Annotated in this window: 52 protein-coding genes (1 of these 52 running past the window's edge); 34 read left to right on the forward strand and 18 right to left on the reverse strand. The window is 70.0% G+C overall.

Annotated elements, in window-relative coordinates:
- The 8 genes from NK718_RS12305 to NK718_RS12340 form a co-directional block, all read left to right on the forward strand.
- Positions 1-1,173 (forward strand): SdrD B-like domain-containing protein (locus NK718_RS12305; RefSeq protein WP_254742527.1); only part of this gene is annotated, 1,173 nt, incomplete at its 5' end.
- Between the two features lie 127 nt (positions 1,174-1,300).
- Positions 1,301-1,558 (forward strand): hypothetical protein, encoded by a 258-nt coding sequence (locus NK718_RS12310; RefSeq protein ID WP_254742530.1) that lies wholly within the window; start codon positions 1,301-1,303, stop codon positions 1,556-1,558.
- Positions 1,559-1,618: 60 nt separating this feature from the next.
- A complete protein-coding gene (locus NK718_RS12315) occupies positions 1,619-2,419 on the forward strand; it encodes an HpcH/HpaI aldolase family protein (protein WP_254742533.1) in 801 nt (266 codons plus the stop codon).
- Positions 2,420-2,547: 128 nt separating this feature from the next.
- A complete protein-coding gene (locus NK718_RS12320) occupies positions 2,548-3,003 on the forward strand; it encodes a (2Fe-2S)-binding protein (protein ID WP_254742536.1) in 456 nt (151 codons plus the stop codon).
- A gap of 3 nt (positions 3,004-3,006) precedes the next feature.
- A complete protein-coding gene (locus NK718_RS12325) occupies positions 3,007-5,247 on the forward strand; it encodes a xanthine dehydrogenase family protein molybdopterin-binding subunit (RefSeq protein ID WP_254742539.1) in 2,241 nt (746 codons plus the stop codon).
- A 192-nt stretch (positions 5,248-5,439) separates the two neighbouring features.
- A complete protein-coding gene (locus NK718_RS12330) occupies positions 5,440-5,835 on the forward strand; it encodes a DUF1236 domain-containing protein (protein ID WP_371877278.1) in 396 nt (131 codons plus the stop codon).
- 224 nt (positions 5,836-6,059) lie between these two features.
- Complete coding sequence (locus NK718_RS12335) at positions 6,060-6,344, forward strand: SWIB/MDM2 domain-containing protein (RefSeq protein WP_254742545.1); 285 nt, start codon at positions 6,060-6,062, stop codon at positions 6,342-6,344.
- A gap of 229 nt (positions 6,345-6,573) precedes the next feature.
- Positions 6,574-6,912 carry a polyhydroxyalkanoic acid system family protein gene (locus NK718_RS12340; protein ID WP_254742548.1) on the forward strand — a complete coding sequence of 113 codons (339 nt, stop codon included), beginning with the start codon at positions 6,574-6,576 and terminating at the stop codon, positions 6,910-6,912.
- A gap of 2 nt (positions 6,913-6,914) precedes the next feature.
- Here NK718_RS12340 and NK718_RS12345 read toward each other — a convergent pair whose 3' ends face one another.
- Positions 6,915-7,493, reverse strand: coding sequence for a TetR/AcrR family transcriptional regulator (locus tag NK718_RS12345; protein ID WP_254742551.1), 579 nt, complete (start codon positions 7,491-7,493; stop codon positions 6,915-6,917).
- Between the two features lie 126 nt (positions 7,494-7,619).
- On the opposite strand from NK718_RS12345, the gene NK718_RS12350 reads away from it, so the two are divergent.
- The 8 genes from NK718_RS12350 to NK718_RS12385 all read left to right on the forward strand — a co-directional run bounded on the left by NK718_RS12350 (position 7,620) and on the right by NK718_RS12385 (position 19,780).
- Positions 7,620-8,741 carry an efflux RND transporter periplasmic adaptor subunit gene (locus NK718_RS12350; RefSeq protein WP_254742554.1) on the forward strand — a complete coding sequence of 374 codons (1,122 nt, stop codon included), beginning with the start codon at positions 7,620-7,622 and terminating at the stop codon, positions 8,739-8,741.
- 5 nt (positions 8,742-8,746) lie between these two features.
- Positions 8,747-11,830 carry an efflux RND transporter permease subunit gene (locus NK718_RS12355; protein ID WP_254742556.1) on the forward strand — a complete coding sequence of 1,028 codons (3,084 nt, stop codon included), beginning with the start codon at positions 8,747-8,749 and terminating at the stop codon, positions 11,828-11,830.
- A 277-nt stretch (positions 11,831-12,107) separates the two neighbouring features.
- A complete protein-coding gene (locus NK718_RS12360) occupies positions 12,108-12,473 on the forward strand; it encodes a hypothetical protein (RefSeq protein ID WP_254742559.1) in 366 nt (121 codons plus the stop codon).
- Between the two features lie 194 nt (positions 12,474-12,667).
- The gene (locus tag NK718_RS12365; protein WP_254742562.1) at positions 12,668-14,032 is read left to right on the forward strand and encodes a TolC family protein; all 1,365 of its coding nucleotides are present in this window, start codon (positions 12,668-12,670) and stop codon (positions 14,030-14,032) included.
- Between the two features lie 11 nt (positions 14,033-14,043).
- Complete coding sequence (locus NK718_RS12370) at positions 14,044-16,239, forward strand: type I secretion system permease/ATPase (protein ID WP_254742565.1); 2,196 nt, start codon at positions 14,044-14,046, stop codon at positions 16,237-16,239.
- A 21-nt stretch (positions 16,240-16,260) separates the two neighbouring features.
- Positions 16,261-17,721 carry a hypothetical protein gene (locus tag NK718_RS12375; protein WP_254742568.1) on the forward strand — a complete coding sequence of 487 codons (1,461 nt, stop codon included), beginning with the start codon at positions 16,261-16,263 and terminating at the stop codon, positions 17,719-17,721.
- A gap of 95 nt (positions 17,722-17,816) precedes the next feature.
- Positions 17,817-19,148: an HlyD family type I secretion periplasmic adaptor subunit gene (locus tag NK718_RS12380; protein WP_254742571.1), complete on the forward strand. Its 1,332-nt coding sequence runs from the start codon at positions 17,817-17,819 to the stop codon at positions 19,146-19,148.
- 2 nt (positions 19,149-19,150) lie between these two features.
- A complete protein-coding gene (locus NK718_RS12385; protein ID WP_254742574.1) occupies positions 19,151-19,780 on the forward strand; it encodes a ribbon-helix-helix domain-containing protein in 630 nt (209 codons plus the stop codon).
- A gap of 2 nt (positions 19,781-19,782) precedes the next feature.
- On the opposite strand, the gene NK718_RS12390 is transcribed toward NK718_RS12385, so the two are convergent.
- The gene (locus NK718_RS12390) at positions 19,783-20,790 is read right to left on the reverse strand and encodes a LacI family DNA-binding transcriptional regulator (RefSeq protein WP_254742577.1); all 1,008 of its coding nucleotides are present in this window, start codon (positions 20,788-20,790) and stop codon (positions 19,783-19,785) included.
- A gap of 164 nt (positions 20,791-20,954) precedes the next feature.
- Here NK718_RS12390 and NK718_RS12395 point away from each other — a divergent pair, with 164 nt between their 5' ends.
- From NK718_RS12395 to NK718_RS12445, 11 genes are all read left to right on the forward strand, one after another.
- A complete protein-coding gene (locus tag NK718_RS12395) occupies positions 20,955-21,716 on the forward strand; it encodes a 6-phosphogluconolactonase (protein ID WP_307730352.1) in 762 nt (253 codons plus the stop codon).
- On the forward strand, positions 21,713-22,495 hold the full coding sequence (locus NK718_RS12400) for a sugar isomerase domain-containing protein (RefSeq protein ID WP_254742579.1): 783 nt from the start codon (positions 21,713-21,715) through the stop codon (positions 22,493-22,495). The genes NK718_RS12395 and NK718_RS12400 overlap by 4 nt, the downstream gene beginning before the upstream one ends.
- On the forward strand, positions 22,486-23,628 hold the full coding sequence (locus tag NK718_RS12405) for an N-acetylglucosamine-6-phosphate deacetylase (RefSeq protein ID WP_254742582.1): 1,143 nt from the start codon (positions 22,486-22,488) through the stop codon (positions 23,626-23,628). The genes NK718_RS12400 and NK718_RS12405 overlap by 10 nt, the downstream gene beginning before the upstream one ends.
- On the forward strand, positions 23,625-24,905 hold the full coding sequence (locus NK718_RS12410) for an alkaline ceramidase (RefSeq protein ID WP_254742584.1): 1,281 nt from the start codon (positions 23,625-23,627) through the stop codon (positions 24,903-24,905). The genes NK718_RS12405 and NK718_RS12410 overlap by 4 nt, the downstream gene beginning before the upstream one ends.
- Before the next feature lie 145 nt (positions 24,906-25,050).
- Entirely contained in the window at positions 25,051-26,361 is a 1,311-nt protein-coding gene (locus NK718_RS12415) for an ABC transporter substrate-binding protein (RefSeq protein ID WP_254742587.1), read from the forward strand.
- A gap of 82 nt (positions 26,362-26,443) precedes the next feature.
- Positions 26,444-27,334: a carbohydrate ABC transporter permease gene (locus NK718_RS12420; protein ID WP_254742589.1), complete on the forward strand. Its 891-nt coding sequence runs from the start codon at positions 26,444-26,446 to the stop codon at positions 27,332-27,334.
- The gene (locus tag NK718_RS12425; protein ID WP_254742592.1) at positions 27,331-28,191 is read left to right on the forward strand and encodes a carbohydrate ABC transporter permease; all 861 of its coding nucleotides are present in this window, start codon (positions 27,331-27,333) and stop codon (positions 28,189-28,191) included. The genes NK718_RS12420 and NK718_RS12425 overlap by 4 nt, the downstream gene beginning before the upstream one ends.
- Positions 28,192-28,193: 2 nt before the next feature.
- Complete coding sequence (locus tag NK718_RS12430) at positions 28,194-29,414, forward strand: AGE family epimerase/isomerase (protein WP_254742594.1); 1,221 nt, start codon at positions 28,194-28,196, stop codon at positions 29,412-29,414.
- A 128-nt stretch (positions 29,415-29,542) separates the two neighbouring features.
- Entirely contained in the window at positions 29,543-30,055 is a 513-nt protein-coding gene (locus NK718_RS12435) for an Hsp20/alpha crystallin family protein (protein ID WP_254742597.1), read from the forward strand.
- Between the two features lie 34 nt (positions 30,056-30,089).
- Positions 30,090-31,073, forward strand: coding sequence for a zinc-dependent alcohol dehydrogenase family protein (locus NK718_RS12440; protein WP_254742599.1), 984 nt, complete (start codon positions 30,090-30,092; stop codon positions 31,071-31,073).
- An 11-nt stretch (positions 31,074-31,084) separates the two neighbouring features.
- Positions 31,085-31,747 (forward strand): phosphoribosyltransferase, encoded by a 663-nt coding sequence (locus tag NK718_RS12445; RefSeq protein WP_254742602.1) that lies wholly within the window; start codon positions 31,085-31,087, stop codon positions 31,745-31,747.
- Here the strand turns inward: NK718_RS12445 and NK718_RS12450 are convergent.
- Positions 31,735-31,950: a hypothetical protein gene (locus NK718_RS12450; RefSeq protein WP_254742604.1), complete on the reverse strand. Its 216-nt coding sequence runs from the start codon at positions 31,948-31,950 to the stop codon at positions 31,735-31,737. The two genes, NK718_RS12445 and NK718_RS12450, sit on opposite strands and share 13 nt — an antisense overlap.
- 370 nt (positions 31,951-32,320) lie before the next feature.
- Here NK718_RS12450 and NK718_RS12455 point away from each other — a divergent pair, with 370 nt between their 5' ends.
- The 3 genes from NK718_RS12455 (at position 32,321) to NK718_RS12465 (ending at position 37,969) form a co-directional block, all read left to right on the forward strand.
- On the forward strand, positions 32,321-33,163 hold the full coding sequence (locus NK718_RS12455; RefSeq protein WP_254742607.1) for a tRNA-uridine aminocarboxypropyltransferase: 843 nt from the start codon (positions 32,321-32,323) through the stop codon (positions 33,161-33,163).
- A gap of 251 nt (positions 33,164-33,414) precedes the next feature.
- The gene (locus NK718_RS12460; RefSeq protein ID WP_254742609.1) at positions 33,415-34,827 is read left to right on the forward strand and encodes an efflux RND transporter periplasmic adaptor subunit; all 1,413 of its coding nucleotides are present in this window, start codon (positions 33,415-33,417) and stop codon (positions 34,825-34,827) included.
- Position 34,828: 1 nt separating this feature from the next.
- A complete protein-coding gene (locus tag NK718_RS12465; protein WP_254742612.1) occupies positions 34,829-37,969 on the forward strand; it encodes an efflux RND transporter permease subunit in 3,141 nt (1,046 codons plus the stop codon).
- A 462-nt stretch (positions 37,970-38,431) separates the two neighbouring features.
- Here the strand turns inward: NK718_RS12465 and ssb are convergent, their stop codons facing one another.
- On the reverse strand, positions 38,432-38,944 hold the full coding sequence (gene ssb / locus NK718_RS12470) for a single-stranded DNA-binding protein (protein WP_254742616.1): 513 nt from the start codon (positions 38,942-38,944) through the stop codon (positions 38,432-38,434).
- Between the two features lie 294 nt (positions 38,945-39,238).
- Here ssb and uvrA point away from each other — a divergent pair, with 294 nt between their 5' ends.
- From uvrA to trmFO, 3 genes are all read left to right on the forward strand, one after another.
- Positions 39,239-42,205, forward strand: a complete 2,967-nt coding sequence (uvrA, locus tag NK718_RS12475) for an excinuclease ABC subunit UvrA (RefSeq protein WP_254742619.1) — start codon at positions 39,239-39,241, stop codon at positions 42,203-42,205.
- Between the two features lie 382 nt (positions 42,206-42,587).
- Complete coding sequence (locus NK718_RS12480) at positions 42,588-42,746, forward strand: DUF1127 domain-containing protein (protein ID WP_254742622.1); 159 nt, start codon at positions 42,588-42,590, stop codon at positions 42,744-42,746.
- Between the two features lie 152 nt (positions 42,747-42,898).
- Positions 42,899-44,320: a methylenetetrahydrofolate--tRNA-(uracil(54)-C(5))-methyltransferase (FADH(2)-oxidizing) TrmFO gene (trmFO, locus tag NK718_RS12485; protein ID WP_254742625.1), complete on the forward strand. Its 1,422-nt coding sequence runs from the start codon at positions 42,899-42,901 to the stop codon at positions 44,318-44,320.
- Position 44,321: 1 nt separating this feature from the next.
- Here the strand turns inward: trmFO and NK718_RS12490 are convergent, their stop codons facing one another.
- From NK718_RS12490 to yajC, 5 genes are all read right to left on the reverse strand, one after another.
- Complete coding sequence (locus NK718_RS12490; protein ID WP_254742628.1) at positions 44,322-45,194, reverse strand: phytoene/squalene synthase family protein; 873 nt, start codon at positions 45,192-45,194, stop codon at positions 44,322-44,324.
- Between the two features lie 9 nt (positions 45,195-45,203).
- Positions 45,204-45,590 (reverse strand): Mth938-like domain-containing protein, encoded by a 387-nt coding sequence (locus tag NK718_RS12495; protein ID WP_254742631.1) that lies wholly within the window; start codon positions 45,588-45,590, stop codon positions 45,204-45,206.
- The gene (secF, locus tag NK718_RS12500; RefSeq protein WP_254742634.1) at positions 45,587-46,591 is read right to left on the reverse strand and encodes a protein translocase subunit SecF; all 1,005 of its coding nucleotides are present in this window, start codon (positions 46,589-46,591) and stop codon (positions 45,587-45,589) included. Before secF ends, NK718_RS12495 begins: the two co-directional genes overlap by 4 nt.
- A 14-nt stretch (positions 46,592-46,605) precedes the next feature.
- Positions 46,606-48,216 (reverse strand): protein translocase subunit SecD, encoded by a 1,611-nt coding sequence (secD, locus tag NK718_RS12505; protein WP_254742638.1) that lies wholly within the window; start codon positions 48,214-48,216, stop codon positions 46,606-46,608.
- Positions 48,217-48,291: 75 nt separating this feature from the next.
- A complete protein-coding gene (gene yajC / locus NK718_RS12510) occupies positions 48,292-48,618 on the reverse strand; it encodes a preprotein translocase subunit YajC (RefSeq protein ID WP_254742641.1) in 327 nt (108 codons plus the stop codon).
- A 233-nt stretch (positions 48,619-48,851) separates the two neighbouring features.
- On the opposite strand from yajC, the gene NK718_RS12515 reads away from it, so the two are divergent.
- Positions 48,852-49,733 carry an ATP-binding protein gene (locus NK718_RS12515; RefSeq protein WP_254742643.1) on the forward strand — a complete coding sequence of 294 codons (882 nt, stop codon included), beginning with the start codon at positions 48,852-48,854 and terminating at the stop codon, positions 49,731-49,733.
- Between the two features lie 94 nt (positions 49,734-49,827).
- Here the strand turns inward: NK718_RS12515 and NK718_RS22070 are convergent, their stop codons facing one another.
- The 9 genes from NK718_RS22070 to scpB form a co-directional block, all read right to left on the reverse strand.
- Positions 49,828-51,087, reverse strand: a complete 1,260-nt coding sequence (locus NK718_RS22070) for a M23 family metallopeptidase (RefSeq protein WP_305883670.1) — start codon at positions 51,085-51,087, stop codon at positions 49,828-49,830.
- Between the two features lie 122 nt (positions 51,088-51,209).
- Positions 51,210-51,869 carry a protein-L-isoaspartate(D-aspartate) O-methyltransferase gene (locus tag NK718_RS12530; protein ID WP_254742646.1) on the reverse strand — a complete coding sequence of 220 codons (660 nt, stop codon included), beginning with the start codon at positions 51,867-51,869 and terminating at the stop codon, positions 51,210-51,212.
- Between the two features lie 12 nt (positions 51,870-51,881).
- Complete coding sequence (surE, locus tag NK718_RS12535; RefSeq protein WP_254742648.1) at positions 51,882-52,649, reverse strand: 5'/3'-nucleotidase SurE; 768 nt, start codon at positions 52,647-52,649, stop codon at positions 51,882-51,884.
- Position 52,650: 1 nt separating this feature from the next.
- A complete protein-coding gene (gene serS / locus NK718_RS12540) occupies positions 52,651-53,943 on the reverse strand; it encodes a serine--tRNA ligase (protein WP_254742650.1) in 1,293 nt (430 codons plus the stop codon).
- Between the two features lie 55 nt (positions 53,944-53,998).
- Complete coding sequence (gene tatC, locus NK718_RS12545) at positions 53,999-54,787, reverse strand: twin-arginine translocase subunit TatC (protein WP_254742652.1); 789 nt, start codon at positions 54,785-54,787, stop codon at positions 53,999-54,001.
- Positions 54,784-55,518, reverse strand: coding sequence for a Sec-independent protein translocase protein TatB (gene tatB, locus NK718_RS12550; protein WP_256515597.1), 735 nt, complete (start codon positions 55,516-55,518; stop codon positions 54,784-54,786). Before tatB ends, tatC begins: the two co-directional genes overlap by 4 nt.
- 105 nt (positions 55,519-55,623) lie before the next feature.
- Positions 55,624-55,863: a twin-arginine translocase TatA/TatE family subunit gene (locus NK718_RS12560; RefSeq protein WP_254742654.1), complete on the reverse strand. Its 240-nt coding sequence runs from the start codon at positions 55,861-55,863 to the stop codon at positions 55,624-55,626.
- Positions 55,864-55,929: 66 nt separating this feature from the next.
- Positions 55,930-57,042: an ABC transporter ATP-binding protein gene (locus NK718_RS12565; protein ID WP_254742656.1), complete on the reverse strand. Its 1,113-nt coding sequence runs from the start codon at positions 57,040-57,042 to the stop codon at positions 55,930-55,932.
- On the reverse strand, positions 57,039-57,221 hold the final stretch of the coding sequence (gene scpB / locus NK718_RS12570; protein ID WP_254742659.1) for an SMC-Scp complex subunit ScpB. The gene runs 594 nt beyond the window's last position; only the last 183 of its 777 coding nucleotides appear in the window; its start codon lies beyond the right edge, outside the window; the stop codon is at positions 57,039-57,041. Before scpB ends, NK718_RS12565 begins: the two co-directional genes overlap by 4 nt.

A 57,221-nucleotide genomic window follows, 5' to 3' on the forward strand; every position in this document is an offset into this window, starting at 1 on the left:
TTCCCGCTCTTCGACATTTCCGGCACCAAGTATGTCGACGCGGACGGTGACGGCGTGATCGACCCCGGCGAGGTCGGACTGCAAGGCGTCACCATCTTCATCGACCTCAACGGCAACCATCAGGTCGACGCCGGCGAGGCGTCCACGACCACCGACGAGAACGGCCACTGGTCCCTGTCCAACCTCGGCGCCGACCAGATCGACGGCGTCGTCCAGGAACTGCTTCCGGCCGGCTACGAGCAGACCTACGGAGAGGACGGCTACACGCTCGACGGCACCGACCAGAGCAACCTCGACTTCGCCAACTTCGAACTGTTCGACATCTCGGGCACCAAATATCTCGACGCCAATGGCGACGGCTCGACGGTCGGGGACAGCGGGCTTGGCGACGTCACCATCTTCATCGACATCAACAAGGACGGCGACTACGACGTCGGCATCGACGAAGCGACGACGACGGCGTCGGACGGCACCTGGTCGTTCCACGACCTCGACGCCAGCTACGCCGGGTTGATGGTCTACGAAGTGGTGCCGGACGGCTATGTCCAGACGCTCGGCGAGGCCGGTTACTCGATCACCGGCACCTCCGGCGCCGACCAGTACAACATGGACTTCGCCAATACGCCGGAAGTCTGCTACGAGGGCCTCACTCCCGGCTTCTGGAAGAACGCCCAGAACTGGAGCAAGGTCGAGCTTTCGCAGGACTGCCTCGACGAGTTCGGAAAGACCGACATCGCCGGAGTCATGACGCTGACCATTCGGGATGCGTTCGATCTGCAGATCAACGGCGACTTCCAGTACTACCAAGGCAAGGCGCTGAAGACGATCGACCTCGACATGACGTTGCTCGATGCGCTCAAGCTGAACGGCGGGGTCGAGTCGCTGTTCCGTCAGGGTACGGCCGCCCTGCTCAACTCCTGCACCACGGATCATCAGGGCGACCAGTTCGACTTCTTCCTGTCGACCGAACAGGTCAAGGACCTCATGCAGGACGTGATCAGCCAGCCGCTGCTGGCCACTCACCGCGACGCGGCGATCGAACTCGCGGGCGACTTCGGCGCCCTCAACGAACTCGAGCCGGAGAACAGCTGGGGAGACGACCACGTCTGCGCCACGACCCAGCAGCTGACCAACCTGTTCGATAACAAGTATTCCGACCTGCTGACCGTTTGAAGCTGGCCGGAACGACAATTCAAGAATGGCCGGCCGCCTTGCCGGCCATTCTCGTCTTCGCGGCCATGACGCTTTGCGCGTATGATGTCTGCGAGGACGTGGTTTGGATGCACAACAGCGAGGGTCCGTGACCAAGCAAGCCATCAACGCCCTGCCCGTCCAGGGCTTCCGTGTGTTCCAGAACAGCGAGGATCCCAGCTTCGCCGTGCTGGTGATCGGCGCGGCCGGCAAGCGCTTCAACTTCCTGGTCCCGAAGGACGGACTGGAGGCGATGGCCAAGCACATGGTCGACGCCGCCATCGATCTCAACCAGCGCGCCGCCGGCGGAAAGCCCGCCGATCACGTCGCGACCGACGCCGCCACCTCGGATATCATCAAGATCTGACCCCCTTGCCCCTGCCGGAGGCGGCTCTAAGGTGACGCTCCCCTTGTCGGAGTCGCGCCCATGTCCGCCCCCGCTTCGCCTTTCGAGAACCCGTTCCGTCGCGCGCTCGCGGCCGGCCGCCCGCTCGTCGGGCTGTGGTCGATGCTGAACGCCAGCACGGCGCTCGAGGGCGTCGCGTTCTCCGGCTTCGACTGGATCCTGATCGACGGCGAGCACACGCCGCTGACCGTGCAGGACGCCATCGCGCATCTGCGCGCCATGCACGGCTCGCCCTCCGCGCCCATCGTGCGGCTGCCGTGGAACGACGCGGTGCTGATGAAGCAGTACCTCGACGCCGGGGTCGCCACCGTCATGCTCCCCTACGTGCAGAGCGCGGCGGAAGCCGCCGCCGCCGTGAGCAGCATGCGCTACCCGCCCCGAGGCACGCGCGGCGTCGCGGGCATGACGCGCGCCAGCCGCTACGGCCGCACCGCCGGCTACAACCAGAACGCCGATTCCGGCCTGTTCCTCATCGTGCAGATCGAGACGCTCGCCGCGCTCGAGCGGCTGGAGGAGATTGCCGCCGTCGACGGGGTGGATGCCGTGTTCTTCGGCCCGGCCGACCTCGCCGCCAGCATGGGCCTGCTCGGCCAGCCCGACCACCCGGACGTGGTGCGCACGATCGAGGACGGGATGCGAAGGGCCCGCGCCGCCGGCGTCAAGGTCGGGGCGCTGTCGCCCTCCCCCGCCACCAGCGAGCGCTACCTGCGGGCCGGCTTCGACTTCGTCTCGGTCGGCAGCGACATGGCGCTGCTGTTTCGCGCGGCGGACGAGCTCGCCGCCCGCTTCGGCGCGGTAGCCCGCGGGGACGGCGCCGGCTGAGAAGGGCGCGGCGGCAACCACGGAAAATTGCGCGCGGGGCCGCTCTCGGCTCTGGTCCTTTTAAGGAATCGGGATCTATTCTGCCTGCCTGCGCGGTCCGGGTAACAGGATCCGCGAGGGAGGACAGGATGATCAGCTTCAAGCTCAATGGGCGCGAAGTGAAGGCTGACGCGCCGGACGACGCGCCGCTTCTCTTCGTGTTGAACAACGATCTCGGCGTCAACGGCGCCAAATTCGGCTGCGGAAAGTCGCAGTGCGGGGCCTGCACCGTGCTGATCGAGGGCGAGCCGGCGCGCTCCTGCTCGATCAAGGTGTCGTCGGTGGCCGGTCGCTCGGTGGTGACGCTCGCCGGCCTCACCGAGAACGGCAAGCCGAGCAAGCTGCAGCAGGCCTTCATCGACGAGCAGGCCGCCCAGTGCGGCTACTGCACCTCGGGCATGATCATGCAGGCCCAGGCCCTGCTCGACCGCAATCCGAACCCGACCGACGCCGACGTGCGCTCGGCGCTCAACGGCAATCTGTGCCGCTGCGGATCGCACAATCGCGTCGTGCGCGCCGTGCTCCGCGCCGCGAAGGAGGCCTGAGCCATGACCGTCATTCCCGCCACGGACCGCCGGGGCTTCCTCAAGGCCGCCGGGTCGATCACCCTCGCCTTCGCCATCCCCGCCGGCGACGCGCTCGCCCAGGCGGCCGCCCTGGCCGGCGCCAAGCCGAAGCTGCCGGGCGACATGGAGACCAACCGCAAGCTCGGCTCATGGCTGCGCATCGGCGCCGACGGCGCGGTGACGCTGCTGGTCGGCAAGGTGGAGCTCGGCCAGGGCATCCTCACCGCCGTGACGCAGATCTGCGCCGACGAACTCGACGTCGACATCGGCCGCGTCAAGCTGATCTCCGGCGACACCGCCCAGTCGCCCAACGAGGGCACCACGGCCGGCTCGTTCTCGATGCCGAACTGCGCCCCCGCCGTGCGCCAGGCCGCCGCCGAGGTGCGCGCTCTGCTGATCGAGATGGCCGCCGCCAAGACCGGTAAGCCGGCCGAGGGCTGGACCGTCGCCGACGGCGCGATGAGCGGCCCGGACGGCGCCAAGGCGAGCTACTGGGAGCTCGCCTCCGGCCTGTCGCTCGAGCGCGAGGCGACCGGCGCGGTGAAGCCCAAGAACCCGGCCGACTACAAATATGTCGGCAAGGAGTTTCCCCGGCTCGACTTCCCCGGCAAGTTCACCGGCCAGGCGATGTTCGTGCAGGAATTGCGGCCGGAGGGCCTGCTGTTCGGGCAGGTGGTCCGCCCGCCCACCTACAAGGCCAAGCTTACGGCCCTCGACACCTCGGCCGCCGAGAAGATGCCGGGCGTGGTGAAGGTGGTGAAGAACGGCAGCTTCGTCGGGGTGGTCGCCCAGCGCGAGGAACAGGCGGTCGCCGCCGCCGCCGCGCTGGCCGCCGCCGCCAAGTGGGAGGTGGAGAAGGCCCTGCCGACCTCCGACGGGATCTTCGACTGGCTGCAGAAGACCAAGCCCGCCAAGGTCATCGAAACCAAGAAGCAGCCGCGCAACGGCGGCGATCCGGCCGTGAAGACGCTGGAAGCCACCTATTTCCGGCCTTACCACATGCACGGCTCCATCGGCACCTCGGCGGCGGTGGCCGTGCTCGGCGCCGACGGCGTGATGACCATCGACACGCACAGCCAGTCGGTGTTCGAGACCTCCGAAGCCATCGCCATGATGCTCGGGGTCGACAAGAGCAAGGTGCGCTGTCGCCACGTGCAGGGCTCCGGCTGCTACGGGCACAACATGGCCGACGACGCCGCCGCCGACGCCGCGCTGCTGGCCGCCGCCGTTCCAGGCCGTCCCGTCAAGCTGCAGTACACCCGCGAGCAGGAGCATCGCTGGGAGCCCTACGGCTCCGCCATGGTGATCAAGACCAAGGCGGGCGTCGACAAGGACGGCAACGTCCTCGACTGGGATCTCGAGCTGTTCTCGACCCCGCACGGGACGCGTCCGGGGAGCCACGCCGGCAACCTGCTTTCGGCGCGCTACCTGGAGAAGCCGTTCGAGATGCCGACGCCGCAGAACGGCGGGCCGCCCAACTACGCGGCCGACCGCAACGGCATCGCGCTCTACGACTTCCCCGGCCACAACGTGCTGACCAACTTCATCACGGACATGCCGGTCCGCGTCTCCTCGACGCGCGGGCTGGGGGCCTACGCCAACGTCTTCGCCATCGAGTCCTTCATGGACGAGCTGGCCAGGGCGGCGGGGGTGGACCCCATCCAGTACAGGCTGCGCCACCTCAAGGACCCGCGCGGCCGCGACGTCATCGCCAAGGCGGCGGAGACGTTCGGCTGGGACAAGTGGCAGAAGAAGGACGGCCGCGGCCGCGGCATCGGCTTCGCCAAGTACAAGAACATCGCCGGCTATTGCGCGGTGGCGCTCGAGGTGGAGGTCAACAAGCGCAACGGCCGCGTGCGGGTCGTGCGCGCGGTGGCCGCCGCCGACAGCGGCCACCTCGTCAATCCGGACGGCGTCCGCAACCAGATCGAGGGCGGGCTGATCCAGTCCCTCAGCTGGACGCTCAAGGAAGAGGTGAAGTTCGACGACACAAGGGTCACCTCGGAGGACTGGGTCACCTACCCCATCCTCACCTTCGCCGACGTGCCGCCGGTCGAGGTGGTGCTGATCGACCGCCCCGGCGCGCCCTTCCTGGGCACCGGCGAGGCCGCCCAGGGGCCGACCGGCGCGGCGCTCGCCAACGCCGTCGCGGACGCCACCGGCGTGCGCTTCCGGCGTGGCCCGTTCACGCCCGAGCGCGTCAAGGCGGGCCTCACCGCCTGATCCACACAGCCACGACGCGGGGGCCGGCGCGCGCAGCGCCGGCCCTCTCTTTTTGGCGATGCGATTGCCCTCCTCCCCGCCGTTTCCAAGCTGGGCGGCAGGAACCGACAGGCTCGCTGTTCTGTTCAAAGGTCGCCTGATTGGTAACCGGAAGGACGGAACATGAGCATTTTCAAGCAGCAACGACCCACGATGCGGCTCGCCGCGATCGGCGCTCTGGCGATCGGGCTTCCGCTGGCGGGTTGCGCGAGCGGAGCGGGAACGGGCGCCGCCGGCGGCGCGGTCGCGGGCGCGGCGGTCGGCGGGCCGGTCGGCGCGGTGGTGGGCGGCGTCACCGGCGCCGCGGTCGGGGCGGCCCTGACGCCGGACGAGACGACGCGCGTGCGGACCTACGTGGTCGCCCAGCGCCATCCCTCGGTGCGGGTGCGCGACGAGGTTGTCGTGGGCTATCCCCTGCCGCGCAACGTGCGCCTCTACCCGGTGCCCGCCAGCGTCGGCCTGAGCACCGAATACCGCTACGCGGTCGTCAACAACCGTCGCGTCCTGGTCGAGCCGGACACGCGAGAGGTCGTCTACATCATCCAGTAACGGCCGTGCCGCGCCGAATCGGCGCGACGCCGGACCGGGCCTGACCACGCCTCCGGGGCCGCTACGAGCGCCCCGGAGGCGCTTTGCCCTGTGATTCACTCAAAAAACCCGCCTCTCCCCCCCTTGTGCGAAGGCGGCGCTGCTGGGATTCTCCCGCGCGGAAGCGGCGTCCCGCCTGCTTCGTGCGTTCGGCTGGTCGACGCAGGGATCCAAAGGAGATCACAATGGCGAAGAAGGATGCCCCGGCGGCCAAGCCGGCGGCCAAGGCCAACACCGGCTTTTCGCGGCCTCTGCAGCCCTCCAAGGAGCTGGCTGCCGTCGTCGGCAGCGACCCGCTCCCCCGCTCCGAGGTGGTGAGCAAGATGTGGGACTACATCAAGAAGAACAAGCTGCAGAACCCTGAAAACAAACGCGAAATCCTCGCCGACGCCAAGCTGAAGCCGGTCTTCGGCAAGGACAAGGTGACGATGTTCGAGATGAACTCCCACCTCGCCAAGCACCTCAAGTAACCTTCGGCGCCGCGGACGCGCCCCCGGGCGTCCGTGGCGGGAGGCGCGGCCCGACGAGGGCCGGTCGCGCCGTGGCGCGACCGCCGGGGCCGGCGGCCTCCGACCAGCACGGACCCGTCCCCGTGATTCGCGGCCCAGCGCGCGGTCGCGGCGGGCGGGCCGGCCGGTGACGCAACCAATCGCGCGTCCGCGCTTTGGTCAGGCTGGATCAGTTCAGCGGAAGCGTCGCATGACCCGGCCTCTCGTCGTCACCGTCTCTCACGATCTCGGGCAGGAACAGGCCGAAGCGCGCCTGCGCTCGCGGATCGACTCCGTGCGCCGCACGCTCGACAGCTACAAGATCGCGGTGCTGCGGGAGTCATGGACGGGAAACCGGCTGGATTTCGCGGTTCGGGCGCTCGGCCAGACCGCCGAGGGCGCGGTCGACGTGTTCGACGACCACGTGCGCATCGAGGTCCGGCTGCCCTGGCTGCTCGCGGCCTTCGCAGAGCGCGCGTCCGGCCTTCTGCGCAGCCGCGGCAAGCTGCTGCTCGGCCACGAGGGCGGCGAACGCAAGCCGGGGGCGTGACCTCAGCCGGCCTTCGGCCCGGCGATCCCGTTGTCGAGCAGTTGCTCCAGCGCGGAGGCGCACTCCTCGCGGTCTTCCGGCGTCAGCGGCGAGATGCCGTGCATATCGAGCGCGCGCAGGCCTTCGTTGGCGAGCCAGGCGATCATGGACGCCCGCCGGTTCTCCGAGGTCTCCTTCACCTCCCCCCACCCGGCGACGATGGCCTCGCGGATCGGATCGAGCAGGGTCGGGTTTTCGGCGGACGCGGCCAGCAGGCCGGTCGCCACGTCGGGCGAGTGCTTGCAGCGCATGCTCTGGCAAATGGCGATGGCGACCCGGGCGGCGGCGTTGGGCCGGTGCGCGAGCGCACTCTGCAAGCGCGCCTTCTCGGATAGGGCTTCACCGACCATGCGCTCGACCATGCCCCGCAGCAGCGCTTCCTTGGTGGGAAAGCTATAGAGCAGGCCGCCCTTGCTGAGCCCGGAGCGCTCGGCGACGGCATCGAGCGTCAACCGCCCCGCGCCGACTTCGCACACCAGCTGCGCCGCGGCATCGAGGATCCGCTCGCGTGAACTTGAACGACCCCTCGGCTGTTCACTCATCGAATTGCCCGTTGAAACTGTACCGTCTGGACGGTATATAACGTGCCAGCCTTCGGGCGCAAGGCCGTGATGCCTCCCGCTTTGGTCGGGACGGCGCGGCGAGAACACCACAAAGGTATCGGTCCGATGAAGCGGCGCATCGTCGTCTCCCTCGTCTTTTTGCTGGCTGTCGGCCTGTGCGCCGGCCTCGTCTGGTTCAACTTCTTCCGCGACCGGATGATCGTGCAGTTCTTCGCCGGCATGAAGCGTCCCGCCCAGGTCGTCTCCGCCGTCGACGCCTCGACGCGCGAGTGGGCGCCCGGCATCGGCGCGATCGGCACGGCGCGCGCCGAGTTCGGCGTGCAGCTCCCCGTCGAGATCGCCGGCGTCGTGCGGGAAATCCGGTTCAAGGCCAACGACCGCGTCAATAAGGGCGACGTGCTGGTGCAGCTCGACGACCGCATCGAGCGCGCCGACCTGGTCGACGCCGACGCGGCGGTGAAGCTCGCCGAGGCCAATCTGGACCGCGCCACCACACTGAAGACCCGCGGCTTCAATACCGAAACGTCCTACGACCAGGCCGTGGCCCAGCTCGCCACCGCGCGCTCGCGGTTGCAGCGCATCCAGGCGATCATCGACCAGAAGGCGCTGAACGCCCCCTTCGCGGGCATCATCGGCATTCCGCGCATCGACCCCGGCCAGTACCTGCAGGCGGGCACCACGGTCGCGACGCTGCAGAACCTCGACACGATGAAGGTCGACTTCACCGTGCCCGAGCAGGCCGCCGCGCGGGTGAAGCTCGACCAGCCGGTCCGGTTCGGGACGACCGAAAACGACCTCTCCGTCAGCGGCCACATCACCGGCATCGACCCGCGTATCGATCCGCAGTCGCGGCTCGTCTCGGTGCGCGCCGTCATCGACGACAACAAGTCCGCCAACGTGCAGCCCGGCCAGTTCCTGCGCGTGCGCATCGACCTGCCGGCCGAGCCGAACATCCTGACCGTGCCGCAGACGGCCGTGGTGAGCAGCCTCTACGGCGACTACGTGTTCGTCGCCGAGCCGGACCCGGCGAACGCCGGGCAGTTCGTCGCCCGGCAGGTGTTCGTGAAGGTCGGCCGCCGGGAAGGCCGCGACGCGGAGATCCTGTCGGGCGTCGAGCAGGGCCAGAAGGTCGTCGTGTCCGGCCAGAACAAGCTGCAGGCCGGCGCGCCGGTCAAGATCGACAACAGCATCGACCTCTCCAAGGTCGCCTCCGGAACGCAGGACTGACCGCCGTGGGCTTCACCGAACTCTTCATACGCAGGCCGGTGCTCGCCTCAGTGGTGAGCCTGATGATCCTGCTGCTCGGCGCGCAAGGCCTGCTCATCCTGCAGGTCCGCCAATACCCGCGCATCGAGGAGACCACCGTCACCATCACGACGGCCTACACCGGCGCGAGCGCCGACCTGATGGAAGGCTTCATCTCGACGCCGATCGCCAAGGCGGTTTCGAGCGCCGAGGGCATCGACTACGTCACCTCGCAGAGCCGGCTCGGCGTCAGCGTCGTGTCGGCCCGCATGCGCCTGAACACCGACCCCAACGCCGCGCTGACCGAGGTCACCTCCAAGGTGCAGCAGGTGCGCGCGCAGCTGCCGAAGGAGGCCGAGGACCCGGTCATCGTCAAGGGCACCGGCCAGTCCTTCGCGCTGATGTACCTGACATTCGCCAGCGACCAGATGACCCCGGAGCAGGTGACGGAGTACCTCACCCGCGTCGTGCAGCCGCGCTTCGCGACGCTGGACGGCGTCGGCTCCGCCGAAATCCTCGGCGGCCGCGACTTCGCCATGCGGGTCTGGTTCGACCCGCTCAAGCTCGCCTCGCGCAACGTGACGGCCGGCGACGCGCTGAACGCCATCCGCTCCAGCAACTTCCTCGCCGCCCCCGGCAAGACGCAGAACGAGTTCGTCGCCTACGCGCTGGAGATGCAGACCACGCTGCAGACGCCGGAGGCGTTCGGCGCGCTGCCGATCCGCGCCTCGGGCGACCAGATCGTCCGCCTGCGCGACGTGGCGCGTGTCGAGCTGGGGCCCAAGAACACCGACACGAAGGTGACGTTCAACGGGCGCGAGGGCACCTTCATCGGCGTCACGCCCAGCCCCTCGGCCAACCCGCTCACCGTCGCGGCCGGCGTCCACAAGGCCATCGACGAGATGCGCCCCACCCTGCCCAAGGGCATGACGGCGCAGGTGGTCTATGACGCCTCCAACTTCATCTCCGCCTCGATCCGCGAGGTCTTCAAGACCATCGCCGAGGCGGCGTTGATCGTCGTCGTCGTCATCTTCCTGTTCCTCGGCTCCTTCCGCTCGGTGGTGATCCCCATCGTCACGATCCCGCTGTCGCTCGTCGGCGTCTGCTTCGTGCTGTTCGTGCTGGGCTACTCGATCAATCTGCTGACCCTGCTCGCGATGGTGCTGGCCATCGGCCTCGTGGTCGACGACGCCATCGTCGTGGTGGAGAACATCCACCGCCATATCGAGGAGGGGCTGAAGCCCATCGACGCGGCCATCGTGGGGATGAAGGAGATCTTCAGCCCCGTCGTGTCGATGACCATCACGCTCGCCGCCGTGTACGCCCCCATCGGCTTCACGCAGGGCCTCACCGGCACGCTGTTCCGCGAGTTCGCGTTCACGCTCGCCGGCGCGGTGGTGATCTCCGGCGTGATCGCGGTGACGCTGTCGCCGATGATGTCCTCGCGCCTGCTCCGGCCGGGTTCGAGCGGCTTCGCCGGCTTCATCGACCGCACCTTCACCAAGATCGAGAACTGGTACGGGCGCCGGCTGAGCGGATCGCTGAACAGCCGGGGCGTGACGCTGGTGATCGTCGCGGCGCTGCTGGCGACCACCGTGTTCCTGTTCATGAAGACGCCGTCCGAACTCGCGCCGGAAGAGGACCAGGGCGCGTTCCTCGGCCTCGTCAACGTGCCGAAATACGCCACCTCGGACTACACCCAGACCTTCGCCAAGGGCTTCACCCGCGCCGGCGAGAAGATTCCGGAGATCGAGGACACCTTCATGGTGGCCGGCATGGACGGCGGCGGCGGGGCGTTCATCGGCTTCAAGCTGAAGGAATGGAGCGAGCGCAGCCGCAAGCCGGCCCTGATCAAGCAGGACATCCAGAACCTGCTCGACGCCAACGCCGGCGTGCAGGCCTTCATCTTCTCGCCGCCGGCTCTGCCGGGCTCGAGCGGCGGCCTGCCGATCCAGTACGTGCTGCGCACCATCGGCAGTTCCTCGCAGGCCTTCGAGATCGGCGAGGAGGTGAAGAAGCGCGCCCTGGCGAGCGGCCGCTTCATCGTCGTGCAGAACTCGATGACCTACGAGTCGCCGCGCGCCCGCATCATCGTCGACCGCGACAGGGCCGCCGCGCTGGGCGTGGCGGTGAGCGAGATCGGCACGACGCTGAGCGCGCTGGTGGGCGGCGGCACCGTCGGCAAGTTCGACCGCGACAACCGAAGCTACGACGTGGTCACCCAGGTGTCGCAGGAGAACCGGCTCAATCCCGAGCGGCTCGGCCAGTTTTACCTGCGCGCCACGGACGGCACGATGGTGCCCCTGTCGGCGGTGATCCGCATCGAGACCGACGCCGCGCCGGCGGCCATCGAGCAGTTCAACCAGCTCAACTCGGCCACCATCTCGGCCCTGCCGATGCCGGGCGTCACCACCGGCGAGGGCCTCAAGGTGCTGCGCGACATCGCCGCCGAGGTGATGCCGACCGGCTTCTACGAGGACTATGCCGGCCAGTCCCGCCTCGAGGTGAAGGAAGGCAGTTCGGTCGGCCTCGCCTTCGGGCTGGCGCTGATCGTCATCTACCTGGTGCTGGCGGCGCAGTTCGAGAGCTTCCGCGACCCGTTCATCATCATGATGTCGGTGCCGCTGTCGCTGTTCGGCGCGATGGCCTTCCTCAATCTCGGCCTGGCGACGCTGAACATCTACACGGAAGTGGGCCTGATCACGCTGATCGGCCTCATCACCAAGCACGGCATCCTGATGGTGGAGTTCGCCAACGATCTGCAGGAACAACGCGGATTGTCGCGGCGCGCCGCCATCGAGGAGGCCGCCAAGGTGCGGCTGCGGCCCATCCTGATGACGACCGCCGCCATGGTGCTCGGCGTCGTGCCGCTCATCACCGCGACGGGCGCGGGCGGCGCGGCCCGCTTCTCGATCGGCATCGTGATCGCCACGGGCATGTCCATCGGCACGATCTTCACGCTGTTCGTGGTGCCGATGTTCTACACCCTGCTGGCCCGCGACCGCGGGCGGGCCTCGGCTGCGGCTGCGGCCGCCGCGCCGGCCGGCGAGATGCGCCACGCGGCGGAATAGATGAAACGGCCCGGCCCATGCGGCCGGGCCGTTTTGTTTGGGCCGCACGGATTTATCCACAGGTTAAACGCCTGCGCCGCCATGATGATTTTGGCTGGACGAGGCGCGCGTGGTTAATCTTTTGTGGAAGCCTCCCCCTTCGAGTGAGGCGAATGCGCAACAGATCGGCCGGATTTAACGGTTCATTCGACCTTTCGCGACTCGTCAAGTCCAGCAAGCTTGACTGCACTCCCAAGTTGTCCGACTTCTTGGCGGAAGGACAATGGGGATTCCACAAATGCTGCTAAGGACACTGGTTTTGGCGGCCGGGGCGGCGCTGCTGACCAGCGCGTCGGTCAACGCCGCCGACATGGCCTACAACCCGGGCTATTGCGGCGTGATGGTCCGGTCCCCGCTGCTCGACCAGCCCATCGCCACGATGCGGCAGGCCGTCGACGAGCGCTACGAGCGTTCGGTCCAGGTCGCCGAGATGACGCCGACGATCTACAACACATCCCCCCGCTTCGTGTGGGCCTCGGAGGCGAAGGTCGCCTGCGGCATGGCCATCGGCTTCTTCGGAAGCGGCGAGGTGAACGAGGAAATGGTCAGCAAGTGCGACTGCTTCTACGGCCGCATGGTGGCTTACACGGGCTCGCTGAAATGAGCTGAGCCGACCCGGCCCCGCTGGGGCCGGCGAGCGACCGGGCGGACCCGGCGCGCCTCCCCGAGCGGGTGGCGCGGCCGGGCGAACGGTTGAACTGAAATTGCTCCGGCCCGGCCTGATGGGCGCGGGACCGTGGGACGGGGGACAAGATGCAGGTGGTGAACGAAAGGAAGCGCCGCGGGCTGAGAAGCTGGATGCTCGCGTCCGTCGCGCTGCTCGGGACGATGGGCGCGGCTCACGCGCTGAGCCTGAAGGAAGCGGTGTCCATCGCCATCGACTCGAACCCGGAGATCGGGCAGGCCATCCAGAACCGCGAGGCCATCGAGTTCGAACTGCGGCAGGCCCGCGGCCTCTATCTGCCCCGCCTGGACCTCGAGGCGTCCGGCGGCGCGCGGCGCTACAACAGCCCGTCGCGGCGCGGCCAGGGCATCGAGAACCGCGGCCTGCAGCCGGTCGAGGCCGAGCTGATCGCCACGCAGAAGGTGTTCGACGGCTTCGGCCGCGAGGCCGAGGTGGAGCGCCAGGCGTCGCGCGTCGACGGCGCGTCCTTTCGCGTCCTCGAGCGCTCGCAGTACATCGCCCTGGCGATCGCGCGCGAATACACCGAAGTCATCCTGCAAAGCCGCATCGCCGCCATCGCCGCCGAGAACGTCGCCTTCCACCGCCGCATCTCCGGCGACATCGACGCCGGCGTGCGCAGCGGAACGCTGACCGACGCCGACCGCTTCCAGGCGACGGAGCGCCTGACGGCCGCCATGTCGCGCCAGAAGCAGGCCGAGGAAGACCTCGCCACCGCGCGCATCCGCTTCTACACGCTGGTGGGCCAGCAGATCGGCTCGCCGAGCCCGCTGCCGGCGCTCGCCCCGACGCTGCCGCGCTCTCTCGCCGACGCCATCGGCAAGGGCCGCACCAACAACCCGCAGGTGGCGATGGCGCAGGCCGACGTCGACGCCGGCGAGGCGCTGGTGAAGGCCGCCCGCTCCCGCTACTACCCGGAAATCCTGCTGGAAGGCCGCGCCCGCGGCGGCAACGACATCGACGCCGTCGAGGGCCACACCTCCGACGTGCTGGGCCGCGCGGTGATGCGCTGGAACCTGTTCGACGGCGGCAACACCAGCGCCAACGAGCAGGAGCAGATCCGCCGCGCCAGCGAGCTGCGCCTGCGGCTCCACCAGGTGTTCCGCGAGGTCGAGGAAGCGGTGCGCATCTCGTGGGAGCGCCGCAACAGCCAGGCCGAACTCGCCGCCCTCCTGGCGCAGCAGTTCTCCCAGTCCGGGCAGGTCGTGACGGCCTACCAGGACCAGTTCCGGGTCGGCCGCCGCTCGCTGCTCGACCTGCTGGACGCCCAGAACACCAAGACTAACTCGGCCGTGCTGCTCGAGACGGCGCGCTATGCGTCGCTCTTCGCGGAGTACCGGCTGTCGGCCGCCACCGGCGTCCTCGTTCAGACCCTGGGCCTGAAACCGCCGACGCAATCCGACGCCTATGCCCGGGCGAAGGCGAGCGTACCCCCGACGCCTCCGGCCGAGACCTACACGCGGTACTCGCCCACTCGTTGATCGGAACGCCTTTGCTTGCCATTGCCGCCGACCCATCGCCGGGCTCCCCAGAGCCCGGCGAACGTGCCTCTGAAGCCCCGGCGCGGATCGCGGCCGCCTCGGACGCGCTGCTGACCTGCCTGCAGTTCCTGGCCCGCCACTACGACAAGCCGTCCTCCGAGACGACGCTGACCGCCGGCCTCCCGCTCGACAACGGGCTGCTGACCGACGAGCTGCTGCCTCGCGCCGCCCACCGCGTCGGCCTCGTGGCGGCCGGGACCGTGCGCCGCCTCTCCGACTTCAACGCCATCGACCTGCCGGCCATCGTGTTCCTCAAGGGCCACCGGCCGGTGGTGCTGCTCAGCCTCTCCGACAGGAAGCCGTGCCGCGTGTTCCTGCCGCACAATGGCGGCGTCAGCGCGGTGCCGTTCGGCGAGCTGGCGGACCTGTACGAGGGCTCGGGCATCACCGTCGCGCCCCACTACGACGCGCAGGACTTCGACGGCGAGCGGCCGACGCACATCCAGCGCGGCCACTGGTTCTGGGGTCCGGTCAAGAGCCAGCGCAAGGCCTTCGTGACGGTCTGCCTCGCGGCGCTGATGATCAACCTCATCGGCCTCGCCGCGCCGCTGTTCACGATGAACGTCTACGACCGCGTGCTGCCGAACAAGGCGATCTCGACGCTGTGGGTGCTGGCGCTCGGCTTCGCGGTGGTGCTGCTGTTCGACTTCATCCTCAAGCTCGCGCGCGCCGTTCTGCTCGACACCATCGGCAAGAAGCTCGACATCCAGCTCTCCGAGGCGATCTTCGAGAAGATCCTCAACACGCCGCTGAAGGACCGCCCCAGCTCCACCGGCGAATTCGTCAACCGGGTGACGCAGTACGAGTACATCCGCGAGTTCTTCACCTCGAACACGGTCGCCGTGTTCATCGACTGCAGCTTCCTCTTCATCTTCTTCCTGGTGATCTACCAGATCAGCGGCTGGCTGGTGGTGTTCCCGATGGTCGCCACGGCGCTGGTGATCGCGGCCGGGCTGATCGCGCAGAAGATGATCGGCGAGAAGATGGCCGCCTCGCAGGCGGAAAGCTCGCTGCGCCATGCCATGCTGGTGGAGGCCGTCGGCGCGCTGGAGACGATCAAGGGCATCCGCGCCGAGGGCGCGCTGCTGCGTCGCTGGGACAACATCATCCGCACGGCGTCGGTGACGCAGGAGCAGATCAAGACGATTTCCTCCACCGCCATCTACTTTTCGCTGCTGCTCCAGCAGCTCGTGACGGTCTTCGTGGTGATCGGCGGCACCTACAGCTTCGCCGAGGGCCAGCTCTCCACCGGCGCCATCATCGCCACGGTGATGCTCGCCTCCCGCGCCGTCGCCCCCCTCACCTCCGTCGCCACCACGCTGACGCGCGCCCGCCACGCCTTCGCGGCGATGCGCACGCTGAACGGGCTGATGGACAGCCCCGACGAGCGCATTTCGCAGAAGAACTTCGTCAACCGGCCGGTCGAGGCCGGCGCGGTGCAGATCCGCAACGGCGTGTTCTATTACCCGCACGTGCAGCGGCGCATCCTCGACGGGATCAACCTGTCGATCCGGCCGGGCGAGAAGGTCGGCGTCATCGGCCGCGTCGGTTCGGGCAAGACGACGCTGGGCCGCCTGATCGCAGGGCTCTACCCGCTGACCGACGGCGAGCTGCTGATCGACGGCGTCGACGTGCGCCAGTACCACCCGCACGAGGTGCGCAAGGCGGTCGCCATCGTCTCGCAGGACACCGACCTGTTCCTCGGCTCGGTGAAGGAAAACATCCTGATGGCGCGGCCCAACGCCACGGACGAGGAGCTGGTGCGCGCCTGCAAGCTGGCGGGCGTCGACGACTTCGTGTCGCAGCACCCGATGGGCTACGACATGCCGGCCGGCGAGCGCGGCCGCAACCTCTCCACCGGACAGCGCCAGGCGGTCGCCATCGCCCGCGCCTTCCTCATCAAGCCGAAGATCCTGTTCCTCGACGAGCCGTCCAGCTCGATGGACCTCGCCACCGAACGCGTCTTCCTGGCTCGCCTCCAGGAGAACATGCCGGCCGACCAGACCCTGCTGATCGCCACCCACCGCTACAGCATGCTGGCGCTTGTCGATCGGCTGATCGTGGTGGAAAACGGCAGGATCGCCGCGGATGGCCCCAAGGAGACCGTGCTGAACGCGCTGCGCAACGCCAGCGCCGGCTCCGCCTGAGCGGCCGGGGAGCGAAGTGGCATGCGGGGCGTCGACATCGGTCTGAGTTCGCGGCGGCGCGCGCGCGTCCTGCTGGCCGCGACGATGATGGCGACGCTCGGCCTCGGCGCGCCGGCGCTGGCGCAGGAAGGGCCGCTGCTGCTGCGCCCGCCGGGCCAGGACGAACCGGCCAAGCCGGCCACGAAGCCTGCCGCGAAGCCGGCCGCCAAGCCCGCGGCCACGCCCGCGCCCAAGCCGGCGGCCAAGCCTGCCTCCAAGCCTGCGCCGAAACCCGCGCCGAAGCCGGCGCCGTCCGCCGCCCCGCCGCAGGCCGGAGCGGATGCGACCGACGCCGCCGAGCCGGCCGAGACGCCTGCCGGTCCCGCCGCTCCTCCGGCCGCCGCGCCCGCCCGGCCGTCCGCGCCGGCCGCCAAGCCCGCCACCAGGCCCGCCGCTCCCGCGAAACCCTCGGCCGCGCCGGCCGGACGGCCGCCGGCGGCGGCGATCCCCCTGCCCTCCGGTGCGCTCGGGGCCGAGCCCGCGCCCAAGGCGAGCGAGAAGCCCGCGCGGCCCGCGCCCCCGGCCAAGCCCTCGGGGCGCGCGCAGGCTGGCAAGCGCCCGCCGCCACCCCCGCCCGAGGAGCCGGTTCCGCAGACGCTCTCCGACGACATCCTCGGCCGCCAGCCCTATGGCTGGATCGCGCCGGCGACTTTCGACGAGGATCTGGCCGCCGACGCCCGGCCGCTGCCGGCGCAGCCGGGCAACCTCATGCCCGCCCCGCACCTCGGCTCGCCCCGCAGCGTGCTGACCGAGAAGGCCCCCGCGCCGCCGCGGCCCCTCTACAGCGTGCTGGCCATGACGCCGCCGACCGTGCCGATCCACGAGCCGGGCCTCCAGGCGCTGGATTTCAGCGAGGCTGCGCCGCTCGCCCTGAACTCGCTCGAGGCGTTCGAAGCGGGGCTGCCGGCCGGGCCCTATCGCGCCGGGCTGGTCGAGGAGCAGGGCTCGAACCCCGACCGGCCACGCATCGACATCGGGTCGGTGACGTGGCGCGTCACCCGCAACCCGTCGGACCAGGACGAGGTGACGGCGCTGCGCGCCGACGTCACGGTGCCGAAGGCCAAGCTGCAGGCCGAAATGGTGATCCGCCAGGGGCGGGACGAGCCGAGCCGGACGCCGCTGGTGATGGACATGCGCTTCACCGGGCTCGACAGCCCGGTGACGCAGGCCGGCATGCCGGAGCTGCGCAGCCTCGGCGTGGACCGGGGTATCCCGCTCTACGGCACGGTGGAACAGCGCGGCGACAATTTCGTCGTGCTGCTGGCCAGCACGCAGAGCGAGGGCGAGCAGAACGTTCGCCTGCTCAACGCGAGGTCGTGGATCGACGTCCCCGTGCGGCTGCGCAATGGAAAAAGGATGATCGTCACCTTCGAGAAGGGGACGGCGGTCCGCGACATGATGCGCGGAACGTTCAGGCAGTGGCGTTTGCCCTGGCTGCCTTGAGCACGAGCTTGCGCGGTGCGCAGGCTCAACTATACAACCCTTAGTGGGCGCTCGACGAGCCTGTCGGCCGCTCCGAACATCACGGCGGCACATCCATGTCTGCTCTTCCCTTCTCGGGCCCGAAGCCGCGCCGGCTGCAAAGCCGGCCCGACGGCGCCGCCCGCTCGGCCACCACGATCATCGTCTCCGTCTCGCTGCTCGGGGCCTTCCTGATCGGCTGGGCCGCGCTGGCGGAGGTCGACGAGGTGACTCGCGGCGAAGGCAAGATCATTCCCTCGAAGAAGACGCAGACCATCCAGAGCTCCGAGCCCGGCGTGGTGCAGGAGATCCTGGTGCGGCTCGGCCAGCAGGTGAGGCAGGGCGACCTGCTGGTGCGGCTCGACAGCACCATGACCAACTCCAACCTCGGCGAGGTGGAGGCGAAGACGCGGACCCTGCAGGCGCAGATCGCCCGCCTGAAGATCGAGAGCGAGGGACGCGCCGAAGGCGGCTTCGTCTGCCCGGACGAGCTGAAAGAACAGCCGCAGATCTGCGCCAACGAGGCGAACCTGCTGAGCTCCCGCTACGACGGCCTGAAGAAGCGCAGCGCCACGCTCACCGAACGCGTCGAGCAGCGCCAGCGCGAGCTGAACGAGGCGCAGCAGAACGCGACGCGGTTCAGCGACGGCCTGGCGCTCGCCGAGCAGGAGCTCGACATCATCACCCCCATGGCGGCGCGCAACATCGCGCCGAAGACCGAATTGCTGCGCGCCCAGCGCGCCGTCGTCGACCTGCGCGGGCAGAAGGCCGCCAATCGCGAGGCCATCGCTCGCGTCGAGGCCGCCCTGCGCGAGGCCAACAACGCGCTCCAGGAGGAAAACCTGAAGTTCCGTCAGGACGCGCTGGCCGAGCTGACCAAGGCCTCGGCCGAGTATTCTGTGCTGCGCGAGACGATGAAGGGCGCCGAGGAGCGCGTGCGCCGCACCGACATCCGCTCGCCGGTCGACGGGCTCGTCAACACGCTGGCCGTGAACACTGTCGGCGGCTTCGTGGCGGCCGGCGGCCACATCATGGACATCGTGCCACTCGAGGACGCGCTGATCGTCGAGACGAAGGTGCGCCCAGCCGACATCGCCTTCCTCCGCACGGGCCAGCAGGCGCTGGTGAAGGTCACGGCCTACGACTTCAGCATCTATGGCGGCCTCAACGGCGTCGTCGAGCACGTCTCGCCCGACAGCGTCGTCGACGACACCGGGCGGGAGAAGGAGACCTTCTACATCGTCCAGGTCCGCACCGATCACTCGACGCTGCGCCACAACGGCCGCGACTACCCGATCATGCCGGGCATGATCGCCCAGGTGGACATCCTCACCGGCAAGAAAACCGTGCTCGACTACCTGCTGAAGCCGATCATCAAGGCGAAGCAGGAAGCCCTGCGGGAGCGCTGACAATGTCCGCCTCCCCCGATCCCGTCCCGCCCCCCGCGGAGGATCCGGCGGGCGGCCCGACCGCGATGCGCTTCCGCATCTTCAAGCGGGGCGGCTGGCGGCGGGCCTTCCGGCTCGAGGAAGTGTTCTGGGACGTGCTCGGCGAGGCGGCCGATGCCGCGCAGACCAAGATCGGCGACTACGTCAAGGCGCTGGTCGACGAGGCCGAGGGCACCGGCGTCAACCAGAGCTCGATGCTGCGCGTCCACGCGGCGCAGTGGCTGCGCGAGCGGCTTCGCGCGGTCACCGTCGCCACGCAGGGCCGCGAGGTGCTGCACGCGGCGCTGCAGGCCCCCGTGCCGTGCTTCGTGATCAGCTCCAGCCGCGCGCTCATCCACTTCAATGCCGAGTTCTCGAACTATGTGATCGGCCGCGCCCAGGCGGCCAACGCCGAGGACGTCTCCAAGGCCCGGCTGTCGCTCGACGCTCCCGTCGACCGGCTGATCGAGGTGTTGAGCTCGCCGCCCGGCCGTGTCGTCATCTGCGGCTTCACCATCCGCACCTCGGCCGCCATCGCCACAGGCCGCGCCAAGGTGATGCTCGCCCAGCCGAGCCGCAAGGACATGCTGGTCGGCTACATCCTCGCCAACTGAGGTCAGGCCGCCGGCGCGGGCCCGGCCGAGCCGCGCACCACCAGGCGCGTGTCGAGCACGCAGCGTATGTCGCGCAGGCCCCGGCCGGCGAGCTGGTCTTCGAGCAGGTCGAGCGCCATTTCCCCCGCCTCGTCGCAGCGCGCCGACACCGTGGTCAGCGGCGGGAAGGTCGTCGCGCCGAGCACGTCGTCGCAGCCGATGACGCTGAAGCGCTCGGGCACCGGGATGCGCCGCTCCGCCAGGCCGACGAGCACGCCCTGCGCGGTCACGTCGTCGAAGGCGATGGCCGCCGTGGCTCCCGTCGCCAGGATCTCCGGCACCGCCTCGCGCCCCGCCTCGAAGCTCGCCCGGTGGGCCGGCAGCGCGATCATCTCGATGCCGCGCCGGCGCGCCGCCCGGCGCACCGCATGCCGGCGCTGCTGGTTCGACCACGACGCCGCCGGGCCGGTGACGTAGGTGATGCGCCGGTGGCCGAGATCGGCCAGGTAGTCCACCGCCGCCGCGATGCCGCGCGCCGTGTCGATCAGCACCCGCGGCAGGCCGCTGACGTCGCGGTTGATGACGACGATGGGCCGGCGCTCGGCGAAGGCGCGGATGCGCTCCTCCGGCAGCCGAGAGGACACCAGGATGAGGCCCTCCACCTGCCCCGCGAACTTGGCGACCAGCGTCTCCTCGCGCTCGGGCGCCTCGTCGGAGCTGCCGAGGAACAGGCAGTAGCCGGCGAGGTCGGCGCGCGCCTGCGCGCCCCGGATCAGCGGCGGGAAGAACGGATTGGCCACGTCGGGCACGATGAGGGCGATGTTGCCGTGCCGGCCGGTGCTCAGCGCCCGCGCCACCTGGTTGGGCACGTAGCCGATGCGCCCCGCCACCTCGCGCACGCGCGCCACCGTGCCGGGGCTCAGCATGCCCGGCCGCGTGAACGCGCGCGACACCGTGGCCCGCGACACGCCGGCCGCGTCGGCCACCTCGCTGATGGTCGGCGCGCCGCGCCGCCCGGTCTCCTCGTCCATCCTGTCGCCCTGCTCGCCCGCGTCGCGGCCGAAGCCACGACCCGGCCACCATAACCGCAACCGGGGCGCGGGGCATCAGGGCGCGCGCGCCGCCGCCGGATTGACACGCAACCGGTTGCATTCCACTCTTCCGCCCCAACGCAGGCCAGGGAGGAAAGGCGCCGATGGCTGACGCGACGGCCCGCGAGGGCTCGCTACCGGTGCGGATCTTCGCCACGCGGGCGGAGATGGGGCGCGCCGCCGCGGCCGAAATCGGCGACGAGCTGCGCCGGCGGCTCGCCGGGCAGGACCGCGTGCGCATGATCTTCGCCGCCGCGCCCAGCCAGTCCGAGATGCTGGCGGCGCTGACGCGCGAGCCCGGCATCGACTGGCGGCGCGTCGTCGCCTTCCACATGGACGAGTATATCGGCCTGAAGCCGGGCGCGCCCGAGCGCTTCGCCGTCTGGCTGCGCCGCCATCTGTTCGACCTCGTTCCGTTCGGCGAGGTCCATGCCATAGACCCCGAGGCGTTCGCTTCGCCCCAGGCCTGCGCCGACGCCTACGCCGCCGCGCTGGCCGAGGCGCCCATCGACATCGTCTGCCTCGGCATCGGCGTGAACGGCCACATCGCCTTCAACGACCCGCCCGTCGCCGACCTGCGCGACCCCGCCGACGTCAAGATCGTCGAGCTGGACGCCATTTGCCGGCAGCAGCAGGTCGATGACCAGTGCTTCCCGAGCCTCGCCGAGGTGCCGACCCACGCGCTGACGCTGACGGTGCCGCGCCTGCTCGCCAGCGACGTGATGGTGTGCGTCGTCCCCGGCCCGGCCAAGCGGGACGCCGTGCGGCGCACGCTGGCGGACCCGATCGGCGAGGCCTGTCCCTCCACCGCGCTGCGCACCCACGCGCGCTGCACCCTCTATCTCGACGCCGAGTCCGCGCCATGACTTCTTCCTCCCCCGCCATCGACGCCGACGCTTTGTGCGCGGACTACCTCGCCACCGTCACCGCGCTGATGGGCGACATCCTGCGCGAGGAGCGCGATCCGCTCGACCGCGCCGCCGCGCGCCTCGCCGACCAGATCGCCGAGGACAGGCTGGTCCACGTCTACGGGCCGGGCGGGCATTCCAACCTGGCGGCGCAGGAGATCTTCTTCCGCGCCGGCGGGCTGATGCACGTCTCCGCCATCCTCGACGAAGGCACGCTGCTCTCCAACGGCGCGCTGCGCTCGATGGCCGTCGAGCGCACGCCGGGCTACGGCAAGATCGTCATCGCCGACCGACGGCTGGGCGAAGGCGACCTGCTCATCCTCGTCAACGCCTACGGCATCAACGCGGCGCTGATCGACGCGGCGCTGGAGGCGAAGGCCAGGGGCGTGGTCCTGATCGGCGTCAGCTCGCGCCGCCACGCCGAGGCCACCGTGCCGAGCCATCCGGCGCGGCACCCGACGAAGAAGAACCTGCACGACCTCGTGGACATCGCCATCGACACCAAGGTCGCCATCGGCGACACGGGGACGCAGGTTCCCGGCATGGAATCGCGCATCGCCGCCGTCTCCACCTTCGCCAACGCCTTCGCGCTGAACTGCCTCGTCATCCGCACCGTCGCCAAGCTGGTCGAGCGCGGCATCGAGCCGCCGGTCTGGCGCTCCGGCAACGCGCCGGGCGGCGACGAGGCCAACGCGCGCTTCCTGCACCGCTTCCGCGAGCGGGTGCGGTGGCTGTGACGACCGTCGTCACTGGCCGGCGGACGGACACGGGCGAACCCGTCGCGGTCAGCATCCGCGACGGCGCGATCGCCGCGATCGCCCCCGGCCCGGCCGATGACGGCGCGTGGCTCGCCCCCGGCCTCGTCGACCTGCAGCTCAACGGCTGGCGCGGGCACGACCTCAACAACGGCAGACTGACGCCCGACACGGTCCGGGCGCTGGCGCGGGCCGTGCTGGCGACCGGCGTCACCGCCTTCCTGCCGACCCTCATCACCGCCGCCGAGGCGGACATCGTCTCGGCGCTGCGCGCCATCGCCGCCGCGCGCGCGGCCGATCCGCTGGTGGCGCGCATGGTCGCCGGCGTCCACGTCGAAGGGCCGGGCGTCGCGCCCGAGGACGGCCCGCGCGGCGCGCATCCGCGCGAGCACGTGCGCGCGCCCGACCTCGCCGAGTTCGACCGCTGGCAGGCGGCCTGCGGCGGGCTCGTGCGGCTCGTCACGCTGTCCCCGCACTGGCCGGACGCCCCGGCCGTCATCGCCGGGCTCGCCGCCCGGGGCGTCGTCGTGTCGCTCGGCCACACTGGCGTGGACCCGGCCGCGATCCACGCCGCCGCGCTTGCCGGCGCGACGCTCTCGACCCATCTCGGCAACGGCGTCGCCGCCGTCCTGCCCCGCCACCCCAACCTGATCTGGGCGCAGCTGGCGGAGGACCGCCTGTCGGCGAGCTTCATCGCCGACGGCCATCATTTGCCCGACGACACGCTGAAGGCGATGCTGCGGGCCAAGGGGCTCGACCGGTCCCTGCTCGTCTCGGACGCCACCGCGCTCGGCGGCATGCCGCCCGGCGTCTACGACCAGGCCATCGGCGGGCGAGTCGAGCTGACCCCGCAGGGCCGCCTCGGCGTCGCCGGCACGCCGTATCTCGCCGGCGCGGCGCTGCCGCTCGCGGCCGGGGTCGCGACGGCGATGCGCGCCGCCGGCCTGTCGCTGTGGGAGGCGCTGCGCCTCGCCAGCGTCAATCCCGCCCGGCTGATCGGACGCAAGGCGGAGCTCGCCGTCGGCGCGCGGGCCGACCTGCTGCGGTTCCGCTGGTCGCCCGGCGACGCGGCCCTCGCCGTCGACAGCGTGTATTCCGGCGGAGAGACGGCGTGAGCGAGCCCCTGTTTGCCGCCGGCGTCGCGGTGCGCGACATCACGCCGCCGCCGGGCCTGGCGATGGCCGGCTTCGTGGCGCGTCCCGGCCCGGCCACCGGAACCCATGACAGGCTCACCGCGCGGGCGCTGGCGGTCGGCGACACGGCGCTTGCCGTCGTCGACGTCGTCGCGCTCGATCCGCAGACCAGCGCGCGCATCCGCGCCCGCGCCCGCCTGCCCGCCGAGCGCATCGTGATCGCCGCCCTGCACAATCATGGCGGCCCCGTCTCGACTGTTCAGGGGCTCGGCGGCGGGCCGGACGCGGCCTGGCTCGCCGCCATGGAGGACGCCTGCGTCGCCGCGCTCGACGCCGCGCTCGCCGCGCAGCGCCCTGCCCGCCTGCTGTTCGCAGAGGGCGCCGACCCCGGCGTCGCGCGCAACCGCCGCGAGCCCGGCGGACCGGTCGACCCCGCTCTTCCCGTCCTCGCCTTTGTCGGCCTCGACGGCGCGCCCATCGCGCACCTCGTCTCCTATGCCTGCCACCCCGTCGTGCTGGGGGCCGACAACACGCTGTGGACGGCGGACTACCCGCATTTCGTCCGCGCCGAAATCGAGCGGCGCAACCCCGGCACGGTGGCGCTGTTCGCCACCGGCTGCGCCGGCGAACTGAACACCGGCCACACGGCGCACGGCTCGATCACGACGGCGGCGAATCCGCTGCGCACCTTCGCCGAGGCTGAACGCATCGGACGGCGAATCGCCGAATGCGCCAGCGTCGCCATGCGGCCGCTGGACGCGACCGGCGTCGACGCGCTCGACGCCTCCGTGACGCTGGACTTCGCCCGCAACGAGCCCGCCCCGCCCGCGGAGATGGCGGCACGCTGGCGCGCCGAGCTGGCGGGCGCGGAGCCCGCCCGGCGGCTCCTGCTCGAAAGCTGGATCGCCTGGGCGGAAGGGCCCGCGCTGCTGCCGCTGGAGCCCCATGCGGCGCGCGTCGGGGCGCTGCGCTGGGGCCCGGCGCTGATCGCCTCCCTGCCGGGCGAGATTTTCGCGGAGACCGGCGTCGCGCTTCGCCGCGACCTCGAGGCCGGCGGCGCGGGCCCCAGCATCGTGCTCGCCTACGCCGATGAGTGCCTGGGCTACGTCCCGCCCGCCTCGCAATACGCGAAGGGCGGGTACGAGGTCGCCGAGGCGCACCGCTACTACGGCGCGCGCGCGGCCTACGCTCCCGGTTCGGCCGAGCGTCTGGCCGACGCCGCGCGCGGCCTCGCCGCCCGCTTGCGGGGGGCGGCGTAATGGCGTCGCGGCCGGTCGTGGATCGCTTGACACGCAACCGGTTGCACGTCAGCCTTTCGGCTTGGCCTTGCTCGGAGGCAGGCTCCGCGAGAGAGCGCGCCCCGGCCCGTCGTCTTTCGATCAGATGTGCCCGGAGGGAAAATTCATGACACGCATCGACACGCACGCCGCCTTCGCCCTTGGCCGCAAGGCCACGCTCGCGCTCGCCGCCAGCGGCCTCGCGCTCACCCTGTCGCTCGGGGCGGCGCACGCCCAGACCGTCACGGTGTGGAGCGGCTATCCGGAGATGGAGCCGTTCTACAAGCGCGTCGGCGAGAGCCTGAAGAAGAAGTACCCCAACCTTCAGGTCAACGTGCAGCCGATCGCGCTCCGCGAGCACGAGAAGCGGCTGGCGCTGGCCCTGCCCTCCGGCTCGGCGGCCGAGATCATCGAGCTCGCCAACTCCACCGCGCAGCGCTACATCGAGTCCGACCTGATGAAGGCCGCGCCCGACGACGTCGCCAAGTTCGTCTCGAACCCCGCTTTTTTCGAACCCTTCGTGCAGAAGACCGCCACGGTCGGCGGCAAGGTCTACGGCGTGCCGCTGTTCCGCGGCCAGGGCGCGCTGTTCTACAACACCGAGATGTTCGAGAAGGCGGGCCTCTCCTCGCCGCCCAAGACGATGGAGGACTTCACCTCCTACGCCACCAAGCTCACCCAGCGCGGCCCCCAGGGCGCAACGGTGAGCGGCTGGAGCCTGCGGCTCAGCGGCGGCGGCGCGGGCATCGCCGAGAAGTTCTGGATCAACATGTTCCAGTACGGCGGCAACCTCATCGAGGAGCAGCCCGACGGCAAGTGGGTGACGACCTACGCCTCCGAGGCGGGCCGCAAGGCGCTGAAGCAATATCTCGAGAACGTCCACACGCTGAAGAACGTCACCCCCGAGATGCCGGCCGACGCCGAGGCGTTCGAGCGCCAGCAGACGGCGATGTTCATCCGCGAGTCGTGGGTGATCGGCGACATCGCGCAGAAGGCGCCGGGCCTGAAATTCGCCACCGCCCCGCTGCCGCGCGGCACCATCGTCGCCCCGGTGTTCCTCTACACCGGCGCGACGGGCGACAAGGCGCGCATCGCCTGGGACTTCGCGCTCGCCGCCAACGAGCCCGAGAACGCCGTGTGGCTGCTCGACAATGTCGGCTGGCTGCCGAACCGCAAGGACGTGGACTACGGCAAGGTCATCGCCGCCAAGCCTGCCTTCAAGGCCTTCGTCGCCCCGCCGAAGAACTACGCCTACTTCACGCTGCCGGCCATCGCGCCGGTGGAGGAAGTGCTGACGCGCCTCGCCGCGCGGCTGGTCAAGGCGTTCGGCGACCCGTCGCTGGCCGGCAACGACGCGGCCATCGACGCCTTCCTGAAGGACGCCGCCGCCGAGACCGACACGATCCTGAAGCGCGCGAACCTGCTCGGCTCGAAGTGACGGCCCGGCGGCGCCTGGCGGGTCTCCTGAAGATGGACCCGAATGGCCGGCGCGCACCCGCGCGCCGGCCCGGACCCGACGCATGAAGTCCAACGCCCGCCTGCTGTTCGTCATCGGCGCGCTGCTGCCGACGCTCGCCATCTACGGCTGGGTGCGCGTCTACCCCATTCTCGACGTGCTGAACCTCAGCATGCACGAGTGGAACCTGATCTCGAAGAACCGGCCGTTCATCGGGTTCGACAATTTCGTCGAGCTCTCCGGCGACCCGCTGTTTCACGAGGCGCTGCGCAACACGACCGTGATCGCCTTCGGGGTGCTGTTCGTCACCGTGCCGCTGGCGATGGTGCTGGCGGCGCTGATCCACAGCCGCACGGGGTCGCGGCTCGCCGGCTTCTACGAAACCTCGGTGTTCCTGCCGCACGTCGTGTCGCTGGTGCCGGCCGCCATGGCGTGGAAATGGATCTTCGACGCAAGGCTCGGGCCGCTGAACGCGGCGCTGGGCCTGTTCGGCGTCGCGCCCAAGGCGTGGCTGTTCGACCCGGTGCTCTCGGTCGTCTGCCTCATCGTGCTGTGCTCGTGGCAGGCGCTGGGCTTCGCCGTGCTGATCTTCCTCGTCGGCATCAAGAACCTGCCGACCTCGCTCTACGAAGCGGCGAGGCTCGACGGGGCGACGGCGGTGCAGAGCTTCCTCTACGTCACCGTGCCGATGCTGAAGCCGATCATCCTCTACGTCTCCGTCGTGACGCTGGTCGCCGGCTTCAACGTCTACGGCCAGGCCTTCGTGCTCGCCTCCGACGCGCAGGGCGCGCCCGGCCAGCTCGTGCGCGTGCTGGTGCTCGACATGCTCGAAAACGGCTTCCGCAACTACCGCGTCGGCTACGCCGCCGCCGAGGCCGTGGTGCTGCTGCTCGTCGTGCTGGCGCTCACCGCCATCCAGTTCGGCCTGCTGCGCGACAAGGGAGCCCGGGCATGACCGCCGCGCCCCTCGACGACCGGCGGCCGACGCCGCGCGAGCGCGCCGTCGCGCTCGCCACCGACGCGCTGCTGCTGGCGGTGTGCGCCGTCATGCTGCTGCCGCTGGTGCTGCTGGTCTCCAACGCCTTCAAGACGCCGCCGGACATCCTGCGCTGGCCGCCCGCCATCTTCCCGCGCGAAGCGACGCTGGACAATTTCCGCGCCGTCCTCTCCGACACGCCGCTGCTGCGCTGGCTGTGGAACAGCACGCTGTTCGCGCTGCTCTCGACGGCCGCCATCCTGACCACCTCGTCGATCGCCGGCTACGTGTTCGCCAAGTTCCGCTCGATGCCGCTCGACATCGTGTTCGGCGTGATCCTCGCGACGGCCATCGTGCCGTTCGAGGTCTACATGATCCCGCTTTATTTCAACGTGCAGGCGCTCGGCCTGCTGAACACCACCTGGGGCCTGCTGGTCGGCTATCTGGTGATGAGCTTCGGCATCTTCCTGATCCGGCAGAACGTCATCGCCTCGATCCCCGACGAGTTGCTGGAAGCGGCGCGCGTCGACGGCGCGGGCGAGACGTGGATCTTCGTGCGCATCGTCGTGCCGCTGCTGCGCGGCCCGCTCGGCGCGCTCGGCGTGCTCGCCTTCTTCCAGGCCTGGACCGCCTTCGCGTGGCCGATGATCGTGGCGACCACCAAGGAGTCGTACACGGTGGAGGTGGGGCTGGCGCTGTTCCAGACCGGCTTTACCGTCGACCTCGGCCGGCTGAGCGCCGCGGCCGCCGTGGTGCTGCTGCCGAGCATCACCGTGTTCTCGCTGCTGCGCCGGCAGTTCGTGCAGGGCGTCGCGACCAGCGGGCTGAAGGACTGACGATGGACGCCGCCCTGTTCCTGCGCGAGGCGCGCACCGCCTACGTCGCCGCCAACGCCGGCGCGCTGCGCTGGATGCTCGACCGGCCGCGTCTGCACGGCGCGTTCCTGAACACCAAGCAGAACAGCATCACCCTGCGCGACTACGGCCCGGAGGACGGCTGGCGCGGGCCGGACGTCACCTATGGCTGGATCCAGGGGCGCGGGCTGGAGGCGATGGCGACCCACGCCGCCTTCTTCGAGCAAGAGGACCCGGCGCTCGCCCAGCGCCTCGACGAGGCCGCCCAGCCCCTCTACCGCGCGCTGGCCGAGTTGCTCGCCCGCGACGGCCACGCCGCCTTCGCCTACGACGCCGACATGCGGCCGGTCTATCCCGACGCCGACGGCGCGCTGCGCCCGCAGCGCCAGCGGCCGGACATCTACACCTTCTCCGACATCTTCGTCCTCAAGGGACTGGCGGCCGGCGCGGCGCGCTACGACCGCGCGGGCCTGGACCGCCCGGTCACCGGGCTGCTCGACTTGGCGCGCGCCATCGAGGACGGCCGCTTCGTCTCCGACGAACGCCAGTTGCTGGACGGGGCGGCGCTGGCGCGCGATCGCGGCGACTACGGGCCGCGCATGATCATGCTGGGCGCCGCCGCCCTGCTGCGGCAGCTCGGCTGGGCCGACGAAGCGCGCTTCGGCCTCCGCTTCGTCGACCACGTTCTGGCCGGGAACCTGCTGCCGGACGGGCGACTGGCGGACAAGCCGGGTGACGACGCCTTCAACCCCGGCCACGCCATCGAGTTCGCCGGCTTCGCCCTCGACCTGCTCGGCGACGAGGCGTCGCCGCAGCTGCGGGAGACGCTGGAGCGCGTGTTCCTGGCCGCGTTCTCCGCCGGCTTCGCCGCCCCCGGCATCCGCCTGCGCGTGTCGCTCGCAACCGGCGAGCCGCTGGCGCCCTATTTCCCGTGGTGGTCGCTGCCGGAGGCGGTGCGCGCCGCCGCGCTCGCCTGGGAGCGCAGCCGCTCGCCCGAGACGCTGGCGGCCTGGCGGCGCGCCAGCAACGCCTTCTTCGCCTTCTACTGGCGCGGCGACCCGCCGCTTGCCTACCAGACCCGCACCGAGGACGGCCCGGTCGACTACGTGCCGGCCACGCCCGACCTCGACCCCGGCTACCACACCGGCCTGAGCTTCCTCGGCGCGGTCCGCGCCATCGACCGCTGCCTCGCCGCCGGGCTGTAGCGCCGCCCGCGCCGACCGGCATTTTGACGCAAATCAGTGCTCATGACTCCCGTGCGTGCAACCTGAGGTTGTGCAACGGTCGGCGACGCCGAACTCCCAGGCCGCCGGCCCATCCGGGGAGGTTAGCCATGAGACTTCCGACACTGTGGTCGAGCAGCGATCCGTTCCGCGCCATGCAGCGCGAGATGGACGACATGATGCGCTCCTTCGGCCGCCTTCCCGCGTCGTCCGGCATGGAGATGCGGGTTCCGGCCATGAACGTCTCGGAGAGCGACGGGTCGATCGAGATCAGCGCCGAGCTGCCCGGCGTCGACGACAAGGACATCACCGTCAGCGTCGACGGCAACCGCCTCTACATCTCGGGCGAGAAGAAGCGGGAACGCGACGACACCGACAAGGACTGGCACATCGTCGAGCGCAGCTTCGGCTCGTTCCAGCGCTCGCTGTCGCTGCCGTTCGAGCCCGCCGACGACGCCGTCGAGGCCAGCGTCGACAAGGGCGTGCTGCACGTGACGGTGCGCAAGCCCAGGCAGATGCCCAAGGGCACGCGCACGATCGACGTGCGCGCCGGCGCGCCCGCCGCCGAGCCCTCCGCCGGCTCCAACGAGAACGCCGGCGGCCAGGCCGCCAAGGCGGGGTGAGCGCGCCCCGCGCCGCGCCGCGGACGGCGTCGCCGTGAAGGCGATGGTGCTGCACGCGCCCGGCCGTCCCCTGGCGCTGGAGGAGCGCCCGGATCCCCGGCCGGCGCGCGGCGAGATCCGCGTGCGGGTCGAGGCCTGCGCCGTCTGCCGCACCGACCTGCACGTCGTCGACGGCGAACTGCCGCGCCCCGCCCTGCCGCTCGTGCCGGGGCACGAAATCGTCGGCACCGTCGAGCAGGTGGGCGCGGACGTCGTCGCGCTCGCGCCCGGCCGGCGCGTCGGCATCGGCTGGCTCGGCCATGCCTGCGGCCACTGCCCCTATTGCGCCGGAGGCCGCGAGAATTTGTGCGACGACCCGGTGTTCACCGGCTACACGCGCGACGGCGGCTTCGCCACGCACGCGCTGGCCGACGCCGACTTCGCCTTTCCGCTCGACGGCTTCGACGACCCCGTCGCCGCCGCCCCGCTGATGTGCGCCGGGCTGATCGGCTGGCGCTCGCTCGTCGCCGCCGGGCCGGCGCGGCGCGTCGGGCTCTACGGCTTCGGCGCGGCCGCCCACATCATCGCGCAGGTCTGCCGATGGCAGGGCCGCGAGGTCTACGCCTTCGCCCGCCCGGGCGACGAGGCGGCCCAGGCGCTCGCTTTGTCGCTCGGGGTGGAATGGGCCGGCGGGTCGGACGAGAGACCGCCCGCCGAGCTCGACGCGGCGATCATCTTCGCCCCTGTCGGCGCGCTCGTTCCCGCCGCGCTGGCGGCGGTGCGCAAGGGCGGGCGGGTGGTGTGCGGCGGCATCCACATGAGCGACATTCCGCGCTTTCCCTACGCGCTGCTGTGGGGCGAGCGCGAGCTGGTCTCGGTGGCGAACCTCACCCGCCGCGACGCCGTCGAGTTCCTCTCCGTCGCGCCCCGGGCGGGCGTGCGGGCGGTCACCACCGTCTATCCCCTCGCCGAGGCCAACCGCGCGCTCGACGACCTGCGGGCCGGCCGCCTCCACGGCGCGGCCGTGCTCGTGCCCTGAAGGAGCGCCCCATGGCCGCGCCGGACATCTTCGCCGACAGGGCCGACGCCGGCCGGCGGCTCGCGCAAGAGCTGGCGAAGCGGTCCTTCGTCGACCCCGTCGTCTACGCCCTGCCGCGGGGCGGCGTCCCCGTCGCGGCCCCCGTCGCCGAGGCGCTGCGCGCGCCCCTCGATATCCTGCTCGTGCGCAAGATCGGCGTGCCGTCGCAGCCCGAGCTCGCCGCCGGCGCGGTGGTCGACGGGGCCGACCCCATCGCGGTGTGGAACGACGACGTGACGTCGGCCTGCGGCCTCGGCCCGGAGGAGCTGGACGCGCTCAAGCGCGAGCAGCTGGCGCTCATCGAGAAGCGGCGCGCTCTCTACGGCGCCAGCCGCGCGCCAGTCGACCCGGCCGGGCGCACGGCCATCGTCGTCGACGACGGGCTCGCCACCGGCGCGACGGCGCGCGCCGCCATCGCCGCGCTGCGCCGCCGGGGCGCGCGCGCGGTGGTGCTCGCGGTCCCGGTCGCCCCGGCGGAGGCGGTTCCGCAATTTCGCGCGCTGTGCGACGAGGTCGTCTGCCTGTCGCAGCCGTCCTGGTTTCCGGGCGTCGGAGCGTTCTACTCCGACTTCGGCCAGACCACGGACGCGCAGGTCGTGGCGGCGCTCAAGGCCGCGCGGACTCACTTCCAGTAGAAGGCGAGCACCACTTTCAGCAGGAACCACGCCGAGATCGCCACGACGAAGGCGGGCGGCAGCCAGAAGGCGAGCCGGACGTGCCGGCGGGCGTCTTCCGCCTCGCGCGCGCTGCGCCTCGGGTCGATGCGGATCAGCACCACGCGCGCCACGAGGCCGACCACGAGCAGCCCGAAGGCGATGAGCACCAGCTTGATCGTCACGTCGCCCCGCCCCGGTCCGGAATCGCCCCATTCTCGCCCGTCCGCCCCGCCCCCGCCAGCCCTTCGCCGATGATGCGGGCCATCGGCCCGCCCGTCCCCGGAGCGGTGCAGCGCCAGCGGAACCGCATCCGGGGCCCAGCGCAATATGTCGCGCGTCAGCGCGGCACAATGGAAAAGGCCCATGAAGCGCCGCTTCGCGGCATCATCCATGCGCTGGGCCCCGGACCCCCCTCCGCTGGCGCTGCGGGGTTCCGGGGACGGGACGGGCGGACTGGCGTCCGCCCTATGGTTCGCGGACGCGCCTGTCCTTCGCGCTTCGCGGCGGGGCGGGGGCGGTGTAGAAGGGCCCCATCGTTTCCGGAAACCGCACGTGACCGATCCCGACACCGACGACGCCGACAAGACCCAGCCGACCGCGCCCCGGCCCGAAGATGCGCGGCCAGCGCCGGCCCCCCCGGCCCAGGCCTCGGCCGCCGAGGGGCCGCCTGCCCCCGCGCAAGCCGCTCCCGCCGCCGCACCGCCTGAGCCCGAGCCCGTTTGCCCGCACTGCCGCAAGCCGCTGTCTCTGTGCGTGTGCGAGGGGGTCGAGCCGATCGAGAACCGGGTGGCGCTGCTGATCCTCCAGCACCCGCAGGAGCAGGACAAGCTGCTCGGGACGGCGCGCCTCGCGGCCCGGCATTTCACCAACGCCGTGTTCAAGGTCGGCCTGTCGTGGCCGAGCCTCGAGAAGGCGCTCGGCCGGCCGGCCGACCCGCGACGCTGGGCCATCCTGCACCTGGGCTCGGTCGACCCCGCGACGCTGCCGCGCGGGCGCGACATCGCCGTCGTCGACAGCAAGGGCATTCCCGCGCCCGACCAGGACACCGCGCTCAAGGGCATCGACGGGATCGTCGTGTTCGACGGCACGTGGAGCCAGGCCAAGACGCTGTGGTGGCGCAACCCGTGGGTGCTGAAGGGCAAGCGCCTCGTGCTCGCCCCCACGAAGCCCTCGCTCTACGGACGGCTGCGGCGGGAGCCCCGGCGGGAAGGACTGTCGACGCTGGAGGCGGCGGCCCTCGTGCTCAGCCGGCTGGAGAAGCAACCCGAGATCGAAACGCGCCTGCTCGACAGCTTCGGCCGCATGCTCGACCGCTATCGCGACTCCGGCCTGGGCGCGGCCCCCGCCAAGCCCGACCGGCGCGGCCGGCGGCCGTTCCGCCGCCGCAAATCCTGACGCGCGTGTTTTCGCCACACAACCCTGCCACGGTCCGCTCCAACGGGCCGCGGACCGGCATGGGTGGCCCCGCGCGACGGGCGACGCGCGACCCGGATGACACGCCTGCCACATGCGTCAAATGAACGAGATGTAACTGTCCAACATGGACACCTCGGGTTATAGCTAAGCCGGTCCGGATCGCGCGCGGCCCGGGAGTGTGGTTTCTTGTGCCCAGCCGCCGCCGGCGCGCGGCTCGTCGGAGTTTCAGAATGGCGTCGAAGGCGTCCCTCATTGTGCTGGCCGGCGCGGCCGTGATCGGTGCGTTCTACGCGGGTCCCATGGTCTGGCCGGACCTGAAGCCGAGGCGGGACGCACTCGTCGAAAGCTATCCGGTGCTCGCCAAGCTGCCGGGCATCGAGGCGCCGGCGGCCAAGCCGGCGGCCGAGGGCCAGGCGGGGCAGGCGCCGCGCGGCCCGGCGCAGCAGGCCCAGGGCGGACGCCCCGGCGCGCCCGGCCAGGGCGGCGGCCGGCCGGCGGTCCCGGTGATCACGGCGAAGGCGGCGCGCCAGCCCATGCCGGTCCGCTTCGACACCATCGGCACGGTGCAGCCGATCGCCGCGGTGACGCTGCGCTCGCGCGTCGAGAGCCAGGTGCTCGCGGTGAACTTCGAGGACGGCGCATCCGTCAATCAGGGCGACATCCTGTTCAACCTCGACTCGCGGCAGATCGAAGCGCAGATCAAGCAGGCGGAAGCCAACCTGTCCCGCTCGCGCGCCCAGCTCGACCAGGCCCAGCGCGACGTCCGCCGCAACGAGGCGCTCGCCGCGAACGAATACGCCTCGCGACAGAAGCTCGACGACAGCCGCACCGCCGTTCTCACCGTCAGCGCCCAGATCCGCTCCGACGAGGCGGTGCTGGAGAACCTCAACGTCCAGCTCAGCTACTACACGATCAAGGCGCCGATCAGCGGGCGCATCGGCGTGGCCGGTGTCAAGGTCGGCAACATCGCCAAGACCGGCGACAACAGCACGCCGCTGGCGACCATCAACCAGATCAGCCCGATCTACGTGACCTTCGCGGTGCCGCAGCGCCTGCTGCCGGAACTGCGGACCGCGTTGAACGAGGGCACGTCCAAGGTGCAGGCCACGCCGCAGGGCCTGACCGAAGCCGTCGACGGCAAGATCGCGGTCATCGAGAACGCGGTCGACGCCGCCTCCGGAACCATCCAGCTGCGCGGCGTCTTCGAGAACGCGGACAACGTGCTGTGGCCGGGCGCGCTCTGCGACGTGCGCCTGGTGATCCGCACCGAGCCGGACGCTGTGGTGGTGCCCCGGGAGGCCGTGCAGACCAGCCAGAACGGACAGATCGTCTTCACGGTGGCGGACGGCGTGGCGAAGGTGCAGCCCGTGGTGGTCGACCGCACGCTGCGGGGGCTCTCCGTCATCAAGTCCGGCCTGAACGGGGACGAGACCGTCGTCACCGACGGCCAGCTCCTCCTGACCAACGGCGCGCGGGTGGAACAGCGCCCGAACGGCGGCGGCGGAGGTGGAGGCGGAGGCGCGGGTGGACGCGGCAACGGCGCCGGCCAGCCGGGCACGCCCAGCGCGGGCGCGCCGGCGGCCCCGGGCGCGTCGCCCCAGACGGGCAGCGCGGCGGGCGCACCGACCAAGGGAGCCTCCTGACATGTCCCTGCCGGAGCTCTGTATCCGCCGACCGGTGATGACGACGCTCATCACCCTGTCGTTCATCATCTTCGGCCTGTTCGCCTACCGGCAATTGCCCGTCGCGGCCCTGCCCCGGGTGGACTTCCCCACCATCAACGTCTCGGCCCAGCTGCCGGGCGCCAGCCCGGAGACGATGGCGGCCTCGGTGGCGGCCCCGCTGGAGCGCCAGTTCTCCAACATCTCCGGCATCTCCTCGCTCACCTCGGTGTCGTCGCAGGGCTCGACCAGCATCACGCTGCAGTTCGACCTCGACCGCAGCATCGACGGCGCGGCGCTCGACGTGCAGTCGGCCATCAGCGCCTCGGCGCGCCGCCTGCCCTCGGACATGCCGAACCCGCCGAGCTTCCGGAAGGTGAACCCGGCCGACCAGCCGATCCTCTTCCTGGTGCTGACCTCGAGCACCCTGCCTCTCTCGACGGTGAACGACTACGCCGAGACGGTGCTGCAGCAGCAGATCTCGCAAATTCCCGGCGTCGCGCAGGCCATCATCTTCGGCTCGCAGAAATACGCCGTGCGCATCCTGGTCGACCCCTCCGCCCTCGCCTCGCGCGGGCTGACCTTCAACGACCTGCGCAGCGCGGTCTCGGCCGCGAACTCCAACCAGCCGACCGGCACGCTGCGCGGCGCGCGCCAGCGCGTCACCATCGAGGCCTCCGGGCAGCTGCGCCGCGCGGCGGACTACGGCAGCCTGATCGTCTCCTCCAAGAACAACGTGCCGATCCGCCTCGAAGACGTCGCCACCGTGCGCGACAGCGTCGAGAACGAGGACCAGGCGAGCTGGTACGGCGGCGATCGCTCGCTGATGGTCGCCGTGTTCCGCCAGTCGGACGCCAACACGGTGGAAGTGGTCGACCGCATCAAGGACAAGGTGGCGGGCTATCGCGAGCAGCTGCCGGCCTCGATCGGCCTGAACGTGCTCAACGACCGCGCCGAGCCGATCCGCGAGGCGGTGCATGACGTGCAGTTCACGCTCATGCTCTCCGTCGCGCTCGTCGTGCTGGTGATCTTCCTGTTCCTGAAGTCGCTGACGGCGACGCTGATCCCCACCCTGGCGCTGCCGGTGTCGCTGATCGGCACCTTCGCCGCGATGCACGTCTTCGGCTACTCGATCAACAACATCTCGCTGCTGGCGCTGACGCTGGCGGTGGGCTTCGTCGTCGACGACGCCATCGTCATGCTCGAGAACATCGTGCGCTACATCGAGCAGGGCATGAAGCCCTTCGACGCGGCGCTGAAAGGCTCGCGCGAGATCGGCTTCACCATCATCTCGATCACCCTGTCGCTGGTGGCGGTGTTCATCCCCGTCTTCTTCATGGGCGGCGTGGTGGGGCGCGTGTTCCGCGAGTTCGCGGCCACCATCTCGGTCGCCATCCTGGTGTCGGGCTTCGTCTCGCTGACGCTGACGCCGATGTTGTGCGCCCGGCTGCTCAAGGGCCACAAGCCCCACGAGCACGACTCGCTGTTCTCCCGCTCCGTGGACGCGGTGGTGGGCGGCATGCTCGCCAGCTACCGCTGGGCGCTCGACGTGGTGCTCAAGGCGCGCCTGCTGGTGCTGCTGCTGACCATCGCCACGGTGTTCCTGAGCGTGCGCCTCTATATCGACGTGCCCAAGGGCTTCTTCCCGCAGGAGGACACCGGCCTGCTGCGCGGGGCCACGGAAGGGCCGCCGGACACCTCGTTCGAGGCGATGGTGCGCCGGCAGGAGCTGATCAACGACATCGTCCGCAAGGATCCCGCCGTCGCCTACGTCAACTCCAGCATCGGCCAGGGCGGCTCCAACCAGGGCTTCATGTTCATCGAGCTGAAGCCGCGTGACCAGCGCGACGACATCGCCACCATCATCGCGCGGGTGCGCCGCGCCGCGAGCACGGTGCCCGACATCACCGCCGTGTTCCAGCCGGTGCAGAACATCAACCTGAACTCCGGCCGCTCCTCGCGCGCGCAGTACCAGTACACGCTGGCGAGCGCCGACCTGCAGGCGCTCTACAAGGCCGCGCCCGACATGCGCCGCCGCATGCAGCAGCTCGACGAACTGCGCGACGTCAACATCGACCTGCAGCTCTCCAACCCGCAGGTGCTGATCGAGCTGGACCGCGAGCGCGCGGCCAATCTCGGCGTCACCTCGGACCAGCTGCGCCAGACGCTCTACAACGCCTTCGGCTCGCGCCAGGTCTCGACCATCTTCACCCCCTCCAACGACTACTCGGTGATCATGGAGGCGGAGCGGTCGTTCCAGACCGACCCGACCGTGCTGTCGCGCCTGTTCGTGCGCAGCAGCAACGGCCAGAACGTGCCGCTGGAGGCGGTGGCGACCATCAAGCGCACGGTGGGCCCGCTCTCGGTGAGCCGCCAGGCGCAGCAGCCGGCCGTGACCATCTCGTTCAACCTCGCGCCCGGCGTGTCGCTCGGCGAGGCGGTGGACTCGGTGCGCCGCATCGAGCGCGAGGCGGGACTGCCGGCCTCGATCACCACCGGCTTCGCCGGCTCGGCGCAGCTGTTCCAGGACGCGCTGAAGGGACAGGGCCTGCTGATCCTCGCCGCCGTGCTGGTGATCTACATCGTGCTGGGCGTGCTCTACGAGAGCTTCATCCACCCGATCACCATCCTGTCCGGCCTGCCCTCGGCCGGCCTCGGCGCGCTGCTGGCGCTGCAGTACTTCAAGATGGACCTGTCGGTGATCGCCATCATCGGCATCCTGATGCTGATCGGCATCGTCAAGAAGAACGCGATCATGATGGTCGACTTCGCGCTCGAACGCCGCCGCGACGGCGCCGACGCGCTGACCGCCATCCGCGAGGCTGCCCTGCTGCGCTTCCGGCCGATCATCATGACGACCTTCGCCGCCATCCTCGGCACGCTGCCGATCGCGCTGGGGGCCGGCGCCGGCTCCGAGCTGCGCCAGCCGCTGGGCATCGCCGTCGTCGGCGGCCTGATGGTGTCCCAGCTGCTGACGCTGTTCATCACCCCGGTCGTCTACTACTACCTCGACAAGGTGGAGAGCTTCATCGGCGGCGGCCGCAAGGCCGATGCCCCGGCCGCCGAGGTGGTCGCCCCCGGCAGCGCTGCGCCCTCCGGCGCGAGCTACCAGCGCCCGGACTGAGGGCCGAGGCGGGGCGGCCCTGGCGGGGCCGCGCCGACCGGAGCGAGCTTAACCGACCTCATTGATCGCGGACCCCGGCGGCCCCTCCCCGGCCCGGCGGGTCGCCCCTTGCAGCGCCGCGCTTTCCGGCGCGAGCTGCCAAGCGCCCGGACTGATCCCGGCTGCCGGGCTCCCGCTCCCGGGCCTCCCGGGCGACGTCTTTCTAGGCTCGCCGGGCGACGCCGTGGCGTCGCGGCGTTGGCGCTCACGGAGGCCTCCGCACGCCGCGCGTGCCACGCCGCCGGGTCCGGCGCGGACGCCGGGCCGTTCCGTTGGAATTCATCGGAAGACGACCCGAAGATCCTATCGCGTCCGAACGGCGATGCGACGTTCGCATCGTGGCGCTGTTCGCATGTGAATTCGCCCCCGAACGGGCCGCGTTCGAGGGCGATTCCAGAGGAAGACGACGAGCGGTCCCGTGTCCTAGAACGGGATGTCGTCGTCGAGGTCGCCCGAGCGTCCGCCGCCGCCGCCGCCGGAGGCCGGCCGGCGCTCCATCGGCGAGGAGCGGCCGAAGTCGCCGCCGCCGCCGCGCCCCGAACCCTGGCCGCCGAACGATCCGCCATCGTCTTCGCCGCCCTGGCCGCGACCATCCAGCAAGGTCAACTCGCCCCGGAAGCGCTGCAGCACCACTTCCGTCGTGTAGCGCTCCTGGCCGTCCTTGTCGGTATACTTGCGGGTCTGCAGCTGACCCTCGACATAGACTTTCGAGCCCTTCTTCAAATACTGCTCGGCGATTTTCGCAAGGTTCTCATTGAAGATGACGACGCTGTGCCACTCGGTCCGCTCCTTGCGCTCGCCGCTGGCCTTGTCGCGCCACGTCTCGGACGTCGCCAGCCGCAGGTTGACGACCGGATCGCCCGACCCCATGCGCCGCACCTCGGGGTCGCGCCCGAGATTGCCGACCAGAATGACCTTGTTGACGCTTCCCGCCATGGGGATCTCCTCGATTGCTCGCCGCGACCATAGCGCATGTGAACCGCCCGACGCCTCGGCGGCCGCACTTATCCACATGAGCGGAGGTCTATGTTCCTGTTGTGTTCCTAGCAGTTTCGGGATATTCCGGCAACTGGCAAACGCCCCTGTCGCGGGGCCGCGCGACGCACTAGGTAAGGGCGACGAACCATCGCACGCGCCCGCGCGGCCCTCTCGCGCGGGCTCGTGCGGACGCCCGGGCGCGGCGCGATCGGCGCGCCGGGAACGAGACACACGGACGGGACAGGGGCCGAGATGACGAAGGCCGGACGCGGCAAGGCCAAGGCGGCGAGCCTGGAAGACCTTTTCGACAAGGCGCGCGCCGTGGCCGGCGCGGCGCAGGACCAGCGCGTGCTCGCCGTGCGCGGCGCGCGCGAGCACAACCTCAAGAATGTCGACCTGGTGATCCCGCGCGACCGCCTGGTTGTGTTCACCGGCCTGTCCGGATCGGGCAAGTCGTCGCTCGCGTTCGACACCATCTATGCCGAAGGCCAGCGCCGCTACGTCGAGAGTCTTTCCGCCTACGCGCGGCAGTTCCTTGAAATGATGCAGAAGCCGGACGTCGACCAGATCGACGGCCTCTCGCCGGCCATTTCGATCGAGCAGAAGACGACTTCGAAGAACCCGCGCTCGACTGTCGGCACCGTGACGGAGATCTACGACTACATGCGCCTCCTGTGGGCGCGGGTCGGCGTCCCCTACTCGCCGGCGACGGGCCTGCCGATCGAAAGCCAGACCGTGTCGCAGATGGTCGACCGCGTGCTGGCGCTGCCGGAGAAGGCGCGGCTCTATCTGCTCGCCCCCGTCATCCGGGGCCGCAAGGGCGAATACCGGAAGGAACTGGCCGATTTCCAGAAGCGCGGATTCCAGCGCGTCAAGATTGACGGCACGTTCCACGAGATCGGCGAAGCCCCGGCGCTCGACAAGAAGCTCAAGCACGACATCGACGTCGTCGTGGACCGCATCGTGGTGCGGCCGGACATGGGCGCGCGGCTGGCCGAGAGCCTGGAGACCGCGCTCGACCTCGCCGACGGCATCGCGGTGCTGGAGTTCGCCGACGAGAAGGACGACAAGGGCGAGCCCCGCCGGCTGATCTTTTCCTCGAAATTCGCGTGCCCGGTCTCGGGCTTCACCATCCCCGAGGTCGAGCCGCGCCTGTTTTCCTTCAACAATCCGTTCGGCGCGTGCCCAGCCTGCGACGGATTGGGCCACGAGATGGCCATCGATCCCTATCTCGTCGTCCCCGACGAGACGGTGACGCTGCGCGGCGGCGCGATCGCGCCGTGGGCGCGCTCGACCTCACCCTATTACGGCCAGACCCTGGCTGCCCTGGGCCAGCACTTCGGCTTCAAGCTGACCACGCCGTGGAAGGACCTGCCGCAGGTCGCGCGCGACGTCATCCTCTACGGCACCGGCGACGAAGCCGTCCGCTTCGCCTACGACGACGGCCTGCGCGCCTACGAGGTGAAAAAGCCGTTCGAGGGCGTGGTGCGCAACCTGGAACGGCGCTGGAAGGAGACGGACAGCGACTGGGCGCGCGAGGAAATTTCGCGCTTCATGTCGGAGACGCCCTGCGCCGCCTGCAAGGGCTTCCGCCTGAAGCCGGAGGCGCTGGCGGTGAAGATCGCGACGCGCCACATCGGCGAAGTGTCCCGCCTGTCGGTGCGCGACGCGCACGCGTGGTTCAGCGGCCTGCCCGCCGACCTCAACGCGAAGCAGAACGAGATCGCCGGCCGCATCCTCAAGGAAATTCGGGAACGCCTGAGCTTCCTGCTCGATGTCGGCTTGGAATACCTGACGTTGTCGCGTTCTTCAGGCACCCTCTCCGGAGGCGAAAGCCAGCGCATCCGCCTCGCGTCGCAGATCGGCTCCGGGCTCACGGGCGTGCTCTACGTGCTGGACGAGCCCTCCATCGGCCTGCACCAGCGCGACAACGAGCGGCTGCTGCTCACGCTGAAGCGCCTGCGCGACCTCGGCAACAGCGTCATCGTCGTCGAGCACGACGAGGACGCCATTCTGCAGGCGGACTGGGTCGTCGACGTAGGCCCGGGCGCGGGAATCCACGGCGGCGAAATCGTCGCGCAAGGCACGCCGGCCGACATCATGGCCGACAAGAACTCGCTCACGGGCAAGTACCTCACCGGCGAGCTGTCCGTGCCCGTGCCGGCGAAGAGGCGCAAGCCGCAGAAGGGGCGCACCCTGCGCATCGCCGGTGCACGCGGCAACAACCTCAAGAACGTCACCGCCGAGATCCCGCTGGGCACATTCACGTGCATCACCGGCGTCTCGGGAGGCGGCAAGTCGACCCTGGTCATCGACACGCTCTACAAGGCGGTGGCGCGACGCCTGAACGGCGCGCTCGAGCATCCCGCCCCCTTCGACACCATCGAGGGGCTGGAGCACCTCGACAAGGTGATCGACATCGACCAGTCGCCGATCGGCCGCACGCCGCGGTCCAACCCGGCGACCTACACCGGCGCGTTCACCCCTATCCGCGAGTGGTTCGCGGGCCTGCCCGAAGCGAAGGCGCGCGGCTATATGCCGGGCCGGTTCTCGTTCAACGTCAAGGGCGGGCGTTGCGAGGCATGCCAGGGCGACGGCGTCATCAAGATCGAGATGCACTTCCTGCCCGACATCTACGTCACCTGCGACGTGTGCAAGGGCAAGCGCTACGACCGCGAGACGCTCGAGGTGAAGTACCGCGAAAAGTCCATCGCCGACGTGCTCGACATGACGGTCGAGGAAGCGGGGCAGCTCTTCAAGGCGGTGCCCTCCATCCGCGAGAAGATGGAGACGCTGGCTCGGGTCGGGCTCGACTACGTCAAGGTCGGCCAGCAGGCGACGACGCTCTCCGGCGGCGAGGCGCAGCGCGTCAAGCTGTCGAAGGAGCTGTCGCGCCGCTCGACCGGCCGCACGCTCTACATTCTGGACGAGCCGACGACCGGGCTTCACTTCCACGACGTCGCCAAGCTGCTGGACGTGCTCCATGAGCTCGTCGACCAGGGCAACACCGTGATCGTCATCGAGCACAATCTCGAGGTGGTCAAAACCGCCGACTGGGTGATCGACCTCGGCCCCGAGGGCGGCGACGGGGGCGGCGAGATCGTCGCCCAGGGACGGCCGGAAGACATCGTGCGCGAGCCCCGCAGCCACACGGGCCGCTTCCTCAAGGAGATTCTGGCCCGGCGTCCCCTGCGGGCGCGCAGCCAGGCGGCGGAATAGGCCGGCCTGCCGCATCGCGCTGGCGTGTGAGAACGCACCGGGCGCGGCAAGCCGTTGGCGCACGCCGCGCGCTGTGCCTGCTCTCCAGGGCCGACTGGATGGGCTCCCGGGGGAGCGGCTGGTTGCCGCCCTCCCCGCCCGATCGCCCCTCGCGCGGCACAAGGCCAAGGCCCTGGTCAATCTGCGTCTGACGCCGATCTCTTAACGGGTTTTTACCTACCCATGCGTTTTTGTGGGTACTGGCATGTAGATGCCCATCTTCAAAGCAGTGGGCGCTGCCGTTATATGCAGCGCAACAAAGACGACGACGCAACACCGCTTCGAAATTAACGATTTCTTCGAAACGTGAGCGTCTTACCGCACTGCACAAAGGACCTGAGCCATGCTGACCGTCGACCGTCTCGCCAAGCGTCTCCGCAACTGGACCCGCTACCGCACCACCGTTCGTGAGCTCTCCCAGCTCACCGACCGCGACCTGAGCGATCTGGGCATCAACCGGAGCGAGATCCGCTTCGTCGCCAAGAAGCACGCCCGCGGCTGATCGCCTTCGGGCGGCGTCGAAGCCGCCCCCCGGCCTTTTTGCCGGTCGGCGTTTCCCCTCCCACTGCCGACTGGCCGCAGCGCCCGCCGAAAGGCGGGCGTTTTGCTGTCCGGGACGTTGCGCCGTCCCGCTTGAAAACCTAGGTTCCGCGCATGAGCACCATCGCACCCATCCATGTCGTGGGCGGCGGGCTGGCAGGTTCGGAAGCCGCGTGGCAGATCGCGCGGCAGGGCGTGCCCGTCATCCTGCACGAAATGCGCCCCGAGCGGCCGACCGACGCGCACAAGACCGACGGTCTTGCCGAGCTCGTCTGCTCCAATTCCTTTCGCTCCGACGATTCGAGCACGAACGCGGTCGGCCTGCTGCACGCCGAGATGCGCCGCATGGACTCGCTGATCATGCAGTGCGGCGACGCGAACCAGGTGCCGGCCGGCGGCGCGCTCGCCGTGGACCGCGACGGCTTCTCGGCCGCCGTCACCCAGGCCCTGTCGGCGCACCCGCTGGTGACCCTCGCGCGCGGCGAAGTCGCGGGGCTGCCCCCCGAGGACTGGGATTCGACCATCATCGCCACGGGTCCGTTGACGTCGGCGGCCCTCGCCGACGCGATTCGCGGCCTCACGGGCGAAACGTCGCTGGCCTTCTTCGACGCCATCGCGCCGATCGTCTATCGCGAATCGATCGACATGGACGTCGCCTGGTTCCAGTCGCGCTACGACAAGGCGGGCCCCGGCGGCACGGGGGCCGACTACATCAACTGCCCGATGACCCGGGAGGAGTACGACCGCTTCATCGACGCGCTGCTCGCGGCGGAGAAGACGAGCTTCCGGGAATGGGAGGCCAACACGCCCTATTTCGACGGCTGCCTCCCCATCGAGGTGATGGCGGAGCGCGGCCGCGAGACGCTGCGACACGGGCCGATGAAGCCGTTCGGCCTCACCAACCCGCATCGCTCCGGGCCGGAGGCGAAGTCCTACGCCGTGGTGCAGCTGCGACAGGACAACGCGCTGGGCACGCTCTACAACATGGTGGGCTTCCAGACGAAGCTGAAGCACGCCGAGCAGGTGCGGGTGTTCCGCACCATTCCGGGACTCGAGCAGGCTGAGTTCGCCCGGTTGGGCGGCTTGCATCGCAACACCTACCTCAACTCGCCGCGCCTGCTGGACCCGACGCTCCGGCTGAAGGCGATGCCGCGCCTGCGTTTCGCCGGCCAGATCACCGGGTGCGAGGGCTATGTGGAGAGCGCCGCCGTCGGCCTCATCGCCGGCCGCTTCGCGGCGGCCGAGCGCCTGGGCCGGTCGCCGTCCCTGCCGCCGGCCACGACCGCCATCGGCGCGCTGCTGAACCACATCACCGGCGGGCATATCGAAACCATCGACGCGGGTCCGCCCTCATTCCAGCCGATGAACGTCAATTTCGGCCTGTTCCCGCCGCTGAGCGAAGCGCCGAAGACGGAGGATGGACGCAAGCTGCGCGGGCCCGCCAAGGCCGTGGCGAAGAAGATGGCGCTCACCGCCCGGGCGAAGGCCGACCTCGGATCGTGGCTCGGAGCCGAGATGCCGGCCGCCGCCGAGTAGGTCACCCGGCGCTGCGCGCGGCGCGCCACAGCAGCCAGATGGCCCGCCAGCGGGGCAATTCCACCCGCGTGCGGAACGGGTGGTAGTCGCGCCGCTCCATGCGCGCCAGATAGGACGACACCAACGCGACCGGCAGGAAGGCCGGGGCGATCTCGGCGGGCGTCTCGCGGATGCGGGCGCGCGTCTCGTCGAGATGGTGGCGGGCGAGATCCCGCAGTTCGCTCAGCGCCGCCCGCAGGCCCTCGCTGTCGCGGCCCGACACGATGTCCTCCCGCCCCACGCCGTGCCGGGCCATCAGGTCGGCCGGCAGGTAGACCTGGCCGCGCGACGCATGCCACGGCAAGGCGCGCAGAAGCCCGGTGATGGCGTAGGCGACGCCGGCGTGGCCGGCCGCGTCCGCCCCGCCCGGGTCGTCGCCGCCCGCCAGCACCAGGGACGCCAGCCGGATCAGCGCGGACGATGTCTCGCCGCAATAGCCTTCGAGCGCTCCCACGCTGGGCATCGGGTCGTCGTAGAGGTCGAACGTGCGGGCCTCGATGAGGTCGAGCAGCGCCTGTCGCGGCAGTCGGTACCGCCCGATGGCCTCCAGTAGCGCCGTCGCGACCGGGTGGCCGCGCACATCGCCGCGCGCCTTGTCTTCCAGCGCGTCGCGCCACCACTGGAAGCGAACCTCGCCGGGCAGCGGATCGGACACCAGTTCGCGCACGCGCGCGATTTCGAGGTTGAAGGCGTACAGCGCCAGCAGCCCGGCCCGCTTGTCGGCGGGAGCGAACAGGGTCGCCAGCCACCGGTCCGGGTCGTTCTCCCTGACCAGCAATGACACGGCGTCGCCGTCGCGCACCGCATCCTGCCCAGGGCTGGAAGTCGCCTCCATGGCGCGACTTCAGTCCACCGCGATCAGGGCCGCGGCGACCTGGCGGTCCTCGGCCAGCATGACGTTGTAGGTCCGCACGGCGGCTCCCGTGTGCATGGCGTCGATCCCGATCCCGGCGCCGCGCAGCAGCGCCCGCAAAGGCTCGGGCAAGAACACGGTTTCGGCGCCGGTCCCGAGCAACAGCGTGCGGATTTCCGCCGCCTCAGCCAGAACTGGCGCGAATGCGTCCGGGGTCAAGTCCGAGAAGGCCCGCACGGGCCACGCCCGTACGCCGGAGGGCAGCGCAAGGACGGAGCCGCGGTGCGACATGTCCGCGAAACGAAACCCGCCATTGCCGTAGGCGTCGATGATGTGGCGCCCGGGGACGAAGCCCTCGTAGCGCCGCCCGCCGCTCATTGCGCGGGTTTCTCGCTCGGCCCGCCGGCCCTGCGGGCCGTCCGCGCCGGCTTCGCCGGAGCCGGCGCGGCGTCGGAGGCCGGCGCCTCGTGGCCGACCTTCAGGCCCAGATAGATCAGCACCGGGGCGGCGATGAAGATCGACGAATAGGTGCCGATCACGACGCCGAACATCATCGCGTAGGAGAAGCTGGCGATCACCTGCCCGCCGAACAGCACGAGCGCGAGCAGCGCCAGCATGGTGGTGACCGAGGTCATCACCGTTCGCGACAGGGTCGAGTTGATCGACAGGTCGAGCAGTTCGTCCGTCGGCATCCGCTTGTACTTGCGCAGCAGCTCGCGGATTCGGTCGAACACGACGACGGTGTCGTTCAGCGAGTAGCCGACGATCGTCAGGATCGCGGCGATGGAGGTCATATTGAACTCGAGCTGCGTGACGGCGAAGAAGCCGATCGTCAGCACGAGGTCGTGCATCGTCGCGATAACGGCGGCGACCGCGAACTCCCACTCGAACCGGAACCAGAGGTAGACGAGCACCGCCAGGATCGACAGAACGACGCCGATCGTGCCGGTCTGCACCAGCTCGCCGGAGACGCGCGGCCCCACCACCTCGACACGGCGGAATTCGTAGTCCTTGTCGAAGGTGGCCTTGAACCGCTCCATGGCGGCCTGCTGGGCGCGCTCGCGCTCCTGCTGCGTGTTGCCGGGCTGCAGGCCGAAGCGGATCGACACCTCGCCCTTCTCGCCGAACTCCTGCACCTCGATCTCGCCATGGGCGAGGTCGGTCGCCGCCTCGCGCACCGCGGCGATGTCGACCTTGCCGGCGCGGGCCTGCATCTCGATCAGCGTGCCGCCGGTGAAGTCGATGCCGAAGTTCATCGACACGAAGAAGAAGCACAGCACCGCGCCCAGCGAGAGAAACGCCGAGAAGGGGAAGCTCACGCGCCGGAAGCGCATGAAGCCGAACTTGGTGTTGTCGGGAACGATCCGCAGGAGCTTCATGGCCTTGACTCCCGTCAGAACGGCAGCCGCGTGGGCTTGGCCCAGCGGTACCAAAGGGCGATCATCATCCGCGTCATCGTCACGGCGGTAACGACGGTGGTGACGATCCCGAAGATCATGGTGATGGCGAAGCCCTTCACCGGCCCGCTACCCAGCAGGAACAGGATCAACGCCGCGATGAACATGGTGACGTTCGAGTCGATGATGGTCGCGAAGGCGCGCTGGAAGCCCGCTTCAAGCGAGGAGATCATCGATCGTCCCAGATGGAACTCCTCGCGGATGCGCTCGTAGATGAGCACGTTCGAGTCCACCGCCGTTCCGATCGTCAGCACGATGCCTGCGATGCCGGGCAGCGTGAGGGTCGATCCGATCAGCGACATCATCGCGAAGATCAGGATGACGTGCACGAACAGCGCGATGTTGGCGAACAGGCCGAACGTGCCGTAGGTCACGAACATGAACGTCACGACCAGGGCCGTCGCCACGTAGGATGCGTGCTTGCCGGCCTGGATCGAATCCTGGCCGAGGCCCGGCCCGACGGTGCGCTCCTCGACGATGGTGAGCGGCGCCGGCAGCGCGCCGGCCCTGAGCAGGATCGCCAGGTTGTTGGCCTGCTCGACCGTGAAGCGCCCGGAGATCTGCCCCGAGCCGCCGGTGATCGGCTGCTGGATGACGGGGGCGGAGATCACCTTCTTGTCGAGCACGATGGCGAGCGGGCGACCGACGGCCTCGGTCGTGACGCGGCCGAAATTCTGCGCGCCCTTGATGTTGAACCGGAAGTTCACGATCGGCTCGCCGGTCCGCGAATCGAACGCGGGCTGCGCGTCGATCAGGTCCTCGCCCTGCACGATCACGCGCCGCTCGACATTGAGCGCGCCGCCGCCCTCGCTGGACGGCAGGACCTCGACGTCGCCGGGCGGCGTGCCGGGCTCGGCGAGCAGGCGGAATTCCAGCTGAGCGGTCGTGCCCAGGATCTCCTTCAGCCGGCGGGGATCCTGCAGGCCGGGCACCTGCACCAGGATGCGGTCCGCCCCCTGCCGCTGGATGTTCGGCTCGGTGGTGCCCAGCGCGTCGACGCGCCGGCGCAGCACCTCGATGGCCTGCGACACCGCCTTGGTCACGCGCTCGTTGACGCCCACCTCGGTGACGTTGAGCTGGATCAGGCCGTCCGGCTGCTCCGCCACCTCGATGGCGCGCTGGCCGGACCCGGTGCCGAGCAGAGCGTTACCGACCGGCGCCGACAACTCCCTGAGCTTCGGCATCAGCCGCTCGCGCTCGTTCGGATCGACGACGCGGACGGTCACGCCGCGCGGCGTCACGCCGATGCCGCCGGCCAGCGAGATCCGCTGCTCGCGGAGGATGCGGCGAACGTCGTCGCGCAGCGTATTGATCTGGCCGCGAAGCACCGCCTGCGTGTCGACCTCGAGCAGCACGTGCGAGCCGCCCTGGAGGTCGAGGCCGAGGACGACGGCCTGATGCGGCACCAGCGCGCTCGGAAGGAACGAGAACGTCTGCTGGATCGACTTGCGCGTCTCGGGCGAGAGCAGGCTGGGCATGGCGTACAGGATGCCGAGCACCGTCAGCAGCACCACGCCGATCGTCTTCATCCGGGAAAAGCGCAACATCGCGTCGAGGTCTTCTTCATCTTCGGGCGGCCGCCAGGGGCCGCGGCCAGGCTCGGCTCCGCGTCGGCGGAGAGTTTACGCCTTGACGGGTTCGCCCTTCGCGCGAACCTCGGCGATCATGCCACGGGCGATGCGCACGCGCACACCGTCCGCGATCTCGACTTCGAGTTCGCTTTCGTCCGACACCTTCGTCACCTTGCCGATCAGGCCGCCCGAGGTGACCACCTGGTCGCCCCGGCGCACGTTCGCGACCATGTCCCGATGCTCCTTCGCCTTCCGCTGCTGCGGACGGATGATCAGGAAGTACATGATGATGAATATGAGGATGAAGGGGACAATCTGCACCATGCCTTCCAGGCCGGCCATGCCGGACGAGGTTTGGGCGAAAGCAGGAGTGATCACGTAAGGCTCCCCGAGCACGAGAGAAGGTGTCCGCCGGGAATCCCCCGCCAGACCCTCTGAAAAAGTCGCGCGGACTATAGCCAGAGGTTCATGGAAAGCAAATGGCGTCTCCCGGCCGGCCGCCCCGGCCAAGGTGACGCCGCCTTCTGGCGGACGCGCGATGCGAATACCGGTTTCCCACGCATCGCCCGGTGGTCTATGGGGAGACGGATTTCCTCGGACACCATCGCGCCATGAGCCAGACCGATCCCGCCCTCGCCGCCCTTCTCGAACGTATCGCCGCCACGCTGGAGCGCATGGCGCCGCCCGTGGCGGCCAGGCCGGACTTCGAGGCCGCCGACGCTTTCGTGTGGCACCCGTCGCCGGCGCGCCTGGCCCCGGTGCCGCGCGTCAACCGCGTCGACATGCTGCTGCTCAAGGGAATCGACCGGGCTCGCGACACGCTGCACGACAACACGACGCGCTTCGCGCGCGGCTTCCCCGCCAACAACGCGCTTCTCTGGGGCGCGCGGGGCATGGGCAAGTCCTCGCTCGTCAAGGCCACCCACGCCCAGGTGAACCGCGAGACCGGCGTCGAAGGCCTCAAGCCGCTGAAGCTCGTCGAAATCCACCGCGAGGACATCGAGAGCCTTCCGGCGCTCATGGGCCTGCTGCGGCCGGCGTCGTTCCGCTTCGTCGTGTTCTGCGACGACCTGTCCTTCGACGGCGCGGACACCTCCTACAAGTCGCTGAAGGCGGTGCTGGAAGGCGGGATCGAGGGCCGTCCCGAGAACGTCATCTTCTACGCGACGTCCAATCGGCGGCACCTGCTGCCCCGCGACATGATGGAGAACGAACGGTCGACGGCGATCAACCCGGGCGAGGCGGTCGAGGAGAAGGTGTCGCTGTCCGACCGGTTCGGGCTCTGGCTCGGCTTCCATCGCTGCAGCCAGGACGAGTACCTCTCCATGGTGGAGGGCTACGTCGCCCATTTCGGCCTGACCGGAGACATCGGCCAGCGCACCGCCGAGGCCTTGGAATGGTCGACGACGCGCGGCTCGCGCTCAGGCCGCACCGCCTGGCAGTACATTCAGGACCTGGCCGGCCGTCAGGGCCGCACGCTGGACGGAGCCTGAAACGCGAAGCGGGCGGCGCCCGACGCGCCGCCCGCCTCATTTCGATCAGCCGATGGGTCTCGCCGGAGGCTGACCGACTTCCTGAAGGCCGGTCTTACTGGCCCGACAAGTGGGGCATCGGATCGACGGGGGTCGATCCCTTGCGGATCTCGAAGTGGAGCTGCGGGGACGAGACGTTGCCAGACTGGCCGGAGCTCGCGATCGTCTGGCCCCGGGTCACCGTATCGCCGCGCTTGACCTTGATGTCGCCGTTGTGGGCGTAGGCCGTCACCCAGCCATCCGGATGTCGGATCAGCACGAGGTTGCCGTAGCCCTTCAGCTCGTTGCCGGCATAGGCGACGACGCCGCCCTCGGCCGCCTTGACGGGCGTGCCCTCCGGCAGGGCGATGTTGATGCCGTCATTGCTGCCGCCGCCCTTGTTGCCGAAGCCGGTGATGACGCGGCCCTTGGCCGGCCAGCGAAACTCGGCGGACGACTTGGTCGCCGTCGCGATGCTGGAAGTCGTTTCCTCGGGCGCGGCGGCCGGAGCCGCGGCAGGCGTCGCGGCGGTCTTCGCCGCGGACTTCGCGGGCTCGGCGACCTCGACCTTGGCGGTCTTCACCGGCGCGTCGGCCGCCTTGGCGACCTCCGGCTTCTTTGCGGCGGCCGGCTGGGCCGTCGTGGCCGGGACGGCGGCCGTCTTCGACGCCGGCTTGACTGCTTCCGGCTTAGCCACCTGCTGCGCGGGAGCCGAGGCCTTCCCGGCAGGCTCCGCGCCCTTGACGAGCTGCATCCGTCCCTTGCCGGCCGGCGGCGCGGAGGGAGCGGTCGCCACGGCCGTCGGCGCTGCCGCCGCGCTGGCGTTGTAGATGGGAATCACGACCTGCGAGCCGGGGCTCACCTGGGCGTTCGCGGCGAGGCCGTTGGCGGAGCGGATCGCCTGCTCCGGCACGCCGTAGCGATTGGCGAGCGTCTTCACCGAATCCGCGGCTCCGACCGTCACCGTCGACCCGCCCTGAGCCGTCCAGCCCTTGGCGGAGCCCAGCGGCGGCGTCACGGCCGGAACCGCTGCGACGCGCGTCGCGGGAGCGCTCGCGGCGGGGGCGAGCGGCGGGAGGGCCGAGGAGCTGACCTGCCCCGGAGGGGGAAGCGGCTGGGCGGTCACCGGAGAGGTCGGCGCGGCATTGACCGGCGGCGTCGTCGAGGCCGTCTGCTGCGGATCGAACCGCGACGAACTCGCGAACGGATTGCTGAACGGGTTCTCGCCGAACCGCATCGTGTCGGAGCTGCACGCGGCCGCGCCGCCCGCGATCGCGCACACGAACACCAGACGAGGAACCGATTGCAGAAGCGCTGGACGCAAACGCAGACCCATGTCTTCACCCACCCGATGACGCGCACGCGGCGACGAAATTGACCGTCTGATTAATGCAGCGTTCAGGTTAAAATTTGGTTCGCCCCGCATCGAAACGGGGGTCCGCCGTTCATCATGTCGGCTCAAAGCGCCGCCGCTGTTCCGTGCATCAGGGGCGGCAGGCTGAACGGGACCAGGTGCTCGCGTTCGAGCGCGCCGCCCGGCGATCTGTTGAAGCGCGTCAGGAACGATCCACCCGCCCCGCGCTCGATGACGAGGATTTTTCCGCCCGGGGCGAGTTGCGCGACGAGCGGCCGGGGCGTCGATTCCACGGAGGCCTCGATGAGGATTCGGTCGAACGGCCCAAGGTCGGCCGCCCCCTCCCCGCCGTCTCCATGCCGCACCGTGACGTTGACGACGACCTGCGCCTGCAGCCGCGCGGCCGCCTCGGTCGCCAGCGAACGGTAGCGCTCGATCGAGACGACCTCCCGGGCCAGGCGCGCCAGGACGGCCGAGCCGTAGCCGGAGCCCGTGCCGACCTCCAGCACCCGGTGCTCCGGCTTCAGGTCGAGCGCGGCGTACATCTCGGCCATCGTGGAGGGGGCCAGGGTCGACTGCCCGCACGCGATGGGCAGCGCGACGTCGATCAGCGCGAGGTCGATGAAGCGGCGCGGCACGAACACGCTGCGCGACACGGTCTCGAACGCTCGCAGGATCGCCGTGTCACGCAGGCCCTTGGCCCGCAGCGCCATCAGGAAGGCGATGCGCGCCTCGGCGCCCCCGTCCGCCTGGATGACCGGCACCGGCGCTCCCCGTCAGCCCGCGCCGAACAGCCGCGCGTAGCGCGTCAGCGTCGGCTCGTCCGTCAGATCGATGCGAAGCGGCGTCACCGAAACCCGCTTCTCGGCGATGGCCGCGAGGTCGGAGCCGTGCTCCGGCGTCATCGGCCCGCGCGAGAAGGCGATCCAGAAGTAGGGGTTCCCGCGCCCGTCTCGCCGCTCCTCGAGCCTGAGCAGGTCCTGCGAGCGCCGCCCCTGCGTTCCGACCGCCACGCCGGCCGCTTCCTCGGGCGCGCAGTCCGGAAAGTTGACGTTGACCAGCACGTGCTGGGGAATCCCCGCCTCGATCAGCCGGCGCACGATGCCGGGCCCAAGAGCCCGCGCGCACTCCCACCGGGGCGACTGGCGGCTCGTGGGCCCATAGGCCTGCGACAGCGCGATGGACGGGATCCCCAGGATCGTCCCCTCGATCGCGCCCGCCACCGTCCCCGAATAGGTGACGTCCTCCGCCACGTTCTGCCCGCGATTGACGCCCGACAGGACGAGGTCGGGCCTGGCGTCGGCCAGCAGATGGCGGACGCCCATGATCACGCAATCGGTCGGCGTGCCCTTCACCGCGTAGTGGCGCGGGGTCACTTCGCGGAGGCGCAGCGGGTCGTTGAGCGAGAGCGAATGCGCCACCCCAGACTGGTCCGTTTCCGGCGCCACGATCCAGACGTCGTCGGTGAGCGCGCGCGCGATCTCCTCGCAGACCTTGAGCCCCGGCGCGTGGATGCCGTCGTCGTTGGTGACGAGGATGCGCATGTCAGGCGGCCTTCTCGATTCGCGTGAGCCCGCCCATGTAGGGCCTCAGGGCCTCCGGCACGGTCACCGACCCGTCCGCGTTCTGGTAGGTTTCCATGACAGCGACCAGCGCGCGGCCCACGGCGACGCCCGAGCCGTTGAGCGTATGGACGAAGCGCGGGCTCTTACCCTCGCCCGGACGGTAGCGCGCGTTCATGCGGCGGGCCTGGAACTCGCCGCACACCGAACACGAGGAAATCTCGCGATAGGCGTTCTGCCCCGGTAGCCAGACCTCGATGTCGTACGTCTTGCGGGAGGCGAAACCCATGTCGCCGGTGCACAGCAGCACGGTGCGGTAGGCGAGCCCCAGCCGTTTCAGCACCGCTTCGGCGGCGGCCGTCATCCGCTCGTGCTCCTCCAAGGCCTGCTCGGCCGTGGTGATCGAGACGAGCTCGGTCTTGCTGAACTGGTGTTGCCGGATGATGCCGCGCGTGTCCCGCCCCGCGGCGCCCGCCTCCGAACGGAAGCAGGGCGTCAGCGCCGTATAGCGGAACGGCAGGCGCTCCTCGGGGACGATCTCCTCGCGCACGAGATTGGTGAGGGACACCTCGGCGGTCGAGATCAGCCAGAACCCTTCCGTCGTGCGGAACAGGTCCTCCTCGAACTTCGGCAACTGGCCGACGCCGTAGACGGCCGCATCCTTCACCAGCAGCGGCGGGTTCACCTCGGTGTAGCCGTGCTCCGTCGTGTGAATGTCGAGCATGAACTGCCCAAGCGCGCGCTCCAGGCGGGCGAGGTGACCGCGGGTGACGACGAAGCGCGCGCCCGAGAGTTTGGCGGCCGCCTCGAAATCCATCTGGCCGAGCGCCTCGCCGATCTCGAAATGCTGCTTCGGCTCGAAGCCCAGCGTTGCGGCGGTGCGGGGCTCGCCATGCCGGCGCACCTCGACATTGTCGTGCTCGTCCTTCCCCACCGGCACGTCGGGAAGCGGCGTGTTCGGGATGGCGGCCAGCGCGGCGTCGAGTTCGGCCACCGTCGCCTTTTCCTCCACCTCGGCGGCGGAGAGGGCCTCCTTGAGCCCGGCGACCTCGGCCTTCAACGCCTCGGCGCGGGCCATGTCCTTGGCCGCCATTGCCTGGCCGATCTCCTTGGAGAGCGCGTTGCGGCGCTCCTGCGAGGCCTGGGCGGTCTGGATCGCGGCGCGGCGGCGGTCGTCGATGGCGAGAAGCCGGGCGGAAAGCGGCGAGGCTCCGCGGTTCGCAAGCCCCTGATCGAAGGCGGCGGCGTTATCGCGGATCCATTTGATGTCGTACATGACGTCCCCGGCGGGCTGAAAAGCGTGCGCGCCACGGCCGGAGCGGGTTGCGGCCTCAGCTCGTCGTGCCGGACGCCGCTTCGGCCTCGGTCCGCTTCTTCTCGACCATGTGCACCGCGAAGATGGACGCTTCGTAGAGGAGGAGCGTCGGCACCGCAAGGGCAAGCTGGCTGATGATGTCCGGCGGAGTCAGCACGGCCGCGACGATGAACACCAGGACGATGGCGTAACGTCGCTTGTCGCGCAGGAATTGCGCGTCGATGAAGCCCGCCCGCGCCAGCAATGTCAGCACGACCGGCAACTGGAAGGTGATGCCGAAGGCGAAGATGAGCGTCATGATCAGCGACAGATACTCGCTGACCTTGGGCAGCAATTCGATGGCGGCTTCACCCGGCACGAGCTGCTGCTGCCCGATGGAAAATTTCATCACCAGCGGCATGGCGATGAAGAACACCACGGCCGCTCCGACGCCGAACAGAACGGGCGTCGCGATCAGATACGGGCGGAACGCATCGCGCTCGTTCTTGTAGAGCCCGGGCGCGACGAACTTGTAGAGCTGCGTCGCGACGACCGGAAATGAGAAGAACCCGGCCCCGAACACCGCGACCTTGATCTGCGTGAACAGGTATTCCAGCGGCGCGGTGTAGATGAGCTTGACCTGCGAAGCGTCGCCGGCGGCCAGCACATAGGGGAAGATCAGAACGTTGTAGATCTGCTTCGAGAACGCGAAGCAGACGACGAACATCACCATGAAGGCGATGAGCGACTTGATCAGTCGCGCCCGCAATTCGATGAGATGATCCAGAAGCGGCGCCTTCGTGGCATCGATGTCCTCCTGGCTCATCCGGCGCTACCTTCATCGTCCTGTGTCGGAGGGGTAATCGCCGTCTTGCGGGCGGTGCGCCGCTTCGGCTTGGGCGTTTCGGGCTGCTCGTCGGTCGATACCGCCGCCACCGGCTCGGCTTCCGCGACGACGGGCTTGCGCTTGCGGCGGGGGGCCGGCGTTTCCGCGAGAGCGGGCGCGGGTTCGAGAGCGGGCGCGGGTTCAGGCGCGGCTTCGGCCGGCGTGGCGGCCGGGGCTTTGCGCGGGCGCTTGCGCTTCGCGGGCTCGGACGCGTCAGCCGCCTCGACCGGCGCAGGCGCGGGCACGGACGCGGGCCCGACGGGAGCGGGCTCGGGCGCGAACGCCGCCGCGATCTGGTCGGGGGTCAAATCCGGAACGGGCGGGGGCTCGGGAATGGCGAGCGGCTCGACGGCCGGGCTCGCCGCCGGCGTCTCGGTCGCAGCCGGCTTGACGCCTTCGACGGCGCCACGAATTTCATCGCGAATGGTCTGGATGGGATTGAAGCCGGAGCCGACCGACTGATTCAGCCCCTCGACCGTCTTGCGCGCCTCGTCCAGCTCGGCCTCGCGCATCGCTTCCTGGATCTGGCCCTGGAAATCCGCCGCCATGCGACGGATCTTCGTCATGGCCCCGCCGACCGTCCGCAAAACGCCCGGAAGCTCCTTCGGCCCGATGACGACAAGCGCCACCGCCCCGATGAGGACCAGTTCAGACCAGCCAATATCCAACATGCGCCAACGCCGTTCCGCAGATCAAACCGAAACGGGGCGTCCGCGACGCCCCGTCCGTCGTATCGACCCGGGAGCCCCCCTGAGGTCGTCAGTCGGCCTGGGCCGTCAGCCCACCTTGCGCTCGACGGGAGAGGCCGTCGCGGGGTCGGCCGCGTGGCTCTCGATCGCCTTGGCGGACACGGTGGACTTCTCCGCCTCGGCGGTCTCCTCGTCGGACATCCCCTTCTTGAAGGCCTTGATGCCCTTCGCGACGTCACCCATCAGTTCAGACACCTTGCCGCGCCCGAACAGAAGCATGACGACCACGCCCACAACGATCCAGTGCCAAATGCTCACGCCACCCATCAGCGAAACTCCAAAGGCGACATCGGCCCGCAGGCGACAGCCGCTACCTCTCGACTGAAGTCGAACCTAGGCTTCCGATGCGGCAAAAACAAGAACCTCCTCCGCGTCGAAGTCGACCCCCACGGTCGCGCCCTCGACGGCGTGGGGGCATCCGCGCATGCGGGCCCGCAGCGGGGCGTCGAGACCCTGCGTGGCGATCTCGACCAGATCGACCTCACCGAGGAACCGCCGCGAGATCACACGGCCGGGCAGGCAGAACCCCTCCGGCACGACCCGTACACCCTGCGGGCGGATGCAGACGGTGGCCGGTCCGTCCGGCACGCCCGCAGCGGCGAAGACACCGAGCGGCGTGCGCACGCGGCCCGACTGAACGACGCCGTCCACTTCGTTGAAATCGCAGAAGAACCTCGCGGCCGCGAGATCGACGGGACTTGTGTAGAGCGACGCCGCCGCGCCCGCCTGAACCACCCGACCCGCGCGCATCAGAACCACCCGGTCCGCGATCCGCATGGCCTCCTCGGGGTCGTGCGTCACGATGACGGTCGTCGCCCCCATTTCTCGCAGCAGCGCCACCGTCTCCTCGCGCACCGCGTCGCGCATGCGCCGATCCAGGTTCGAGAAGGGCTCGTCCATCAGGATCACGCCCGGGCGCGGCGCCACCGCGCGCGCCAGCGCCACGCGCTGCTGCTCGCCTCCCGACAATTGATGCGGATAGGCCTTGGCGTAGCGCTCCATGCCGACGCGCGACAGGGCGCGGCGCGCGGCGGTCAGGGCGTCCGAGGTGGCGAGCGCCTTGAGCCCGAACAACACGTTGCCGAGAACGTCGAGATGCGGAAACAGCGCGTAGTCCTGGAACATCAGCCCGACGCCCCGCTCCTCGGGAGGCACGAACCGGCCCGGACCCGCGACCTCGCGGTCATCAAGCGAAATCCGGCCCTCAGCCGGGGTCTCGACACCGGCCGCCAGCCTCAGCAGCGTCGTCTTGCCGCAGCCGGACGGGCCGAGCAGACAGACCACCTCCCCGGCTTCGACCACGAGGTCGATGCCGCGCAGCACGCGCTTGCCGTCGTAGTCGTGACTGACGTTCGAGAGCGCGAGGCGCGCGGGAATGGCCGCTCCGGCCGTGCCCCGCTGCCCCCAGCGCCGCGCGGCTCCCCGCCCCTCGTCCGCAGCGCTCACGCGGTGCTCTCGGAATCGAGCGGTTCGTCCGTCCGGTTCTCGACCTCCCGGGCGATCTCGGTGAAGAGATCGTCGCCGAGCGGGTCCTCGTCCTCGCGCAGCGCCGGATCGTCGGAGGGCGCCGGAACGCCGAAGCCGGGCGGCAGGCGGCCGTCGAGGAAGCCGGAGCCCTTGAGTTC

The sequence above is a fragment of the Alsobacter ponti genome, from assembly GCF_024294805.1.
GTDB lineage: Bacteria > Pseudomonadota > Alphaproteobacteria > Rhizobiales > Beijerinckiaceae > Alsobacter > Alsobacter ponti.

Bases quoted from the DNA above. Each gene is read 5' to 3' on its own strand.
- NK718_RS12315 (WP_254742533.1), top strand. From the start codon at position 1,619: ATGTCCGCCCCCGCTTCGCCTTTCGAGAACCCGTTCCGTCGCGCGCTC.
- NK718_RS12320 (WP_254742536.1), top strand. From the start codon at position 2,548: ATGATCAGCTTCAAGCTCAATGGGCGCGAAGTGAAGGCTGACGCGCCG.
- NK718_RS12325 (WP_254742539.1), top strand. From the start codon at position 3,007: ATGACCGTCATTCCCGCCACGGACCGCCGGGGCTTCCTCAAGGCCGCC.
- NK718_RS12330 (WP_371877278.1), top strand. From the start codon at position 5,440: ATGCGGCTCGCCGCGATCGGCGCTCTGGCGATCGGGCTTCCGCTGGCG.
- NK718_RS12335 (WP_254742545.1), top strand. From the start codon at position 6,060: ATGGCGAAGAAGGATGCCCCGGCGGCCAAGCCGGCGGCCAAGGCCAAC.
- NK718_RS12340 (WP_254742548.1), top strand. From the start codon at position 6,574: ATGACCCGGCCTCTCGTCGTCACCGTCTCTCACGATCTCGGGCAGGAA.
- NK718_RS12345 (WP_254742551.1), bottom strand. From the start codon at position 7,493: ATGAGTGAACAGCCGAGGGGTCGTTCAAGTTCACGCGAGCGGATCCTC.
- NK718_RS12350 (WP_254742554.1), top strand. From the start codon at position 7,620: ATGAAGCGGCGCATCGTCGTCTCCCTCGTCTTTTTGCTGGCTGTCGGC.
- NK718_RS12360 (WP_254742559.1), top strand. From the start codon at position 12,108: ATGCTGCTAAGGACACTGGTTTTGGCGGCCGGGGCGGCGCTGCTGACC.
- NK718_RS12365 (WP_254742562.1), top strand. From the start codon at position 12,668: ATGCTCGCGTCCGTCGCGCTGCTCGGGACGATGGGCGCGGCTCACGCG.
- NK718_RS12375 (WP_254742568.1), top strand. From the start codon at position 16,261: ATGCGGGGCGTCGACATCGGTCTGAGTTCGCGGCGGCGCGCGCGCGTC.
- NK718_RS12380 (WP_254742571.1), top strand. From the start codon at position 17,817: ATGTCTGCTCTTCCCTTCTCGGGCCCGAAGCCGCGCCGGCTGCAAAGC.
- NK718_RS12385 (WP_254742574.1), top strand. From the start codon at position 19,151: ATGTCCGCCTCCCCCGATCCCGTCCCGCCCCCCGCGGAGGATCCGGCG.
- NK718_RS12390 (WP_254742577.1), bottom strand. From the start codon at position 20,790: ATGGACGAGGAGACCGGGCGGCGCGGCGCGCCGACCATCAGCGAGGTG.
- NK718_RS12395 (WP_307730352.1), top strand. From the start codon at position 20,955: ATGGCTGACGCGACGGCCCGCGAGGGCTCGCTACCGGTGCGGATCTTC.
- NK718_RS12400 (WP_254742579.1), top strand. From the start codon at position 21,713: ATGACTTCTTCCTCCCCCGCCATCGACGCCGACGCTTTGTGCGCGGAC.
- NK718_RS12415 (WP_254742587.1), top strand. From the start codon at position 25,051: ATGACACGCATCGACACGCACGCCGCCTTCGCCCTTGGCCGCAAGGCC.
- NK718_RS12420 (WP_254742589.1), top strand. From the start codon at position 26,444: ATGAAGTCCAACGCCCGCCTGCTGTTCGTCATCGGCGCGCTGCTGCCG.
- NK718_RS12425 (WP_254742592.1), top strand. From the start codon at position 27,331: ATGACCGCCGCGCCCCTCGACGACCGGCGGCCGACGCCGCGCGAGCGC.
- NK718_RS12430 (WP_254742594.1), top strand. From the start codon at position 28,194: ATGGACGCCGCCCTGTTCCTGCGCGAGGCGCGCACCGCCTACGTCGCC.
- NK718_RS12435 (WP_254742597.1), top strand. From the start codon at position 29,543: ATGAGACTTCCGACACTGTGGTCGAGCAGCGATCCGTTCCGCGCCATG.
- NK718_RS12445 (WP_254742602.1), top strand. From the start codon at position 31,085: ATGGCCGCGCCGGACATCTTCGCCGACAGGGCCGACGCCGGCCGGCGG.
- NK718_RS12460 (WP_254742609.1), top strand. From the start codon at position 33,415: ATGGCGTCGAAGGCGTCCCTCATTGTGCTGGCCGGCGCGGCCGTGATC.
- NK718_RS12465 (WP_254742612.1), top strand. From the start codon at position 34,829: ATGTCCCTGCCGGAGCTCTGTATCCGCCGACCGGTGATGACGACGCTC.
- ssb (WP_254742616.1), bottom strand. From the start codon at position 38,944: ATGGCGGGAAGCGTCAACAAGGTCATTCTGGTCGGCAATCTCGGGCGC.
- uvrA (WP_254742619.1), top strand. From the start codon at position 39,239: ATGACGAAGGCCGGACGCGGCAAGGCCAAGGCGGCGAGCCTGGAAGAC.
- NK718_RS12480 (WP_254742622.1), top strand. From the start codon at position 42,588: ATGCTGACCGTCGACCGTCTCGCCAAGCGTCTCCGCAACTGGACCCGC.
- trmFO (WP_254742625.1), top strand. From the start codon at position 42,899: ATGAGCACCATCGCACCCATCCATGTCGTGGGCGGCGGGCTGGCAGGT.
- NK718_RS12490 (WP_254742628.1), bottom strand. From the start codon at position 45,194: ATGGAGGCGACTTCCAGCCCTGGGCAGGATGCGGTGCGCGACGGCGAC.
- NK718_RS12495 (WP_254742631.1), bottom strand. From the start codon at position 45,590: ATGAGCGGCGGGCGGCGCTACGAGGGCTTCGTCCCCGGGCGCCACATC.
- secF (WP_254742634.1), bottom strand. From the start codon at position 46,591: ATGAAGCTCCTGCGGATCGTTCCCGACAACACCAAGTTCGGCTTCATG.
- secD (WP_254742638.1), bottom strand. From the start codon at position 48,216: ATGTTGCGCTTTTCCCGGATGAAGACGATCGGCGTGGTGCTGCTGACG.
- NK718_RS12515 (WP_254742643.1), top strand. From the start codon at position 48,852: ATGAGCCAGACCGATCCCGCCCTCGCCGCCCTTCTCGAACGTATCGCC.
- NK718_RS22070 (WP_305883670.1), bottom strand. From the start codon at position 51,087: ATGGGTCTGCGTTTGCGTCCAGCGCTTCTGCAATCGGTTCCTCGTCTG.
- surE (WP_254742648.1), bottom strand. From the start codon at position 52,649: ATGCGCATCCTCGTCACCAACGACGACGGCATCCACGCGCCGGGGCTC.
- serS (WP_254742650.1), bottom strand. From the start codon at position 53,943: ATGTACGACATCAAATGGATCCGCGATAACGCCGCCGCCTTCGATCAG.
- tatC (WP_254742652.1), bottom strand. From the start codon at position 54,787: ATGAGCCAGGAGGACATCGATGCCACGAAGGCGCCGCTTCTGGATCAT.
- tatB (WP_256515597.1), bottom strand. From the start codon at position 55,518: ATGTTGGATATTGGCTGGTCTGAACTGGTCCTCATCGGGGCGGTGGCG.
- NK718_RS12560 (WP_254742654.1), bottom strand. From the start codon at position 55,863: ATGGGTGGCGTGAGCATTTGGCACTGGATCGTTGTGGGCGTGGTCGTC.